Source organism: Mesotoga sp. (assembly GCF_035363035.1).
In the GTDB taxonomy this organism is placed as follows: domain Bacteria; phylum Thermotogota; class Thermotogae; order Petrotogales; family Kosmotogaceae; genus Mesotoga.
In genome coordinates this window covers 1-56,907 of the sequence record NZ_DAOSEH010000003.1, presented here as the reverse complement: position 1 = coordinate 56,907, position 56,907 = coordinate 1, and the positions used below count along the sequence as shown (strand labels likewise).

Annotated in this window: 60 protein-coding genes (1 of these 60 only partly in view); 32 read left to right on the top strand and 28 right to left on the bottom strand. The window is 51.0% G+C overall.

Going from position 1 to position 56,907, the window contains the following annotated elements; translation table 11 throughout:
• Together PKX57_RS01170 and PKX57_RS01165 are read left to right on the top strand one after the other, a co-directional pair.
• Positions 1 to 1,147, top strand: partial view of an ABC transporter permease gene (locus tag PKX57_RS01170; protein ID WP_472414668.1) — the 3' portion only. The gene continues 887 nt to the left of window position 1, outside the view; 1,147 of the gene's 2,034 nt are visible here — the last part of the coding sequence; the start codon falls outside the window, past its left edge; its stop codon occupies positions 1,145 to 1,147.
• Between the two features lie 90 nt (positions 1,148 to 1,237).
• Positions 1,238 to 2,185, top strand: coding sequence for a S66 peptidase family protein (locus tag PKX57_RS01165; RefSeq protein ID WP_472415817.1), 948 nt, complete (start codon positions 1,238 to 1,240; stop codon positions 2,183 to 2,185).
• Positions 2,186 to 2,228: 43 nt separating this feature from the next.
• Here PKX57_RS01165 and PKX57_RS01160 read toward each other — a convergent pair whose 3' ends face one another.
• From PKX57_RS01160 to rpsF, 10 genes are read right to left on the bottom strand one after another with little or no spacing between them, the layout of a single operon-like run.
• Positions 2,229 to 3,188, bottom strand: coding sequence for an NAD(P)/FAD-dependent oxidoreductase (locus PKX57_RS01160; protein WP_472415815.1), 960 nt, complete (start codon positions 3,186 to 3,188; stop codon positions 2,229 to 2,231).
• A gap of 12 nt (positions 3,189 to 3,200) precedes the next feature.
• The gene (gene pdo, locus PKX57_RS01155) at positions 3,201 to 3,848 is read right to left on the bottom strand and encodes a protein disulfide oxidoreductase (RefSeq protein WP_214049158.1); all 648 of its coding nucleotides are present in this window, start codon (positions 3,846 to 3,848) and stop codon (positions 3,201 to 3,203) included.
• 60 nt (positions 3,849 to 3,908) lie between these two features.
• Positions 3,909 to 4,460, bottom strand: a complete 552-nt coding sequence (locus PKX57_RS01150; protein ID WP_213920537.1) for a hypothetical protein — start codon at positions 4,458 to 4,460, stop codon at positions 3,909 to 3,911.
• A gap of 5 nt (positions 4,461 to 4,465) precedes the next feature.
• Positions 4,466 to 5,398: an SPFH domain-containing protein gene (locus PKX57_RS01145; RefSeq protein WP_470745628.1), complete on the bottom strand. Its 933-nt coding sequence runs from the start codon at positions 5,396 to 5,398 to the stop codon at positions 4,466 to 4,468.
• Between the two features lie 20 nt (positions 5,399 to 5,418).
• A complete protein-coding gene (locus tag PKX57_RS01140) occupies positions 5,419 to 5,850 on the bottom strand; it encodes an NfeD family protein (RefSeq protein WP_213920536.1) in 432 nt (143 codons plus the stop codon).
• A gap of 35 nt (positions 5,851 to 5,885) precedes the next feature.
• On the bottom strand, positions 5,886 to 6,737 hold the full coding sequence (locus PKX57_RS01135) for an MBL fold metallo-hydrolase (protein WP_472415813.1): 852 nt from the start codon (positions 6,735 to 6,737) through the stop codon (positions 5,886 to 5,888).
• 1 nt (position 6,738) lies between these two features.
• Positions 6,739 to 7,194, bottom strand: a complete 456-nt coding sequence (gene rplI, locus PKX57_RS01130) for a 50S ribosomal protein L9 (RefSeq protein WP_472415811.1) — start codon at positions 7,192 to 7,194, stop codon at positions 6,739 to 6,741.
• A 48-nt stretch (positions 7,195 to 7,242) separates the two neighbouring features.
• Positions 7,243 to 7,476, bottom strand: a complete 234-nt coding sequence (gene rpsR, locus PKX57_RS01125) for a 30S ribosomal protein S18 (protein WP_169700636.1) — start codon at positions 7,474 to 7,476, stop codon at positions 7,243 to 7,245.
• Positions 7,477 to 7,491: 15 nt separating this feature from the next.
• Positions 7,492 to 7,947 (bottom strand): single-stranded DNA-binding protein, encoded by a 456-nt coding sequence (locus tag PKX57_RS01120; protein WP_169700637.1) that lies wholly within the window; start codon positions 7,945 to 7,947, stop codon positions 7,492 to 7,494.
• Between the two features lies 1 nt (position 7,948).
• Positions 7,949 to 8,401, bottom strand: a complete 453-nt coding sequence (gene rpsF / locus PKX57_RS01115; RefSeq protein ID WP_472412420.1) for a 30S ribosomal protein S6 — start codon at positions 8,399 to 8,401, stop codon at positions 7,949 to 7,951.
• 231 nt (positions 8,402 to 8,632) lie between these two features.
• Here rpsF and PKX57_RS01110 point away from each other — a divergent pair, with 231 nt between their 5' ends.
• The 3 genes from PKX57_RS01110 to PKX57_RS01100 are packed head-to-tail and all read left to right on the top strand — an operon-like array spanning position 8,633 to position 10,125.
• Positions 8,633 to 9,106, top strand: coding sequence for a flavodoxin domain-containing protein (locus PKX57_RS01110; RefSeq protein WP_472415809.1), 474 nt, complete (start codon positions 8,633 to 8,635; stop codon positions 9,104 to 9,106).
• A gap of 9 nt (positions 9,107 to 9,115) precedes the next feature.
• Positions 9,116 to 9,715, top strand: a complete 600-nt coding sequence (locus tag PKX57_RS01105; RefSeq protein WP_213920530.1) for a TetR family transcriptional regulator — start codon at positions 9,116 to 9,118, stop codon at positions 9,713 to 9,715.
• The gene (locus PKX57_RS01100; RefSeq protein ID WP_213920529.1) at positions 9,712 to 10,125 is read left to right on the top strand and encodes an FMN-binding protein; all 414 of its coding nucleotides are present in this window, start codon (positions 9,712 to 9,714) and stop codon (positions 10,123 to 10,125) included. The genes PKX57_RS01105 and PKX57_RS01100 overlap by 4 nt, the downstream gene beginning before the upstream one ends.
• A gap of 212 nt (positions 10,126 to 10,337) precedes the next feature.
• On the opposite strand, the gene PKX57_RS01095 is transcribed toward PKX57_RS01100, so the two are convergent.
• The 3 genes from PKX57_RS01095 to PKX57_RS01085 are packed head-to-tail and all read right to left on the bottom strand — an operon-like array spanning position 10,338 to position 12,101.
• On the bottom strand, positions 10,338 to 11,075 hold the full coding sequence (locus tag PKX57_RS01095; protein ID WP_472415807.1) for an ABC transporter permease: 738 nt from the start codon (positions 11,073 to 11,075) through the stop codon (positions 10,338 to 10,340).
• Positions 11,062 to 11,802: an ATP-binding cassette domain-containing protein gene (locus tag PKX57_RS01090; RefSeq protein ID WP_214049010.1), complete on the bottom strand. Its 741-nt coding sequence runs from the start codon at positions 11,800 to 11,802 to the stop codon at positions 11,062 to 11,064. The genes PKX57_RS01095 and PKX57_RS01090 overlap by 14 nt, the downstream gene beginning before the upstream one ends.
• A complete protein-coding gene (locus PKX57_RS01085) occupies positions 11,799 to 12,101 on the bottom strand; it encodes an AbrB/MazE/SpoVT family DNA-binding domain-containing protein (RefSeq protein WP_213920526.1) in 303 nt (100 codons plus the stop codon). Before PKX57_RS01085 ends, PKX57_RS01090 begins: the two co-directional genes overlap by 4 nt.
• 192 nt (positions 12,102 to 12,293) lie before the next feature.
• Here PKX57_RS01085 and PKX57_RS01080 point away from each other — a divergent pair, with 192 nt between their 5' ends.
• Together PKX57_RS01080 and PKX57_RS01075 are read left to right on the top strand one after the other, a co-directional pair.
• The gene (locus PKX57_RS01080) at positions 12,294 to 13,583 is read left to right on the top strand and encodes an NUDIX domain-containing protein (protein ID WP_472415805.1); all 1,290 of its coding nucleotides are present in this window, start codon (positions 12,294 to 12,296) and stop codon (positions 13,581 to 13,583) included.
• 26 nt (positions 13,584 to 13,609) lie between these two features.
• A complete protein-coding gene (locus PKX57_RS01075; RefSeq protein ID WP_472415837.1) occupies positions 13,610 to 14,419 on the top strand; it encodes an ADP-ribosylglycohydrolase family protein in 810 nt (269 codons plus the stop codon).
• Positions 14,420 to 14,519: 100 nt separating this feature from the next.
• On the opposite strand, the gene PKX57_RS01070 is transcribed toward PKX57_RS01075, so the two are convergent.
• The 3 genes from PKX57_RS01070 to PKX57_RS01060 form a co-directional block, all read right to left on the bottom strand.
• The gene (locus PKX57_RS01070; protein WP_472415803.1) at positions 14,520 to 17,228 is read right to left on the bottom strand and encodes a diguanylate cyclase; all 2,709 of its coding nucleotides are present in this window, start codon (positions 17,226 to 17,228) and stop codon (positions 14,520 to 14,522) included.
• Between the two features lie 226 nt (positions 17,229 to 17,454).
• Entirely contained in the window at positions 17,455 to 19,947 is a 2,493-nt protein-coding gene (locus tag PKX57_RS01065) for an EAL domain-containing protein (RefSeq protein WP_214047987.1), read from the bottom strand.
• A gap of 44 nt (positions 19,948 to 19,991) precedes the next feature.
• A complete protein-coding gene (locus PKX57_RS01060; protein WP_472415801.1) occupies positions 19,992 to 22,868 on the bottom strand; it encodes a response regulator in 2,877 nt (958 codons plus the stop codon).
• 376 nt (positions 22,869 to 23,244) lie between these two features.
• Here PKX57_RS01060 and PKX57_RS01055 point away from each other — a divergent pair, with 376 nt between their 5' ends.
• The 17 genes from PKX57_RS01055 to rpsT all read left to right on the top strand — a co-directional run bounded on the left by PKX57_RS01055 (position 23,245) and on the right by rpsT (position 40,664).
• Complete coding sequence (locus PKX57_RS01055; RefSeq protein ID WP_213920658.1) at positions 23,245 to 24,150, top strand: helix-turn-helix domain-containing protein; 906 nt, start codon at positions 23,245 to 23,247, stop codon at positions 24,148 to 24,150.
• 205 nt (positions 24,151 to 24,355) lie between these two features.
• The gene (locus PKX57_RS01050) at positions 24,356 to 25,369 is read left to right on the top strand and encodes a 3'-5' exoribonuclease YhaM family protein (protein WP_472415799.1); all 1,014 of its coding nucleotides are present in this window, start codon (positions 24,356 to 24,358) and stop codon (positions 25,367 to 25,369) included.
• A gap of 132 nt (positions 25,370 to 25,501) precedes the next feature.
• Positions 25,502 to 27,313 carry a translation elongation factor 4 gene (gene lepA, locus PKX57_RS01045; protein ID WP_213920660.1) on the top strand — a complete coding sequence of 604 codons (1,812 nt, stop codon included), beginning with the start codon at positions 25,502 to 25,504 and terminating at the stop codon, positions 27,311 to 27,313.
• A gap of 17 nt (positions 27,314 to 27,330) precedes the next feature.
• Positions 27,331 to 28,200, top strand: a complete 870-nt coding sequence (locus PKX57_RS01040; protein WP_470745619.1) for a deoxyribonuclease IV — start codon at positions 27,331 to 27,333, stop codon at positions 28,198 to 28,200.
• On the top strand, positions 28,197 to 29,777 hold the full coding sequence (locus PKX57_RS01035) for a CTP synthase (RefSeq protein WP_213920662.1): 1,581 nt from the start codon (positions 28,197 to 28,199) through the stop codon (positions 29,775 to 29,777). Before PKX57_RS01040 ends, PKX57_RS01035 begins: the two co-directional genes overlap by 4 nt.
• 5 nt (positions 29,778 to 29,782) lie before the next feature.
• A complete protein-coding gene (folP, locus tag PKX57_RS01030) occupies positions 29,783 to 30,619 on the top strand; it encodes a dihydropteroate synthase (protein ID WP_472413839.1) in 837 nt (278 codons plus the stop codon).
• Positions 30,620 to 30,634: 15 nt separating this feature from the next.
• Positions 30,635 to 31,963, top strand: coding sequence for an ABC transporter permease subunit (locus PKX57_RS01025; protein WP_213920663.1), 1,329 nt, complete (start codon positions 30,635 to 30,637; stop codon positions 31,961 to 31,963).
• 9 nt (positions 31,964 to 31,972) lie between these two features.
• On the top strand, positions 31,973 to 34,384 hold the full coding sequence (locus tag PKX57_RS01020; protein ID WP_472415797.1) for a carbohydrate ABC transporter permease: 2,412 nt from the start codon (positions 31,973 to 31,975) through the stop codon (positions 34,382 to 34,384).
• A 56-nt stretch (positions 34,385 to 34,440) separates the two neighbouring features.
• Positions 34,441 to 34,620, top strand: a complete 180-nt coding sequence (locus PKX57_RS01015) for a hypothetical protein (protein ID WP_231936738.1) — start codon at positions 34,441 to 34,443, stop codon at positions 34,618 to 34,620.
• The gene (locus tag PKX57_RS01010; protein ID WP_169699870.1) at positions 34,620 to 35,402 is read left to right on the top strand and encodes a class I SAM-dependent methyltransferase; all 783 of its coding nucleotides are present in this window, start codon (positions 34,620 to 34,622) and stop codon (positions 35,400 to 35,402) included. The genes PKX57_RS01015 and PKX57_RS01010 overlap by 1 nt, the downstream gene beginning before the upstream one ends.
• On the top strand, positions 35,399 to 36,319 hold the full coding sequence (gene miaA / locus PKX57_RS01005; RefSeq protein WP_472415795.1) for a tRNA (adenosine(37)-N6)-dimethylallyltransferase MiaA: 921 nt from the start codon (positions 35,399 to 35,401) through the stop codon (positions 36,317 to 36,319). Before PKX57_RS01010 ends, miaA begins: the two co-directional genes overlap by 4 nt.
• Positions 36,312 to 36,554, top strand: coding sequence for an RNA chaperone Hfq (hfq, locus tag PKX57_RS01000; RefSeq protein ID WP_169699872.1), 243 nt, complete (start codon positions 36,312 to 36,314; stop codon positions 36,552 to 36,554). The genes miaA and hfq overlap by 8 nt, the downstream gene beginning before the upstream one ends.
• Positions 36,529 to 37,812: a GTPase HflX gene (gene hflX, locus PKX57_RS00995; RefSeq protein WP_472413838.1), complete on the top strand. Its 1,284-nt coding sequence runs from the start codon at positions 36,529 to 36,531 to the stop codon at positions 37,810 to 37,812. Before hfq ends, hflX begins: the two co-directional genes overlap by 26 nt.
• On the top strand, positions 37,812 to 38,825 hold the full coding sequence (locus PKX57_RS00990; RefSeq protein ID WP_169701045.1) for a M23 family metallopeptidase: 1,014 nt from the start codon (positions 37,812 to 37,814) through the stop codon (positions 38,823 to 38,825). Before hflX ends, PKX57_RS00990 begins: the two co-directional genes overlap by 1 nt.
• 5 nt (positions 38,826 to 38,830) lie before the next feature.
• Positions 38,831 to 39,136 carry a hypothetical protein gene (locus PKX57_RS00985; protein WP_169699873.1) on the top strand — a complete coding sequence of 102 codons (306 nt, stop codon included), beginning with the start codon at positions 38,831 to 38,833 and terminating at the stop codon, positions 39,134 to 39,136.
• Positions 39,137 to 39,160: 24 nt separating this feature from the next.
• Positions 39,161 to 40,342, top strand: a complete 1,182-nt coding sequence (gene metK / locus PKX57_RS00980) for a methionine adenosyltransferase (protein ID WP_169699874.1) — start codon at positions 39,161 to 39,163, stop codon at positions 40,340 to 40,342.
• Between the two features lie 43 nt (positions 40,343 to 40,385).
• Positions 40,386 to 40,664 (top strand): 30S ribosomal protein S20, encoded by a 279-nt coding sequence (rpsT, locus tag PKX57_RS00975; RefSeq protein ID WP_169699875.1) that lies wholly within the window; start codon positions 40,386 to 40,388, stop codon positions 40,662 to 40,664.
• 54 nt (positions 40,665 to 40,718) lie between these two features.
• Here rpsT and PKX57_RS00970 read toward each other — a convergent pair whose 3' ends face one another.
• Both PKX57_RS00970 and PKX57_RS00965 read right to left on the bottom strand, forming a co-directional pair.
• Positions 40,719 to 41,855, bottom strand: coding sequence for an ABC transporter ATP-binding protein (locus tag PKX57_RS00970; protein WP_169699876.1), 1,137 nt, complete (start codon positions 41,853 to 41,855; stop codon positions 40,719 to 40,721).
• Between the two features lie 12 nt (positions 41,856 to 41,867).
• Entirely contained in the window at positions 41,868 to 42,137 is a 270-nt protein-coding gene (locus tag PKX57_RS00965) for a type II toxin-antitoxin system Phd/YefM family antitoxin (RefSeq protein WP_472415835.1), read from the bottom strand.
• A gap of 63 nt (positions 42,138 to 42,200) precedes the next feature.
• Here PKX57_RS00965 and PKX57_RS00960 point away from each other — a divergent pair, with 63 nt between their 5' ends.
• The 7 genes from PKX57_RS00960 (at position 42,201) to PKX57_RS00930 (ending at position 47,227) form a co-directional block, all read left to right on the top strand.
• On the top strand, positions 42,201 to 43,127 hold the full coding sequence (locus tag PKX57_RS00960) for an RnfABCDGE type electron transport complex subunit D (protein WP_472415793.1): 927 nt from the start codon (positions 42,201 to 42,203) through the stop codon (positions 43,125 to 43,127).
• Complete coding sequence (locus PKX57_RS00955) at positions 43,124 to 43,744, top strand: FMN-binding protein (protein WP_213920674.1); 621 nt, start codon at positions 43,124 to 43,126, stop codon at positions 43,742 to 43,744. The genes PKX57_RS00960 and PKX57_RS00955 overlap by 4 nt, the downstream gene beginning before the upstream one ends.
• 1 nt (position 43,745) lies before the next feature.
• On the top strand, positions 43,746 to 44,345 hold the full coding sequence (locus PKX57_RS00950) for an NADH:ubiquinone reductase (Na(+)-transporting) subunit D (RefSeq protein WP_213920675.1): 600 nt from the start codon (positions 43,746 to 43,748) through the stop codon (positions 44,343 to 44,345).
• Between the two features lie 15 nt (positions 44,346 to 44,360).
• A complete protein-coding gene (locus tag PKX57_RS00945; RefSeq protein ID WP_213920676.1) occupies positions 44,361 to 44,954 on the top strand; it encodes an Rnf-Nqr domain containing protein in 594 nt (197 codons plus the stop codon).
• A 13-nt stretch (positions 44,955 to 44,967) separates the two neighbouring features.
• Positions 44,968 to 46,065, top strand: coding sequence for an FAD-binding oxidoreductase (locus PKX57_RS00940; RefSeq protein WP_214047991.1), 1,098 nt, complete (start codon positions 44,968 to 44,970; stop codon positions 46,063 to 46,065).
• 19 nt (positions 46,066 to 46,084) lie between these two features.
• The gene (locus PKX57_RS00935; protein ID WP_470745617.1) at positions 46,085 to 46,543 is read left to right on the top strand and encodes a hypothetical protein; all 459 of its coding nucleotides are present in this window, start codon (positions 46,085 to 46,087) and stop codon (positions 46,541 to 46,543) included.
• 93 nt (positions 46,544 to 46,636) lie between these two features.
• Complete coding sequence (locus PKX57_RS00930; RefSeq protein WP_470745616.1) at positions 46,637 to 47,227, top strand: hypothetical protein; 591 nt, start codon at positions 46,637 to 46,639, stop codon at positions 47,225 to 47,227.
• Here the strand turns inward: PKX57_RS00930 and PKX57_RS00925 are convergent.
• From PKX57_RS00925 to gatA, 10 genes are read right to left on the bottom strand one after another with little or no spacing between them, the layout of a single operon-like run.
• Positions 47,211 to 47,663 carry a 2-thiouracil desulfurase family protein gene (locus tag PKX57_RS00925; protein WP_214047992.1) on the bottom strand — a complete coding sequence of 151 codons (453 nt, stop codon included), beginning with the start codon at positions 47,661 to 47,663 and terminating at the stop codon, positions 47,211 to 47,213. The genes PKX57_RS00930 and PKX57_RS00925 overlap by 17 nt on opposite strands.
• Complete coding sequence (locus PKX57_RS00920; RefSeq protein ID WP_213920175.1) at positions 47,660 to 48,508, bottom strand: peptidoglycan DD-metalloendopeptidase family protein; 849 nt, start codon at positions 48,506 to 48,508, stop codon at positions 47,660 to 47,662. The genes PKX57_RS00925 and PKX57_RS00920 overlap by 4 nt, the downstream gene beginning before the upstream one ends.
• On the bottom strand, positions 48,505 to 48,942 hold the full coding sequence (locus PKX57_RS00915) for a diacylglycerol kinase (RefSeq protein WP_213920176.1): 438 nt from the start codon (positions 48,940 to 48,942) through the stop codon (positions 48,505 to 48,507). Before PKX57_RS00915 ends, PKX57_RS00920 begins: the two co-directional genes overlap by 4 nt.
• Complete coding sequence (locus PKX57_RS00910) at positions 48,939 to 49,550, bottom strand: 2-oxoacid:acceptor oxidoreductase family protein (protein WP_213920177.1); 612 nt, start codon at positions 49,548 to 49,550, stop codon at positions 48,939 to 48,941. The genes PKX57_RS00915 and PKX57_RS00910 overlap by 4 nt, the downstream gene beginning before the upstream one ends.
• Positions 49,547 to 50,383, bottom strand: a complete 837-nt coding sequence (locus PKX57_RS00905) for a thiamine pyrophosphate-dependent enzyme (RefSeq protein WP_214047993.1) — start codon at positions 50,381 to 50,383, stop codon at positions 49,547 to 49,549. The genes PKX57_RS00910 and PKX57_RS00905 overlap by 4 nt, the downstream gene beginning before the upstream one ends.
• A 13-nt stretch (positions 50,384 to 50,396) precedes the next feature.
• Positions 50,397 to 50,900, bottom strand: coding sequence for a deaminase (locus tag PKX57_RS00900; protein WP_213920179.1), 504 nt, complete (start codon positions 50,898 to 50,900; stop codon positions 50,397 to 50,399).
• Positions 50,901 to 50,922: 22 nt separating this feature from the next.
• Entirely contained in the window at positions 50,923 to 52,089 is a 1,167-nt protein-coding gene (locus PKX57_RS00895; RefSeq protein WP_213920180.1) for a radical SAM protein, read from the bottom strand.
• Complete coding sequence (locus tag PKX57_RS00890; protein ID WP_214048629.1) at positions 52,089 to 52,910, bottom strand: hypothetical protein; 822 nt, start codon at positions 52,908 to 52,910, stop codon at positions 52,089 to 52,091. The genes PKX57_RS00895 and PKX57_RS00890 overlap by 1 nt, the downstream gene beginning before the upstream one ends.
• The gene (gene gatB, locus PKX57_RS00885) at positions 52,907 to 54,355 is read right to left on the bottom strand and encodes an Asp-tRNA(Asn)/Glu-tRNA(Gln) amidotransferase subunit GatB (protein WP_472415791.1); all 1,449 of its coding nucleotides are present in this window, start codon (positions 54,353 to 54,355) and stop codon (positions 52,907 to 52,909) included. The genes PKX57_RS00890 and gatB overlap by 4 nt, the downstream gene beginning before the upstream one ends.
• A complete protein-coding gene (gene gatA / locus PKX57_RS00880; protein ID WP_213922687.1) occupies positions 54,352 to 55,758 on the bottom strand; it encodes an Asp-tRNA(Asn)/Glu-tRNA(Gln) amidotransferase subunit GatA in 1,407 nt (468 codons plus the stop codon). The genes gatB and gatA overlap by 4 nt, the downstream gene beginning before the upstream one ends.
• 239 nt (positions 55,759 to 55,997) lie before the next feature.
• On the opposite strand from gatA, the gene PKX57_RS00875 reads away from it, so the two are divergent.
• On the top strand, positions 55,998 to 56,907 hold a 910-nt coding region (locus tag PKX57_RS00875), incomplete at its 3' end, for a hypothetical protein (protein WP_472415789.1).

Below are 56,907 nucleotides of genomic sequence, written 5' to 3'. Positions count from 1 at the left end.
ACTCGGAGCCGTCTTCTCCAGAAACAGCGTCCCGAAACGCCACAGACAGATCCTCTTCCTGAGCGCCGTGGCGCATCTCTTTCTGGGGGCCTACACCGGCTGGAGCTTCTGGTTTCTGGTACCGGTAACGGCCTACTCGCTTCTCCCCTTCACCATACCGCGCCACAGGAGGTTTTTCCGCCTTACCGTCGGAGCTTTGATCATATACGAAATAATCATGAATGTGGTGAAGATCTCGCTGGAGGGCGTGAGCGGGATAGTGCCGGCCAGCTTTCTCAGCGTTCCTCTGATTCTCCTTTCGATGAGGTACAGGTTTCCCTCGATCGACTTCACGCTTTCCCGATGGCTCAAAAGTTCGCTGCTGATCCTCTCGCTCCTGCCCACGGTTTTTCTCGTCGCGTACATTCTCCTTCTCTCCTTCTCCGTAGAGGGAGAGATAATCCCTTCGCTGAATGCGCTCACAGCGGCGAATTATCCGAGGGTCATAGGCGACGGGCTTTTGAACACCATCTTCAACACTCTTAAAACGGCCCTCTGGTGCTTTGCGATAATTCTGGGAACCATAATACCTCTGGCCTATCTCTTCGCCACCAAAAAAGGCTTCCTTGCGAAGGCGACGTCCTCGCTGGTGCTGCTGGGAAGCCTCTACACGGGGATGCACACACTGTTGCCTCTCTACTTCATATTCAGGGGTATCGGTCTGACCGACAGTTTCTTCGGGGTCGCCCTGGTCGTAACGGTTCAATCGGCGCCTCTGGCCCTGCTCGTTCTCGGCGGCTTTTTCGCCTCGGTGCCTCGCGAACTACGCGAGATATCTAGGCTCGACGGTCTCTCCGGGACCGGCTACCTCTGGAGGATACTCTTCCCCCTTTCGCTGCCGGTCGTTGGCGGGGTTCTGACCTATGTACTGGTTTCCTGCTGGAGTTCCTTCACGCTGCCCCTGATCATGCTGAACCGGAGCGAAATGATGCCCTTTTCGCTGAAAGTTTTCTCCTACGCCGGCGAGATAAGGAGTTACTACACTTCCTGGAACCTCTTCGCCGCGGCCTCGGTTATCGGCACGGTACCGCTCCTCCTGCTTTTCAGGATCGCTCGGTCGATGATTTACAGCCCCGGTCTGGGCGATAGAGGCGTAGGTTATGATTGAGTTTTGCGAAGAATCTTTTCAAAGGCTTATTGATTTTGACTCCCGTCGATGGCAAACTATTAAGTATAGCTTTCACTGGAGGATATTCTAATGAGAAAGGTCTGGTTGATGATTATGCTGCTCAACTTCTTGCTTCTCAGCAACTCGCTCTCGGCAGGAGAGATAAGAACGGTCTTCGTGACGGCTCCATCGAGTTTTCCCGACAGGGGCAAACTCGACGCCGGTGTCGCCGCGCTCAGGAACGCCGGTTTCAGGGTCGTCGTCGGAAGGAGCTGTCAGGTTTCTCTCTCTCCGCGGGAGAAGGCCCAGGAGTTGAACGAAGCCTTCTCGAATCCCGAGTACGAAGCGATCATAACGGCCAGGGGCGGCTACGGATCGTACAACATTCTCGACTGGCTGGACTGGGAGAGTATCGCCGCCAACCCCAAACCCTTCGTGGGTTACAGCGATATAACGGCACTCCTGCTGGCCATCTACTTCAAGACGGGGATCGTCACCTATCACGGGCCTATGGTCGCCGTGGAGCTTGGAAGCGACGGCCAATCGCTTAAGAACATAATGGACCTCTTCAACGGCAACAGGACCATAAGGTTCAACTACACTTCCACACCGGTGATACCCGGCCTTATGACGGGGAGATTGATTCCGGCCAACCTGTCGCTCTTCCAGGCCCTGCAGGGCACCGAGTATCTGGGCTCCTTGAAAGACGCGATTCTGGTGCTGGAAGACGTCAGCGAGTCGAAGGAATCGCTCGAGAGAATGATATGGAACATCGCTCACATAAACGGCTTTTCGTCTCTGCGCGGGGTAATCTTCGCCGGTTTCACCGAGATAAAGAACGGCGATCTGAACGATATCAAAAAGCTGATAAACGATTACTTTCTCGGCAAAGACATCCCTGTCTGGATCGGTATGCCGAGCTACCACGGAGATTTTCCGAAGCTTGTGCTTCCGGTGGGCCAGTGGGTGAGCGTCGATATGGAGAAGGGGATCATCGAAGTACTCAATTCCCCCGCCGACATGGTGGAAAAGAAATAAGAGCGCCCGGAGGCGCTCTTATTACTCTATACAGGTTTTTCGATCAACCGTCGAAATAGGTCCTGGCCGCGTGGTAAACGGCGATCGCCCCGTCGGCGGCGGCCGTGACTATCTGGCGCACTTCCTTTTCCCTGACGTCGCCTATAGCGTAAACGCCCTTCACTTCGGTCTCCATGTTCCCGTCGGTCTGTATGTAGCCGAACCTGTTCAGCGGCAGTTTCCCCTTGAGGAAGCCGCTGTTGGGCAGAAGTCCTATGAAGACGAACATACCCTCGATCGGCAGTTTTGTGGTTTCGCCGGTTTCCTGGTTCCTGATCTTTATGGCGCGGACCTGCGTGTCGCCCTCGATCGATTCGACCACGGAGCTGAAAATGTACTCGACCTTTCCGGTAGCGTTCAATTTATCCTGGAGGAGTTTGTCGGCCGTCAGCTTCGGCAGGTTCTGAACTATCGTTATCTTCCTGATCATCTTGCTCAGGTATATAGACTCATCCAGCGCGCTGTTGCCACCGCCGATCACGGCGATGTGTTTGTCGGTGAAGAAGTGGCCGTCGCAGGTGGCGCAGTAACTTATACCCCTACCCTTGAAAGCCTCTTCACCTTCCACACCCAGACTTCTAGGGTTGGAACCCGTCGCTACGATGATCACTCTGGAGGCGACCCTCCTGCCGTTGTCCAGGATCACGGCCTTTTCCGGTCCCTCGAGTTCTACATCCACGACCTCGCCGTAGAAAAAAGGCACATCGAAGGCTCTCGCGTGTTCGGCCATCTTTTCACTAAGTTCCATGCCGCCGACGCTGGTGAAACCCGTCCAGTTCTCCACCGCCTGGGTGTTGTTCATCTGGCCTCCGTCGATCGCCTTTTCGATTATCAGCGGTTTCAGACCGGCCTGCATGGCGTAGATGGAGGCTGTGATACCACCAGGTCCGCCACCGATTATAACTATGTCGTATCTGTCTTCAATTTCCGCTTTTTTGGCGCTTCCCAGCTCGAAGAACGACATCTCTTTCCCTCCTCAGAGCGCTTTCAATACCTGTTCTACATACTGACCTTCGGGGTAGGCTCCGACGAAGGTAACTCTGTCGTTGATAACTATCTGCGGAACGGATGAAACACCGTACTTCATGGACATCTCCTGGAACTCGTTGGCCTCGATCATGTAAGCCTTGATGTTCTTGTTGGCCATGGCGATGTGGTGGGCCGTCAATACGGCCTTTGGGCAGTAAGGGCAGGTCGTTGTAACGAAGACTTTTATCTCCACGGGTTTGTCTATCGCCTCTATCTTCTCGAGCGATTCCTTCGACAGTTCGGGTTTCGCACCCCTCGAGAAGGTCACTATATCCTGCAGGAGCGTTCCAAATTCGTGGCCGGCCGGCACACCCAGGAACCTGACTCCCTTGTCGTCGCCATCGGGTGTGAGGAGCACTATGCTCGGCGCCAGCTCAATCTCGTACTTGCGGGCCATATCGGAATCCACGTCGAAGACCTCGTAGGCGAGTTTTTCGTTTATACCCGACAGCTCATTCAAAAGCTGTTCGGCCGTATTGCAGTAATCACATTTCTTCTCGCTCCTGAAAAAAAGCGCCTTCACCGGTCCTTCCAACGCTGAGAATACCTCTTTCACCTGTTTAATGATATTGTCTGGCAGCAGTTTCTTCTCCATCTCTATCCCTCCTAATATGGTTGTATAAATACCCTATAGGGGTATAATACCATAAGTATATTACTCTTCCTTTGATAGTTTGTTTCTGAAATCCTCCCCGATCCATCTACTCACACTCAAAACGAAGGTGGAAACCGCGAAGACGAGTGTGACGCCGACCCATTGATCGGGAAAGAACCGGGCCAGTTCTCCGGAAAAAATGATGATAAATGTCGAGCTTGATGCGAAGGAGATGTTGCTCTCTATCAGTTTCCACTTCCCCTGGACGAGCAGGTAATTCATGAAAAACTCCTCCCTGGTGTACCCCATGGAAAGGAAGAGTATCCTGAAAGTATCGTCGTAACTGGTTATATGTCTGCCGAGAGAGTTGTAGATGAAGAAGTAAGCCACGAAAAAGAGGAAGGTCAGAAATAATTTCCTGTTGTCGGTCAAAACCAGCGAGCCGAGCAGCGTAACGGTCGTGGAAGCCGCCGAGTTCATGAACATCAGGAGAGCGGGCGGTCTTCTGACACGCAGATAGAAGGCAAAAACCGTGGCCACCGCAAATACGGTGGCCAGGGCCGATATTAAGAGCAGTATGATGAGTAGCTCGATGGTTTCCTGTATCAGCAATCAGATCACTTCTCGCCGGTACTCTCCCGTTCTTGGGAGGTTGACTTTTCCCTGAAGATCTCGGCCATAGAACCGATAGAGCTCAACATGGCGCTGCTTTCGTAAGGCAGAAAGACCTTGTTGGCCTTTCCGTCGGCGATCTGTTTCAGAGCGTCGAGGTAGCGTATCGCGATGACGTCCTTCGTCGGGTCGCCTTCATGGATCGCCTTGAAGACGCTGATTGTGGCGTCGGCCTGACCTTCGGCCTCGGCTATCAATTTGAATTTGTTGGCCTCGGCCACCCTCTTGATCGATTCGCTCTGACCTTCGGCCTGGAGTATCGCCGACATCTTGTCGCCTTCGGCCTTGGTTATCTCCGACTGTTTGTAACCCTCTGCCTCTAGAATTACGGCCCTCTTCGTTCTTTCGGCCTTCATCTGCTTGGACATGGCGTCCATGATGTCCTGTGGCGGATCTATCTTTTTTATCTCGACCCTCGTGACCTTGACGCCCCACTTATCGGTGGCCTCGTCGAGGACCTCTCTCAGGGTTACGTTTATCCTTTCCCTTGAGGTGAGCGTCTGGTCGAGTTCCATTTCGCCGATAACGTTCCTGAGGTTAGTCTGCGCAAGCTTTATCGCGGCGATCTCGAAGCTGGCTACGTTGTAAACTACCCTGAAAGCATCGGTGATCTGGTAGTAAATTATCGCATCGACCGTCACGACGACGTTGTCCTTGGTGATGACTTCCTGCGGCGGGACGTCTATCACGGTCTCGCGGAGATCGATTTTTATCATTCTCTCGATGAAGGGAATTATGAACTGCAAACCCGGCTGGGCTTCCCTCCGGTACTTTCCAAGCCTTTCTACCAGACCCTTTTCGAAGGGTCTTATTATCTTTATACCCGATGCCGCAATTATGAATATAACTGCCGCGAGTACAAGCCATACTATGATCATCTCTCACTCCTCCCCTACTCTTATGTTTTTCTTTCCACGAATATCGTGGTTCCTTCGAGCCTCACCACTCTCACCGGTGTATCGACGGGGATCGTTCCGCCGTCGGTCGAGCTGGCCCTCCAGTCTTCTCCCTCGATCCTCACCAGGCCTCTGTCCATAGAGGGATTTATCTCGACCACCACTCTGCCGGTAGATCCCACAAGGCCGTCGATGTACATCTTTTTTGGGGAATCGCCCTTAGAGAGCTTTTTCGCTATCGGTCTGGTGAGCAACACCAGAAGCGCGCTGCTTACGGCGAAGACTATTATCTGCCAGCCGACGTTGGTGGTGAACATCGCTACGATACCTGCCAGGAAGGCTCCAATGGAGAACCACAGGAAAAAGAACGTCGGGGTCAGTATCTCCACAACCAGTAGTACCAAACCAAATATCATCCAACCTACGTAACCCATGCTTTACCTCCTCCCGGAGTACTGTGCACAGGTTTTCACAATGTGAAAACGTGCTCTGGGTGAACTACGTACACTTCCACTCCCGTATCTTCGAGTTCCTTCTGGACGAAGGAATGCCATTTCTTCATTCTGGAAGTATACCTTCCCGATATATGATACAATATCAGTCTCTTTATTCCCTCACTGTGTTTCACACTATCTATGACCTCTTCGACGCTTGAATGGTTCTGGTTTCGCCTGTCTTTTTCCTGAAGAAAAGTACATTCGTGTAAAAGGGTCTCGGAGTTGCTTATTGTCTCTGGAGGAAGAGCGAAAGTGTCGCCGCTTATCGTCACTATCTTCTGGGTATAGGTGTCTGTTATGGCATCCCTGCCCTTCTCACGAACTATCGAGGCTATTTCATTCGACGTCAGACCCGAGAGCTCTTCCTTCAGCCTGCGTCTCTCTTCGTAAATGTGGTAGCCGCAACTGATCTCTCCTGCCGTGTGCTTAACCCTGAAGGGTCTTACCGATCTTTTGAAGCTGCCGGCCGTTCTCAGAAAAACCTCGTCGCCATCGTCCAGCGGGTTGAGGATCATGTCGTATCTCAATCTCGGGTTCATGCCGACTATGAAATCCAGAAAGGCCTCTATAGCCCTGTTTCCGGCCGGGTAGTTTATTCTGAGGGGTTTGTTCCTGTCGCCCATGGCTGTGTTTCGGGTGTTGATGAGTCCCCATAGTCCCGCGATGTGATCGACATGTCCATGGGTCATGAACACGTCTTTTATGGCGTAGACGCTGTTTCCAAGTATGGTGGAGATACCCTCGCCCGAATCGAAGAGAATCCTTTCCGGTCTGTAGAGAATCCATGTAGAGTACAGCGCTTTCGAGAAGATCTGAAACTCCAATTCAGTTCTCCTCCAGGCTCTCTACACGAATCGCTATCTGTCCCCTGACACTTCCGGGAAGCTTTATGTCAACTTTGTACTCGCCCGTCTGCTTGATGTTCTCGGCCAGATCTATGTGTCGTCTGTCGATCTCCAGTCCGAGAACGTTCTTTATGTGGGAAGCTATATCGGCTGAAGTCACCGCGCCGAAAAGCTTGCCGCTGGCGCCGGATTTCACCTTTATTATGAAGTGGTGTTTCTGGAGAGTGCTGAGCAGTTCCTCGCTCGCCTTCTTTATTCTGTCTTCCTTTTCTTCCTTTTTCTTCTTTTCGGAGTTCAACTTGGCCAGCTCGCTCTGGTTGGCTTCGACCGCCAGACCCCTGGGAATCAGGAAGTTTCTGCCATAACCGTCGGAAACGGTTTTCACTTCGCCGGTTTTTCCAACGTTCTGGACGTCCTTTAGCAGTATGACCTTCATAGAAACCCTCCTTTAAAAAAGGGGAGGCTCCAGGCCTCCCGTTTTCGTTTACTCCTTGGTGTAAGGAAGCAAAGCCATGAACCTGGCACGTTGTATGGCTTCCTTGACCATCCTTTGATGCTTCGCGCAACTGCCCGTGATCCTCTTGGGTATTATCTTGCCCTTTTCAGTCACGTACTCGCGCAGAAGGGATAAATTCTTGTAATCTATGTAGGTGGTCTTCGAGCCGCAGAGTCTGCACTTCTTCTTGCTTCTCATTCTTCTCCTGTTGTCTCTTACCATGTCGTTCCTCCTGTATCAAAACGGGATATCGTCGCCCGTATCTTCAGATTCACTGCCAAAAAAAGTAATATCATCGTTTCCGGTGCTTCCAACCACGCTGTCCTCCTGCGGAGCCTTCTCAAATCCCCCGGTCGAAACGGCCTGGGCCTTAGTTTCCATGAAACGGACATTCGAGGCCACTACCTCGGCATTCGAACGCGACTCGCCTTCCTGCGTCTTCCACTTGTTTATTCTCAACGAGCCTTCCACGAGGATGAGCCGTCCCTTGGTCAGGTAGTTGGCGATGAACTCGGCCGTCTTGCCGAAGGCGACTATCCTTATGAAATCGGTGTTGTCGTTACCGGAAGAGGGTATGTTTCTATCTACCGCGAGGGAAAAGGTCGCGATCTGAGTGCCGCTGGCGGCAAATTTGATCTCGGGATCCCGTGTTAGCCTGCCGATAAGAACGACATGATTGTAGCTGATAGACATGTTATTCCTCCGTTTCCACAGTTTCTACGGTCTCTTCACTTACCGCTTCAGAACCTTCAACCACCGGGGACTCTACCGTATTTGCATCGGTCTGTCCTTCCGGAAGCTCTTCTTCGGAGGTCCCTTTCTTCAGAAGGGCCTTCTTTTCGGCCTTCTCTAGATCTTCTCTTCTGAAAGTCTGCCATCTGAAGATCTCCGGCGTGATTCCGTAGAACTTCTCGAGGATATCCACACTCTCCGAATCGGCCTTGAACTGAATAACGGTATAATCTCCTTCGGAAAAGCCTTTTGTTACCCTGTAAGCCAGCTTCCTGATACCCCATCTGTCGAACTTCTCGATTGTACCGCCCACACGTTCGACGATGTAGTCTCTCACCTTTTCGGCCATCGAGTTTCTGCTTTCCTCATCGAGCCTAGGTGAGACGATGAACATTGTTTCGTAGATCCTTATCATTTATTGCCTCCTCCCTTGGACTGTGGCCCTGCCTTTAAGGCAAAGCGGGAATTTCAACGCATTGAATTATAACATACCACCGGAATACTGCAAGAGAAGTTTTCTTTTCGAAGGAAAGGCTATTGGAATGAAGATTTTTCCTTTCCGAAACACAGCGGAGGAGAGACGGAATTAAACTTGCGTCATAAATTGAACAATGTTCAGTATCTTTACAACACAGGAGGAACTATGATGCGCACGGTAATAATCTTCGCCAGCAAAAGCGGAACTGCGGAAAAGTGTTCCAGAATGCTCTCTGAAAAACTCCCCGGAGAGGTGAAAGTGATCGATATCGGGAAAAATCCCAATCCCGGGTTTTCTGATTGCGACAACGTCATAATCGGAGCCTCTGTCAGGGCCGGCCAGATACAGAAGCCGATCAAAGAGTTCGTCGGGAAAAACCTCAACTCTCTCAAATCGAAAAACGTCGGAGTCTTTCTCTGCATGGGCGGCGACCGGCCACAGTTCGAAGAGTACCTGAAGCAGAACTTCCCGGGCGAGTTTCTGGATTCATGCAAGGCGAAAGGCTTTTTCGGAGGCGAGTTCAACATGGAACGCCTCGGTTTCTTTTCCAGGACAATTATCAAGGCCCTCTCGAAGGGGAAGCCGACCCCGAAGCTCTTCGAGGAAAACATTCAAACCTTCGCCGATTCCTTCAAAAGCTGAGGTGATCGGGTGAGGGGAAGTGAAATCCGTCGCGAAAGAAACAGAGAGTATTTTATAAAAGCGGCGCGTCAGGTAATTGAAGAAAGAGGGATCAAGGCCCTTAATATCAGGAGAGTCAGCGAGCTGGCAGGATACTCTCCGGCCTCGGTTTACAATTACTTCGGGAGCATGGACGGTCTGATAGGTGCAGTAAAGGACAGTTACGCCGTGGACGCTATGGAATACATAAGCGCTCGCCTTACAGACAGCATGACTCCGCTGGAAAGACTGGAAACCAGCTACAGATATTTCGCCGAATACTTTCTCGACAGACCGGAGATCTTCAAACTGATTTTCATGAGTGGATTCGGGAAAGGCACCGATCGGGAGGCCGCGCCCAATTTCACCGAAATGGCCCATCAGAGAATGGACCTCTTTCACTCGGTGATGAAAGACCACAACGTGGGTGAAGCGACTCTCGCCAGAGTCGAGAATATTCTCTCTTCGATGCTGTTCGGCAACCTGTATTTTCTAAGCTTCGGCCTGACAGACATTGATCGCGATACTCTGCTTGAAAACGTATCGGGAAACGTATCTTTCGTTATGGACATTCTGGGAGGAAGTGAATGAGCAAAAGAAAATCGCTAATCAGGGTACTGGTAGTTATCGCAATAATTGCGGCAGCTGCGATCATCGTGTTCGTGACCGTGGTGATTCCGAAACTCGAGGAAGGCCTCAAGGTGCTGGATACCATCGAGTTCGGCAGCCTTAATCTGGCATCTGTGAACGATGGAAGTTACGAGGGCAGCTACAGCGCCGGCATTGTAAAGGCAACCGTGAGGGTGAAAGTCGAAAACCACGCAATCACGGATATAGATATCCTCAAGCACGACAACGGGAAGGGAAAGGCGGCCGAAACGATAACCGCGGCTGTTATAAAGAGCCAGTCGGTTCAGATAGATGTTATAACCGGCGCGACTTACAGCAGCAAAGTTATATTGAAGGCCATCGAAAACGCCGTGACCTCCTCCCGCCAGTAAAGATCCGGGAGGGGTCTATTGAAGTAATTCTGTCTTCTTAATCTCTGTTTTTACCAAAAACCTGGACGCACAGCGTCGGAACGCAAAGACGACAGAGGTAAGAGGGGGAGAGGTCAGAGGTAAGAAGATCAAGACCTTCACGCTTTTCACACCTCCTGCCTCTTACCTCTAGCCTCAGGTTCCGCTCTACGAAGGACGGCCCTTCCCGCTCTTCACGGGTTGTCGCTGTTCATTTTTTTCGTGAAAGCGATGATTGCAAGTGCAGTGAGCGCCACCGCATAACCGATCACCCAGGCCAGTTCCGGCATTATTCTGCCGTATTCCCCGTTCAAGGCATATCGACCGGCATTTACCGCGTGTAAAAAAGGCAAAGCATTCGCTATCGCCTTGAAAGCACCGCCGACCAGATCGACATCGAACCATGCGCCTGAAAGCCAGGCAGAGCCATTGGTAAGCAGCGCGCCACAAACCCCGCCGACCTGCTTGTCTGTAAAAATGCTTCCACAAAGCAAACCTATCGCGATGTACATTAATGCCGCCGGCATCAACACGATTAGTGCCAGGAGCATATTGATACTGATTTCCAATCCCAGCAGCACGGCTACGATGAAACAAACGGATATTTGCAGCGCCGCCATGGGAATCAAAGGCAGAGTGTATCCCAGTATGTAATCTCTGGCCTTCATGGGAGATGTGAAAAGTCTCAACATAAAAGAGCTCGTTCGATCCTTCGCGATGATCATTCCCGAGAACAAAGATATGAACGAAAGGCCAAAGACCGCGATTCCGGGAGTGAGATTCTTGATGGAGAAGAGTTCCACAGGCACGTTGGACTGAATCAAGGTAAGCATCAGCAGAACAATTACGGGGAAACCTATGCCGAAAGCCAGATTGAGTCTGTCTCTGATCAGCTCCTTGGCGTTTCTGATTGCGAAACTACTCATTTTCATAAGTCGTTTCTCCCCCGCACAGCGCAACAAAGGCATCTTCAAAGTTACCGGCATTTGCCAGTGTCTTCAGCTCTTCGGCCGTTCCGACGGCGACCAGCTTGCCGCGAGACATGATCGCGATTCTATCGGCCAGCGCCTCCGCTTCTTCAAGGTAATGTGTAGTGAGGACAATCGTGATTTTCTCTTTCATCTTTTCTATGATGCGCCAGAGTTCACGGCGTGCAAGTACGTCAAGACCGAGCGTGGGCTCATCTAGAAAGAGGATCTCAGGTTCTGTGATGATAGCCATGGCGATGGAAAGCCTACGCTGCCAGCCTCCGGATAGTATCCTCGCTCTGCTCTTTTCGATCTCCGAAAGCGAGAAGTCTTTGATTGTCTTGCCGGTCTTCTCCCTTGCCGTCTTCGAATCGTAACCATAAATTCCGCACATGAGTTCGAGATTCTCGCGAACAGACAGGTTGGGAGCCACCGCCGTCTCTTGAGGCGATACGTTTATGATTTCCTTCACCTTGAGCGGCGAGGTGACAACGCTGTTTCCCATGAGTGTGGCATCACCGCTGCTCGGTCTTATAAGGCAGGAAAGCATTTTGATAGTTGTAGTCTTCCCCGCACCGTTGACCCCGAGTAAGGCGAACAGCTCACCTTTTTCAATCGTAAGGTTAAGATCTTCAACCGCCTTCGTTGCTTTGTATGTCTTTGACAGGTTCTTTGTCTCGATAGCTGTCATTTCTCGTCACCTTCATCTTCGATCGATTTTATGCCTTCGGCGAATTTTATCGAGTCCTCTTCGCTGTTATCTGGATAGACTTCCTTTGCCCTGCCCGATAGTATCCAGTCCGCGATCCTGGCAAAAACGGTATAGCGTTCTATGGCTATTCCTTTCTCAGAGTCTGCCAGAAGCACCAGAGTGTCTCCCGGGGAGATCTCGAACATCTCTCTAACCTCTTTTGGAATAACGATCTGACCCTTTTGACCGACTTTCACCGAGCCCATATACTTACCGTTGTTTTCGGATTTTGCCTTCATGATTCATCAGCCCCTCTTAATTTATCATCATCGTCGTCATGTGCAACTTGTATAACTAGTATGACTTGTACTACTAATAATACTTGTTGTCTTCTGAATTGTCAATAGAGACCCTATAATTCAGCGCGGACAAAGGCGTGATATTATCTTTTTTGTAAAAGGATGCAATCGAGACACTGATTCGAACGTAGTTTGAAGGGAAGGGAAGGAGTGGAGATGCAACAGGATAGATTCTACAGGCTGTCGGGTAACCCCAAGAATATTCATATTTTGCGCAAAATCGTCGATGCCGCCAGGGAAGACGAGAGAATCGTCTCGGTAGTCTCTTACGGTTCATACACGAGAGATGACTTCGACAGGTTCTCCGATATAGAGTTTTACTTTTTCATAAGAGACGATTCGGCGCCCGGTTTCGACGACGAGCTGTGGCTGAGGGAGGTCGCTCCCGTGGAGTTCTATTTTACCAACTCACATGGCGTGAAGACTGCGGTCTTCACCAAGTTCTTCGTCAGAGGGGAGTTCCACTTCCACCCGGAAAGCGAGATCGCCATACTCGATGGCTGGAAGGGAGTTGCACTTCCCGGTGAAGTAGAGAGAACCGTGCTCGTCGATAAATCCGGGGCATTCAGAAAGAAGATCGAGGAGTTTTGCCAGACCAGACCTGTGCTGGATAAAAAGGCCTCGTTCAAGCAGAATTTCCTTGAACTGGCCAACGGAATCATCATGGAGTGGAACGTTCTCAGCAGAAAGGATCTTTTCAGGGCAAGTACGCTACACAGCATGAATCTTCACTATCTCGCCAGACTTTTCTCGCTGGTGCACGGGAAAACTGACCATCTCTATTCGCCGAGGCTTCTCGAGAGATTCATGAGCGAGGGTGAGTACAGGAGCTTCTCCGAATGCTTCGCGGAGCTGGATTTCGACTCGCTGAGATACGCTCTGGAAAAGATGGCGCTGCTCTCGGCAGAACTCTCCCGAAAGAATGGAGACACTGACACAGTCAGAGCCAGGAGAGCGATCCTTGAAAGAGTCGTGGAGAGATCTTACAGGGTGGAAGGTGTAATCACGGACGGAGAGAAGGTGCTTTTTATAAAGCACAGCGGGAACGACGGACGACCCGACGAGTGGCTGCTCCCCGGCGGTGGAAAGGTTGCCGGGGAATCCGACGAGATGGCGGTGAAGAGAGAGGTTCTCGAAGAGACCTGCCTGGCTATCGAGCCTGCGGGCATGATTGCCGAAGTCGAGCTGCCGGAGGATGGACTGTACTACTCGGCGAAGATGTTCCATTTCATGTATGACGGTTCGGATCCATCTCCCGGCTCGGAACCGGAAGACGTGAATGGAAACTACTACACCATCTCCGAGGTTAAGTGGATCGACCTCAGCGATTTATCTTCGATTGCTGACGAATACAGAACCTTCCCCCACATGTCCGAAAGGCTCGAGGCGATAAGAGATCATCTGCTAAAGATGAATCACTGATACAGGAAAGGGGTGGTGTGAAAACTATGCTGGGAGCGATCGTTGGCGATATTGTGGGATCTAGATTCGAGTTCAACAACCACCGCGACAAAGATTTCGAACTGTTTGCAAATGGCTGCTTTGCCACAGACGACAGCGTGATGACTCTAGCGGTCGCAAAGGCGTTAATGGAAACGGAAAAGAACGTCGATACATCGATAAACGACTACAGGCTGGACGGCAATTACCACCGGCTGCTGGGCGAATTGGCGGTCAGATACATGAGGGAAATCGGGCGTAAATACCCCGATTGCGGTTACGGCGGGATGTTCGCCCGCTGGATTTTCAGCGACGACCCGAAGCCGTACAGGAGTTTTGGCAACGGGGCGGCCATGCGTATCGGCCCGGCCGGATTTATCGCTAGAACGGAAACCGAAGCGGTGAAGCTTTCCGAAACGATAACCTCTGTCACGCACAACCACAGAGAAGGTATCAAAGGGGCGGAGGCGACATCGGTCGCCGTCTATCTGGCGCGTCGAGGCTTTTCGAAAGGCGAAATCCGCGACAGGATCTCGAAAAGCTACTACTCCCTCGATTTCACGATCGACGCGATCCGACCGTCGTACAGGTTCAACGAGATCTGCCAGGAGACCGTGCCTCAGGCCATCGAATGTTTTCTTGAATCTGATTCGTTCGAGGATGCAATCCGCACGGCGATATCGCTCGGCGGCGACAGCGATACGATCGCCGCAATAACCGGCGCGATCGCCCAGGCGCACTACGGCGTGCCCGATTATATAGGCGCGAGAGCGCTGACTTACCTGGATGAAGAACTTAGGGCCATATACGATGAATGAGAAGCTTTTTCCCAGGGATGGCGGCCGCGAATAACGTGACGGCCTTCCTCGCTAGACCGTTCTCTTCGTCCAGTCCGTTAGCGGCTGCCGAACAGCAGGCTCAGGCACTCTTGTCCATCGTCTGAACAAACAGACCGGCGAGTTCCGGATCGAATTGCTTTCCGGCGCTATCCTTTATGGCCTTTAGGGCCGCTCTCTTTCTTTCTTCGAAGGGGCCGTCTCCTCTGTTGAGTACGCGATCGTAGGTCTCCGCTATCGATATAATTCTCGCTATCAGCGGAATCTGTTCGCCTTCGAGCCCTCTTGGATAGCCTTTGCCGTCCCACCTTTCGTGGTGGCTGTAGGCATATTCGGCAAGATCCAGCGTTTCATCGAAGAGATTCAAGATGCGGTATCCGACAACTGAATGCTGTTTCACTTTTTCTCGCTCCTCCTCCGTAAAAGCTTTCAGATGATCTTTCGACAGGAGGCTTTCTTTAAGCACGATTTTGCCGATATCGTGCAAATAACCGGCCCGCTTAAGCACGTTGATCTCCGGCTTGGAAAGATTAAGGGCAATTCCGAACTCTCCGCACAACCGGCTTACGGCTAAGGAATGCTGCTTTTCTCTCGGATACTTCGAATGCAAAGTCTCGATGATCGTATCGATGATGTCCCTGTTCGCCGATTTGCGATTGATGGTCTTGTCTCTGTACATCATATTTTCAGCGTTGGCCATCGTCTCTTCCAGAGACTGATAGCTGTTCGTTTTCGTATCTATGCCGAGCGAAACGCTGCATTTTATAGCTTCAATACGGGCGTTCGAGAACCCGGTCTTGATTTGCGAGAGAATTTTTTCGGCGTCCCCCATGTCTGTCTTCGGCAGAAGTATCACGAATTCATCGCCGCCGACACGCGCTATCACGTCGCCCTTTCTGCAGGATTGCCTAAGAATCTCGGCCGACTTCTTTATAAGCTCGTCTCCCGCGGTGTGACCGAACACGTCGTTTGTCATCTTCAGGCCGTTGATATCTGCGAAGACCACCGAGAGCGGCAGATTATCGGGAATATCTATTTTATCGCGGCTGTTCTCGAAACAGCTTCTGTTGTGAAGACCCGTCAGTACGTCGTGGCAGCTCAGATATTCGATTTCCGCCTCTCTTTTTTTGCGGTCGGTGATATCCATAAAAGTGATGACTCCACCGACGACCTCGCCGTTTCTTATTTGAGGATAAGAATGGTACTCCACATCGAAACAAGTGCCGTCGGCTCTCCAGAAGACTTCGTCGTCTGCTTCGAATCCTTTGCCCTGTCTGATCGACATGAAAATCCTGCACTCGTCGATAGGAAAAGGCCTTCCGTCACGATAGCTGTGATGGATCTGCAGATGCATATTCTTCCCCAGCAATTCCGCGGGACTGCTGTATCCAAGCATTCTGACGCTGCTGATATTGCAGAAGGTGCATCTTCCGTCCATATCGATTCCGTAGATCCCTTCGGCAGTGGAATCCAGAATGAGTTGAAGCTGATTTTTATTTTCTTCCAGCGCCACATTTGCGCCGTACAGCTGCTCCGTTCGCTCTTCGACACTCTCTTCCAGATTGTTTATGAGAAACTGCATCTTGTCCGCGACCCTGTTCAGGCTTTCCGATATGCTTCCTATTTCGTCGTTTCTAACAACTTCGGCGCGCCTGGACAAGTCCCCCGAGGACAACGCGGCGGAGACATCGAGAAGATCGTCTATAGGCCTTATGAGTCTGCCGATTACGATGTGATAGGCGATAAGCGATACCACCAGTGCAAACGCCACGAGAAGGGCCGTCAGATAAACGCTTTCAACCACACTGCTCATGTAAAGCCCTTCGGGGATCGCGGATATCAAGATCCAGTCAATGCCCGGCATCTGAATCTCGCGAACATTGACAAACAGCTTCTCCCTCCCGCTGCCGTAGATAAAGATTGAGTCCCCGCTCGTTGCGTATTGAGCGTACTCTTGCTGTATATCACGATCTTCCATTTCACTTATGGTATTTCTTTTCAACGTGCCGTCGGAGAGAACGGAGAAGTTGTCGACCCCCGTCGAGTTGGCGATCAGCGCGCCCGTGTCTTTCTCGAAAAGAATCGCGTAACCGTCATAATTGTTCACGGTATCTCTGAGAAAGGCTCCGACGCTTGAAAGAAGCACGTGCGTTCCCATCACGCCCCGCAGGTTGCCATCGCTATCGTAAATGGGCCACGCTGCAGAAATGGTTAGGTCGCTCATCACAAAATGTTTATAGATGGGTGAGAAGGCTGGGCCTGCAGCTTCCTGCACGGCTTTGTACCACGCGCGTGTCCGCGGATCGAATTTTCCGGCCACTACGACTCGCTCGCCCGCCGTCAAATCATCGTTCACCGAGTAGTACCAGGAGTTGCCCCCGGTAGAGACATCGTTCCTCATTATTTCGATAACGCCCTTCTCGTTCCTGCGGGCTCCGTAGTATTCGCCGTTTTCCGTGCCGTAGCTGAAACTGTATATCTCCTCTTGTTGAGAGCTCAAAACCCCGACGAAGAACTTGTCCCTGGACTCTTCATCGTACAGGTCGAGAATGCCGTTCTCTATGATCTTCCGGTTGGCGTCGTTGATATGGTCAGGCTCGTGCATGAAAGAGACGACTCGATTGTAGATGCCTTCGCCAATAGTCTCCACGATGCTCCCGGCCGTCTTTTCGGCCGAGGACAACCATCCGCTGAAAATCAGGTATCCGATGCCGCCGATAGACAACAGCATCGCCAGTATGAACACGATTCTAATTGCATTTTTAATCGAAAAATCCTTTCTACTATTCATCCCCATCTTCTCTCTTAAACACGGCCCGCGCCCTGTCTCTTGACTGAAAAGAGCGTTGGCGGCCCTTTTTTTGTCTCTTCGCCAGTCAAGCAAAACTATGCCAACGTTGACTACCAGATCTATCTCGACAGACCTTTGAAGGGGTGCGTTATATGATTTTAACCGCGTTCCGGGTTCGAAACGTGGGCAAAGTGTTTGACTGCGATTTTCATAAGGCTCTTAGCGGTCATCGTTGACGATTATACGTCTTGAGGAATTCGATCGCAGCCTCTTCATCCAGAGGTCTGCTGATCAGATACCCCTGTATATTGTCGCACCCGTATTCCGATAAATACTCTCTCTGCTTTTCGTGCTCCACCCCTTCAGCCACGACCAGGTGTCCCAGCTTATGCGCTATCGAGACGATATCGCCGGTGATGGCGTCCTCGGGTTTGAGGTACATCAATCTGGAAATAAAAGATCTGTCGATTTTCAGGCAGTTCACATTCAAGTCCCTCTCCCTGGAAAGAGAGGAGTAGCCCGTACCGAAGTCGTCTATGGCTATATGGATTCCTGCCTTCATAAGCTCACCGAGAACGCGGTTGACTTCTTCGTAATTTGAAGTGAATACCGACTCCGTGATTTCCAGGCTGATACTCTCCGGATTCACTTGCATTTCATCTATCATCTCAAAAAGACTACTGGCGAAATCGTTTCTCAACAGCTGAATTGCCGATACGTTTATCGAAACGGAAATTGTTTCATACCCCCTCTTCTTCAATTTGTCCAGGAAACGAAAGGCCTGGAGCATAATCTTCCGACCGATCGGGATTATGAGCTTTGTTTTCTCGGCGATCGGAATGAACTCCAGAGGCGGTACCGGACCGAGCCCCTCGATATTGAGCCTGGCCAGAGCTTCGTAGCAGCAAATCCTGTTCGATTTTAGATCCAGGATCGGCTGATACTGCAGGAACAGTCCGCCATTACTCTCATCGGCCGCAATTGCGGTAAGTTCGCGGGTAACTTCCTCCTCGCGGGCCGTCTGCATCTCGATCTCCGTGTCGTAGAAGCATATGCCGACGTCCTTGTTGTTGGTATCGATCGCTTTTTCCGATGTGATCAGAAGTCTCCTCATAAGCAGATCCACATCGCATTCATTGTCTCGTTCGATTTCAATGACTCCTATACCGCCGCCGGTCCTCTCCACGGCAAGCAGAGACTCCAGCGCTTTTGAAAGGGTTTCGGAGAATTCCACCAGTTCGTTCCTGTCTTCGTAGCCCCTTATGTAGAAAGTGAATCGATTTTCATGTGTGCTGAAAAGTACGCGCCTCTCTGTGCAATACTGGTTTAGAGTATCTGCGACTTTCTTTATGAGTTCCTGCGTGTAATGAAACCCATAAGTCATAGTTAACGACTGCACGGCGCTCAAATTTACGCTCACGAGCGCTCTTTTCTCGGCCGCAGGCTTCTTCGTGTCGCTCTCGAGAAGGCTTTCCAGATAATTCCGGTTGTACAGGCCCGTCAAGTTATCGTGTTCATTGCTGTATCTGAGATTATTCTCGATTTCCTTCCGGTCGGAGATGTCGAGTATTATTCCCTCGAGAGCCTCCACTCCGCCCAGCTCGTTGTAGATACCCTGCCCAATCTCCAGAATCCATTTCCGCTCCCCTTTCGCCGTCACTATCTGGTATTCATAATTTAAAGTAATTCGCCTTTCGACTGCTCTTCGCCACTCTTCCCAGAGCGATTCGCGAAATTCCGGCGCGACCAGGTCTTTGAAGGCCAGGTCCCTGTTATTGACGAGGTTTTCAGGGCGATAACCGGTCAATTCAAAACAGCCGTCGGAAACGTATTGCATAGTCCATTCTCTGTCATAGTTGCACCTGTACGCCATACCGGGAAGGTGGGAAAGAAGAACGGATTTGCTGCGTTCGCTCTCGAGCAGATCGGCTTCTATCGCTTTACGCTCTGTAATATCCTGAACCAGACATATATGGTTGTATTGATCGTCGTTCAACAAAACGAGCGGAGCCACCGTCATATATACCCATACAACCGAACCATCCGGCTTGATATATCTCTTCTCCATCGAATAACTCTTGACTTCGCCCGACTTCAGTTTCCTGTATTTCTTCAAATCCTCTTCAAGATCATCGGAATGTGTAATCTTCCCCCAGCCCAGCTCTATGAGTTCTTCCTTCGTTCTACCGGTTATTTGCTCGAACATCGGATTGAACCTGGTAACCGCTTTACTCACGGAATCTAGCGGTTGATCGCTGTGCGAAATAGCTATGCCTATTGGTGCCTGTTGGAAAACCGTATCAAACGTTATCACCTGTTCATTCAGTTTCTGCTCGAGCAGTCGCTGGACATGAAGCAACTCGATGTGGATTTCGATTCTGGCCTTTAGGGAATGCATGTTGATAGGCTTTCTTATATAGTCCACAGCACCGAGTTTCAGGCCTTTTATTTCGTTGTCCAGTTCATCGTAGTTAGTCAGAATGATCGCACGCAGCCTCTTGTACCTATCGTCTGACTTCAGTTCGTTCAGAACCTCGAACCCATCCATGCCGGGCATGTTCAAATCGAGTATGATCAGGTCGATATCCTCATTTTCGTTAATCTGCCTCATGGCTTCAACACCGTCGCAGGCGGTGAGGACGCTGTACTCACGCAGCATCTTTTCGATGATGAATCGGTCTGAAGCAGAATCGTCGACAACCAGTATTTTCGCAGACATCGTTCATTCCCCCTCGCTATAAGAAACAAATGCCGAAACATATCTCAATTTTGAAACCGGCCGATCTCTTCCAGAAGCTTTCCGAGCAAGGAGACGAATCTCTCCTTAAGAGGCGGTATCTCCTCTTCCGAACTGTCGCTCAAAGCCTTTTGCAGTTCCACCGAAACTTCGTACAGAGCCCTCGCGCCGATACTGCCGGAGCTGCTCTTGACCTTATGGACGATCTGTACGGCATCCGGATATCTCCTCTCTTCGATAGCCTTACAGAGCGTATCCGGCGTGTCCCGGTTCTCCCGGTGATACGCGTCCAATACCTGGCGGTACACTTCCAGATCGCCGCCCATGTTTTTCAGTCCGGCCGATCGATCCAGAACGGTCGGCTCCTGAACACTCTTTTCCTCGCTCTTCTGGATGATTTCCCTGACGGTCTGGATAAAGCGATCCGGATCGAAGGGCTTGCTTATATAGTGGTAAATTCCACTCTGCTCGCATTTTTCCCGAACTCCAAGAATGACATCCGCGGTCATCGCCACTATGGGTACATCGGCCGATATCTTTCTGATTTCCCGCGCCGCTTCATAGCCGTTCATAACGGGCATATGCAAATCCATCAAAATCAAGTCGATGCTATTCCTGTGTTGCCTGTAAAGCTCAACAGCGGCCCTGCCGTCGCCCACCAGGATAGATTCGATGCCCACCTGTTCGAGGATGGATTTCGCAATCAACTGATTGGTCTTGTTATCTTCGGCCAGAAGCACTCGGTGGGATCCGTCGAGTCTTGCGGGGCCGGCTTTCTTCTCCAACGGTTGAGAGGCCGACACCGCCTTCAAATTGAAAATGTCGAGAATCCCGTTCAACAGAATCGAAGGGATTATTGGCTTGCCGATGCCCATGTCGATTCCATAGTCGTCGAGCCTGTCGAAGAGATCCTCCCTCATCATCGGCAAAAGCACGATGAGCTTCGGCATTCTGGCGATCCTCGGGTTTTTGCGTATCGACTCTATGAATTCGAAGCCGCCTCCGGCAGGTGTGTCGTAGTCGATGATGAACAGATCGAAGGGCTTGGCGAATTTGCCATCGGCTGCTTCAAGCATGCTCAACGCGCTCGCCTGGGAACTGGTGAGCTCGCAATGCATTCCGAAGGCGCCGAGATAGCTCTCCAGAAGGTTCATGCTCGCCCCCGTCCTTTCCAGGACAAGCGTCCTGACGTTCTTGAAATGAGTCGCCGAGAAGGTTTTTGCGTAAAGCTCCTCTTTCTCTTTGTCGATACTCAGAGAAAGCTGGATTATGAACGTGGAGCCTTCCCCGGGGGTGCTGAAGAGCTGTATATTTCCCCCCATCATATCCAGGAGGTTCTTGACGATAGACAGCCCCAATCCGGAACCTCCGAAGCGCCGGTTGATACTGCTGTCTCCCTGCGTAAAAGGTACGAAGAGCTTTTTCACCTGCTCTTCGGTCATGCCGATGCCGGTGTCTTTTATCGAAAAGGAGAGATGGTATTTTTCCTTTTCCCTGGCCACGAGCCTCACGTCCAGCGAGACTTCGCCGGATGCGGTGAATTTCGCGGCGTTGTTGAGGATGTTGAGGAGGATCTGCTCGATTCGCTTCTGGTCGCCGAAGAACCAATTTGGAACGAGGGGATCTTTCGAAAGCCTGAAGCCGATCCCCTGCTCTTCGATCTTGTAAGACACTATGTTCACGACGTCCTGAATGACCTGGTCCATGCTGAAAGAAGCGATCTCCAGCTCCACCTTGCCGGCTTCGATCTTAGAGTAATCCAGGATATCGTTGATTATGCTCAGCATATTGTTCGATGCCTGAGTGATTCGATCGACATACATGGTCTGCGTCAGGGAGATATTGGTCTTTTTCAGCAGGTAAGCCATTCCCGTAATGGCGTTGAGCGGTGTCCGGATTTCGTGGGACATTCTCGCCATGAAGCTGGACTTGAATTCGTTCGCATCTTCGGCTTCTCGTTTTGCCTTTTCCAGATCTATCTGAATGAGTTCGCGCTTCTTAATTTCATTTTTCAATCGAATGATCCAGTAAAACGAAACCACCATCACGACTGCAGCCAGTACCGCAAAGATCGCTATAACCCGGATGATCGGTCCGTAGTCGGTCTCCGATCCTAGATCGATCCACTTGTTGTTGATGGCGATCTTCTCTTCTTCCGTGATCGTATTCAACGCTTTGTTGAAGATGCTCACAAGAAGGGGCCAGTCTTTGCGAACGGCAAAGTTCAAAGTCAGCTGTCTATCGGCTTCGAATGCGGTGAACCGTAAGTTCGTCAATCCGTTGGCCCGTATAAGATAATTAGTGGTGGCGAGGTTCCCGACGAAAGCCCTTTCCGTGCCGTTGGCGACTGCCGTGATCGCCGCTTCCACAGAGTCGTAGAGACTCAGATTGATTTTTGGATAATACAGCAGGTAACTGTGATGGGAGCTGTTCCTCTGCACGGCCACCGTCAACCCTTCAAGATCTTCAATTCCCGAGATTGCCGTATCGGTGTCCCTGGTCACGATTACCCTCTTGAAGTAGTAATACGGTTCGGAGAAAAGAAAATGCAGTTCTCTTTCATCGGTCCTGGATATCGCCGGCAGAGCGTCCACCTCTCCCGCCAGGGCCATATCGTAGGCCTCCGGCCAGGTCAAACCCTGAACAACCTCGAACCGCAAGCCGGTTTTCTCGCCGATCAGCTGCAACAAATCGGCAGCAATTCCCTTGTACTTTCCGTCCTTGTCTATGAATTCGAACGGAACGAACGCAGGATCGACGCCGAGTCGAATGACAGGATGTTCGTTGATGAAGGCAATTTCATCCTCCGTCCAGGTGATGCTCTTGTCTATCGCATAACAGGAGCCTGTAATCATTAGAGCCGTACCGACAAAAACGATCAAAAAGGCCAAGAGCTTTCTCATGAGCGCTCACCTTCATAATATCGACTTTCAGTCTCGACTCCTAGCTATCTATTTCCGGGTGTGCCCCGGAAAGGGACACCAAAAAGCCGAAAGGAAGCCTAAAAAGATGTTACCATAAAAAATGGAGAAAAAGGAAATTATTAAGGGGAATTTAATATAGAGAACTGTTAAAAAACAGTGTGAACGTTACGAGAAAAGCGGAACAGAGATCCAATCGAATGAGTACCTGAGGAGACTAACAAAAGTGAATCACCGTAAACGTATCATAATAACCTTATACATGAAATATGCTTATACAATGAGGTTAGCTTAAAGTGCAACTCAGATCAAGAAATTGCCTCTCTTTTACTGTATATTTTTCCCGGGAGGGATCGCTGTGTATGAATGGCATGAGAACGTTCAGCAGATCATAGAACTCATCGAGCGGAATCTCGATGATAGTCCTTCTCTTTCCGAAGTGGGCGAGAGTCTTTTCTATTCGCCTTTTTACTGCACAAAGAAGTTTCACGCCCTGACCGGGATGCGACTGAGGGATTACATCAGGCTTCGAAAGATCTGCAAGGCAGCGCTGGAGTTGCGCGATACCGAGAAATCAATCGCCGAGATAGCTCTTGATAGAGGCTTCTCCTCGCAAGCAGCTTTCAGTAGATCGTTCAAGAAGGCTTACTCGGTTTCGCCGAAGGAGTACAGATCCTCTCCAAGACCGATCCCCCTTCTGCTGAAAAGGATTGTCTATGATCCCTGTGTTCTAGGTATCAAAAGGAGGTGCAACTTGAGCGAGAAAGAACTCGAAAAGATCGAAGTGAAGTTCGAGAAACTGCACGCACACAGGTTTATCGGGATCAGAAACGTTGACGCAAAGGGATATTTCCACTTCTGGGAGCTTCAGGAAAGCATTCCCGGTCAGGACTGTCACACCGTGACAGGTCTGCTGGAGAGCATCCCGAGCCTTCATGGCCAGATCGGCGGCTGGTATTTTGAAGGCGGTAAGCGTGGCTACCTGTATGGGATCGAAGTGCCTATCGATTACAGCGGAGAAGTACCTGAAGGTATGGAGTGCACTACTATTCAAGAGAGCGAATACATCGTCTTTTATTACCCGCCATATGTATTTGAAGAGAACAACGATGCCGTCATGTCGACCGTGAACGATCTTGCATGGAGCTGGAATCCGTCAGATTCCGGCTACGAATGGAACATTGAAAATCCGATCTACCAGAGAAGCGATCCGGAAAAATATGGCTATGCCGTCTGCCGTCCCGTGAGACCTTTGAAAAAGTAGAAATAGTGAAATAGAAGTAGTAATGAAAGCCCCTGATTCCAGGGGTTTTCTGATTCTTACACTTATTTCGTTCGCGATGATAGGTAATTTCCTCCATTCGCCCTTCTCTGAAGAAGGGTTTGTGAACATAAGTCCCATCGTTCGCAGTCTATTATTGGTAAAGACTTAACAGAAACCCGGAGTGGCCGAAAGGAGAGAAAGCAAAATGATAAGGGGAAAGCAGGACGATTATCCTACACTGTCGGAGATACTCCAGTCTTACAACGTGCTCCAGAACAAGGTTGAGAATTTTATCAACATGAGGCCGGGCTTTTTCTTCGTGTTTTCGGCCGAAAGGATCGAAGGGAGTCGCGGCCCGTACTACGCCTGCACCGTTGGCGATTCGAAGAGCAGAGTCGAGTCCAAGGCATGGATAGGCGACTCTGGAGTTATAGAGCCGCGTGCAGGCCATATAGCGCTGGCCGATTATATGCGCGACGAGAAGTACGGGCTGAGTATAAAGGTGAAGAGGAATTTCACACTCGATGAGATGGAAGCTTACAGCGCCGGCTCTACCACCCAGCTCATACCTGTCGTTCGCGATATCGCCGCTCTCAGATCCGAGATACAACGGCTGATCGAGAGCGTGAAGAACGGGTTTTTGAGAGAATTGCTTGAGGGATTGCTGGGCGAGAATGGTTCCTGCCGCGAGTTTTTCGACTCCCCGGCAGCCAAGACTTATCACCACGCCCTTATAGGAGGCCTCGCCGGTCACAGTTTCCAGGTGGCCAGGTATGCGCTGGGCATATACGACCTTTCGCCTTCGCGAGAGAGTATCGACAGGGATATGCTGGTGACGGCGGCGCTTCTGCACGATATAGGAAAGGTGAAAACCTATTCGACCGACGATTACGCCTTCGAATACACCGATCGCGGTCAGCTCGAGGACCACATAGCGATAGGAGTGAGGATCCTCGAAAGGGAGATCGTGAAGATCGACGGCTTCCCCGAGACTCTGGCCAGCGAGCTGATCCATGCGGTTATAAGCCACCACGGGGAGTTGCAATACGGCTCTCCCGTGACACCGAAGACTAGGGAGGCCTTCATTCTGTCGCTGTGCGACAACCTGGACGCGTGGCTGGACCATTTCGAGTCCCAGGCCGCCGCGACGCCGGAAGACTCTTCCTGGACCGAGTATTCGCGAATGTTCCAGAGCAGACTCTACAGAGGAAACCACTGAGATAACGTCTTGAGCTTTATCCTGACGTCCGACGGTTCTTTTTCTACACATATTACTACATTTTCGCGGGAGGTTAAAACTACCGCGGTCATCGCATGTTACAATTCTTCTTGATCGGCGGGAGGGAATTTCATGTTTGGTAGAGATCTGATAAGAAATATATCGATTATCGCCCATATCGACCACGGAAAGACTACGCTGGTCGATCGTTTTCTGGATATAACCGGCACTATCGAACACCGGCGCATGAAGGACCAGTTCATGGATTCGATGGACATCGAGCGCGAGAGGGGAATAACGATTAAGTCCAAACCCGTGAAGCTGAATTACACGGCCCGGAACGGCAAGACTTACGAGATAAACATAATAGACACGCCCGGCCACGTCGATTTCAATTACGAGGTTTCGAGGAGTCTGGCCGCCTGCGAGGGGGCGATTCTTCTTGTGGACGCCTCGCAAGGTGTTGAAGCCCAGACGGTGGGAAACACTTATCTGGCCATAGAGAACGACCTCGAGCTGATACCGGTTCTGAACAAAATTGATATTCCGAACGCAAATATCGAGGAGACGCTGGCCGAGATAGTCGATTTGATCGGCTATAAAGCCGAGGAATGTCTGCTGGCGAGCGCCAAAACGGGAGAGGGCGTCGTGGAGATACTCGAGGCAGTGGTCGAGCGCGTCCCGCCGCCGTCGGGTAATACTTCAGCTCCGCTCAAGGCGCTGATCTTCGACGCGATTTACGACAAGTACAGGGGTGTGGTTGTTCACGTCAGAGTTTTCGAAGGTTCGGTCAGGGCAGGCGACAGAATCATGATGATGTCCTCCCGTGAAATCTTCGAGGTTATAGAGGTTGGTTACTTCCTTCCGCAGATGGTCCCAACAGATTCTATCGACGCCGGAGAGGTCGGTTACATCATAGCCGTTATCAAAGAAGTGGCAAGCGCCAAAATCGGCGATACGATCACAGGCGCCACCAGCTCCACTCCCGAGGCCCTTCCCGGTTACAAAGTCGCCAAGCCCATGGTTTATGCCGGCATGTTTCCCGGCATGCCCGAGTACTACGAAGAGCTGCGAAAGGCTCTCGACAAGTTCAAGCTGAACGATGCAGCCCTGGTCTTCGAGCCGGAAAACTCCCCGGCGCTGGGCTTTGGCTTCAGAGTCGGCTTCCTCGGCTTGCTCCATATGGATGTGGTGAGGGAGAGACTCGAGAGGGAGTTCGATATCACCTGTATACTGACGGCGCCGAACGTAGTTTACAGGGTAACCATGAGCGACGGAACCGTTCAAGAGATTACCAACCCGGCAAGTTTTCCCGAACCGGGAGAGTTCGCAAAGGTCGAAGAGCCCTTCGTGGAGCTTTCTATAATCACTCCATCCGATTACATGGGCAACCTCATCGGTTTCATTACGACCGAAAAGAGGGGCGAGTTCAAGGCCGTCGAGAACGCCGGCAAAAACAGGGTGGTCATGAAGTTCGTGACGCCCCTCTCGGAGATAATGTTCGACTTCTTCGACAGGATGAAGGCGCTCTCAAGAGGATACGCCTCGATGGATTACGATATCATCGGCTACAGAGAATCGAACCTGGTCAAGGTGACCATACTCGTCAACAAGGACACCGTGGATTCCCTGTCGTTCATAGTTCATGTAGACAAGGAGTACGCGGTGGCCAAGAAGGTTGTGGACAAGCTGAGCGAACTAATACCCCAGCATCAGTTCCAGATACCGATACAGGCCAGGGCCCGTGGCAGGATAATCGCCCGGAGCGATATAAAGGCCCTCAGGAAGGACGTTCTGGCCAAGTGCTACGGCGGGGACGTTACCAGGAAGATGAAGCTGCTGGAGAAACAAAAAGAGGGAAAGAAGAGAATGAGAGAGATAGGTCAGGTAACTATTCCTCAGAACGCCTTCCTCGCTATCTTGCGGATCGGCGATGAAGAATGAGAGCGCGAGGTGATTCCGTGATAAAGCTGGGCGCGCATATGTCGACTTCGAAGGGCTTCGATAAAGTCCCCGGAGATACGTCGAAAATGGGCGGAAACACTTTCCAGATCTTCCCGCACAGTCCCAGGATGTGGAGAGCCTCGCTTCCCGAGGATAAGATCGCCCGGGCTTTCAAGGACGAGATGAAAGCCAAAGGCATCGACCCTTACTCTTGCATGGTCCACTCGGGTTATCTTATAAACCTGGCTTCCTCCAGCGAGGAGGTATGGGATAAGTCTGTGACGCTGCTCTCGATCGAGATGAAGATCACGGCCGCTCTGGGGCTGAAGTATTTGAACTTCCATCCGGGGAGCCATCTGGGGGACGGTCTCCAGACCGGCATAGACAGGATAGTGAGGGGAATCGATATAGTTCTGGGCGAAAATCAGGACAACGACGTGATGCTTCTTCTGGAGAACGTCGCCGCCAAGGGCAACCATATAGGCAGTAGTTTCGAAGAGTTGAAGAGTATTATAGACGGGTCGTCCGGGCCTTCGAGGATAGGCATAACCTACGATACCTGTCACGGTTTCGATTCCGGCTTCGATATCAGGACTATCGACGGGACGAAGTTTCTGATAGAGAGCATCGACTCCACGGTCGGATATGAGAAGTTGAAGATGGTACACCTCAACGACAGTAAATTTCCCCTGGGCGCCGGCAAGGACAGACACGAAGTCATAGGCAAGGGTTATATAGGCATGGACGGGGGATTCAGGGAGTTCCTCTCCTGCGAAGAGATACAGCAGAAGCCCTGGCTTCTGGAGACCCCGGGCGAAGACGCCGACCACGCAGAAGAGATCAAGTATATAAGAGAACTATTGAATAATCGGGAGAACATTCTATGAAGAAGAAGTACGTGGTAGTAACGGGAGGAGTGCTCAGCGGAATCGGAAAGGGAATACTTTCGGCCTCCATAGCCCGTGTTATGAAGGAGTGCGGGGTGGAGGTCAACACCCTGAAGATAGACCCATACCTCAATATAGATGCCGGCACGATGAATCCCAACCAGCACGGGGAGGTTTTCGTAACGGAGGACGGCTACGAAGCCGATCTAGACCTCGGCCATTACGAGAGGTTCCTTGGAAAGGATATGCGACGCGAGAACAATATGACGGCCGGCCAGATCTTCAAAGCCATCATAGACAAGGAGAGGGAAGGGAGCTTCCTGGGGGCGACCGTCCAGATGGTGCCGCACGTGACCGAGGAGATAAAAGGCAGGATAAGAAGGATTCCGGGCGAGTTGATCATGATAGAGATCGGCGGAACTGTGGGCGACATCGAGGGCGAGATCTTTCTCGAAGCCATCAGGGAGCTCTCGGTAGAGGAGGGTTCCGAGAACTTTCTCTTCGTCCACGTGACCTACGTACCCTACCTCAGGGTCACGAGCGAGTTCAAGACCAAACCCACTCAGCAGTCGGTGCAGCTCTTGAGGAGGATAGGCATTCAGCCGCAGATGATCGCCGTGAGATCCGAGGAACCGGTTGAGGAGAACGAGCTTAGAAAGATCGCCCTCTTCGGCGGCGTCGAAAGGGAGATGGTCTTCAATCTGCCCGACTCTAAGAACGTTTACGATGTCCCCTCGATCGTTTACTCTTACGGCATTCACAGAAAGATAGCCACCAGGCTCAACCTCGAGATAATGGAGAGGTTTGAATGGGACTACCCTAGAAACTTCATCCCTTCGAAGATCGCCATAATCGGCAAATATCTGGGAACGGACGACGCCTACAAGAGCATATCCGAGAGTATTTGCCTGTGTGGCGCCAGCAAGCCGGAAGTCCTCGATTCCCAGGTCTTCGAGGATATGACGCAGGAGCAGATCAAAAACACCCTGGCCGAATACGAGGGCCTGATAATTCCCGGCGGTTTCGGAAAGAGGGGCATAGAGGGAAAGATAGCCGTGATAAGGTACGCGCGCGAGAACAACGTACCCATTCTGGGTATCTGTCTGGGTATGCAGCTAATGGTTATAGAGTACGCCAGAAATGTGGCCGGCCTTGAAGGCGCTAACTCCACCGAATTCGATCCGGCGACGCCCTATCCGGTGATCGATATAATGGAGGAACAGAAGAAGATACTCAAACTCGGCGGGACCATGAGACTGGGCGCACAGGAGACTCCAATAAAGGTGGGTACGCTTCTCATGGAGGCTTACGGGGCCAGTCCGGTTCACGAGAGGCACAGGCACAGGTACGAAGTCAACTACGAGGACTTCCGGGACCTCTTCAGCGAGCCGGACGAGAACCTTTCCGGCAGGTTGGTGATCTCGTCCAAGGCCGCTTTCGTGGAGGCCATCGAGTTGCCAGGCAGGGATTTCTTCCTCGGGATTCAGTACCACCCGGAGTTCGGCTCGAAAGTGGGCCGCCCCAGTCCGCTGTTCAGACTCTTCGTGGAAAGAGTCAGGGGGCGAAAAAAAGATTGACGAGAATGGATTTCAGAAACGGGAGATCGCTCGATCTCTCCTCACCCGTGATAATGGGTATAATCAACACCACACCCGATTCCTTCTACCCCGGGAGCCGGGTCCCCGATCCACGGACCGCCGTGGAAAGGGCGATGGAGATGCTCGATAGCGGCGCTTCTATAATCGATATAGGCGGTGAATCTTCCCGACCCGGGGCCGGAGCCATCGACTGGCAGGAGGAAGTACGCCGGGTCGTTCCTGTCGTCAGGGGTATCAGGGAGCGAAGACCGGAGGCGATCATCTCGGTCGATACATACAACTGCAACACGGCTTTGCAGGCGCTCTCGGAGGGAGCCGACATCGTCAACGACATAACAGGTTTGGTCGATCCCGCTATGATAGAGGTCGTGGCGAAGAACGGAGCCGCGGTCGTAATAATGCACATGAAGGGCACTCCCTCGACCATGAGCCGGCTCACCGATTACTCCGATGTAGTATCTCAGGTTAAGGAGCAACTGCTTGAACGTTGCGAAAAGGCCGTGGCAGGAGGGGTGAGAAAGGACGGGATAATTCTCGACCCCGGCATTGGTTTCGCCAAGAACGCCCTTCAGAGCCTGGAGATTCTCAAGAATATCACCGACTTCACCTGCCTTAAGTACCCGGTGCTGGTGGGCCATTCTAGAAAGAGCTTCATGGGATACGTCTCCGGTCTGCCCGTCGAGAATAGACTCGAGGAAACTCTCGCCGTCTCCACGTACCTCTATCTGAAGGGAGTGAAGATATTGAGAGTACACGACGTTGAAGAGCACCGAAGAATCTTTGATATACTGAAGTTGATGGACAAATCCACTGAGCAGTGAATGGGGGGAAAGGTTTTGTCTTACAATAGGCGATCGAAAAAATACTGGAGAGAGACCTGGAAAGCCTATCTGTTTCTCCTGCCTTCGCTGGCGATCCTTGGTGTCTTCACTTTCTGGCCGATAGGCTTCTCTCTCGTATTAAGTTTTTTCAAATGGGATTACACTTCGGCCTCTCGCTACTTCATAGGTCTGGACAACTACAAGGAACTCTTCAGGATCTCGTACCCCGTTCAGATGAACCTGCTTTATTCGATCATCAACATGGCCGTCTATGCTGTTGCGACTCTGGTCCTGGTTCAGATGGTCCATTTCCTTCTCTGCGGCGCGAGCAAGTACGATAAACCCGAGAAGGAGCATGCAACGCTCTATGCGCTGTTCGCAGGAGTTCTAGCCGGTTATGTGGTTTTGAGGAACCTCTCGGACGGGGTGACGATGGCCGGGATACTGTACGGACTGGCGATGGCCGCCTTTGCGCTGGTAATCTTCCTGAGGCGCAGAGGTTCGATACAGAGCGTTAAAATGAAGTCGAGCCAGTGGGTAACGCTCATACTTTTCATAGGGATATACTACCTTCTTTCGAGGGTTCTGTTGAAGGAGAGCGTCGACTTTTTGCAGTACTTCGTGCTGGCCAAGGAGAGCTCGGACTTCTTGAAGTCGATCTTCAACACCATCTATTACGTTGTACTCTCGGTTCCGACACAGATAGTGCTGGCCCTACTGATCGCCGTCCTTCTCAACAAGAGCATAAAGCTCCGCTCGCTCTTCAGAACGGCGTATTTCATACCATTCGTGACATCGGTGGTCGCCGTTTCCCTGGTCTGGCAGTGGATGTTCAACGACCAGTTCGGCCTTCTGAACTACATCCTGTCGTGGTTCAACCTGCCGAAGATCGCATGGCTCAAGGAAGAAGTCTGGACGATACCCACGATCGCCATAGTCTCGGTCTGGCAGCACGTCGGCTATACGGCCGTGATATTTCTGGCCGGTCTCCAGAACATCGACAGGTCTTACTACGAGGCGGCCGATGTCGATGGAGCCAGTTCCTGGCAGAAATTCAAGTTCATCACCTGGCCCCTTCTATCGGGAACGACCTTCTTCATAATGATAATAACTATGATCGGTGCCTTCAAAGTCTTCTCCCAGATATTCATCCTGTACCAGGGCTTGCCCGGACCTGTCAACAAGAGCGGGCTCACGCTCGTTTACTACGTCTTTGACGCCTTTTACAACCAGCAGAGGATGGGAGTGGCCAGTGCGGCCGCCTATATTCTCTTCATGATAATCCTTCTTCTCACGATGGTGCAACTCTACGTCGGGAAGAAGCGTGTACACTACGAGGGATGAGGTGGCGCTGTGAATACATCATCTACCAGGAGTATTTCGAAGATTTTCATATACGTTCTCATCATCGGGGGCGCCTTCCTGATGCTGGTACCCTTCGCATGGATGGTGGACACGTCCTTCAAAGCGCCGAGCGAAGTCTCTTCCTGGCCGCCGGTCTGGACGACCAAGAATGCCGCCAGTTCCTTCCAGTTCAAGACCAGAATCAAGCAGAAGAGCTCCTCGACGTCTGTGGATCTTTCAACGCTCAGTCTGAGCGAATTCAGGAACTTCGCAGCCCTTCTGGAGAGCACGGGCAGTTTCGATACACTGACGGTAAGTCTCGACGACGATCCGATCGTGCGCGGCGAGATCGAGATCCTGCTCCTCTCGAACAACGGTTTGCCGGCCTTCTATGCGGTCGATCTCGACATGGCTCGATACGGAGAGCTCGCCGAGAAGTTTCTCTCCCTGAAAGGCGCTTTCCCACAGACCTATTCCGGCGAGCTCGAAAAGTTAAACACGGATGATCCGGGAACTTTCTTCGACGGCTTCTTCGGGGTTTCCATCTATCAGGATACGGGCTTCATCAGGAGAGTCGTGCTGGTCAATTCCCTGAAATCCCTTTACTCATCCACGATCGATAGACTCCTTCAATCTGCCGAGACAACGTTCAAGGACCTCCCGATAGACAACGACTCCACCAAACAGCTGAAGGCCGAACTCCGGGAAGAGATCCGTGATATTTTCAGCGATACGGTGTCTGCAATTGAGACGGCCATGGCCGGACTGGATTCATACAGGACGGGCACTTCGGGCGTGACGTCACTGCCCGAGCTGGCGACTGTCATAAGTCTCATGCGCGAGAACATCTCGAAGATAGAAGCGGATACACAGGAGTCGCTCTCTCTGGCCAGATCGAAAGCATCTTCGGACCCGAGGTTGACGATGCTCGTGAACCAGTTTGAACGGTCGCTGGAAAGCATCTCCGACGGGCCGATTCGCTGGACCTACCTCATGGATTTCTACGTAGAGGCCAGAAACTTCTACGATGGCGTTCAGACAGTCTCGCTCTCGAGCGGTTCGATAGTGGGGAGGATAAGGACCGATGAACAGGTCCACGGACTGGTAATAAAGGCCATCGACACCTGGAAGGCCGATCCGGCAACGAAGGAGTATCTGAAGTCAACCCTGACGCCGTCGAACATAAGGAACGCCGTCACCATACTTCTAACTTACCTGGACGGAAACTACAGAGACAGTCTGGCGGGCCACTTCTCCAGTCCCCGGACCGTACTGGAAACGGTCAATGAAGCCATGAACTTCCTGAGAACATCGCTGCTTGTGGCTGCCGACCCCTCGCTCGATTCGAGAGTTCGACAGATCATGACCTCGGAAAGCTCCTATCAGGAGCTGGAATCGGTAATAAGGGAGGTTGCAACGACAGCGGGGCAGAGTATAACTTACGGCAAGATCTCCGCCGGACTCTCCAGATTTGCCGGCGAAAGCGATCCCGAAGTCTTCGCCCGGTTCATAAGAAGAAGGTGGGAGGAGACCGAGATGGTCGGCAGTTTCTCGAAGATGCACTCGAACATCTTCACCGAGCTCGATCTCGTTTCCAAGCCCGACGAGGTTGAAAAGGTCTTCCTCAGGGGTTTGATCTCTCCCTCGGGTTCAAAATCCTTCGACATAAAGCTGAAAGGTATCCCGGCCGTCTGGTTCAAGGACGATGTCTCCTCGGCGAAAGCGAACTTCACGTTCGCCGAGACAATAAGTAACTTTTTCCAGAACTACGTCACTGCATGGAACGCCGCACCATTCGGAACGTATTACTTCAACACCGTCTTCGTGGCGATAGTCACCACTTTTGCCGAGATAATATTCGCTGCAATGGCAGCCTTCGCCTTCGCAAAAATGGAGTTCTTCGGCAAGAACCTTATCTTCACACTCTTCCTTGCAACGATGATGGTTCCCGGAGAAGTTCTCCTGGTACCGAATTACATAACCCTCACCGCTCTGGGTTGGATCGATTCATATTACGCGCTCATAGTACCCTGGGTCGTCAGCGTCTTCGCCATCTTTCTATTGAGGCAACATTTCATGACGATACCGAACGAGCTTTACGATGCCGCGATGATAGACGGACTCACCAAATGGAGGTTCTTGTGGACAGTCATGGTTCCTCTATCCAAACCGGCCGTGATTACGGGTGCGTTGCTCAAGTTCGTCGGGAGCTGGAACTCTTTCCTCTGGGTGTTGATCGTTACCAAAAGCCCGGAGATCAGAACGCTGCCGGTAGGACTTCAAAACTTCAGTTCAGCCACCGGTAGCGACTACCATCTCCTGATGGCAGCCGCGACTTTCTCGGTTATACCGGTAGTTATTCTCTTCCTGCTGACCCAGAAGTATTTCATAGCGGGAATAGCCAGGAGTGGTTTGAAATAGCCAGGGTAAAGCGCAAGAAAATCTTTCCGCTGGGGATTTTTATCTTCCTGGTTCTTTTGCTTTCACTCCTTCTCATCACTAACTACAACGCGATAGCGAAGCTAAAAGAGGAGAAACATAAGCTGGAGATCATGGAGAAGCTATACAACGAACTGGAGAAACAGATACAGATAAGAGAGGCCGAGCTGGAATTGTTGAGGAAATTGATGCAGGAGAAAGGCACGGGTGTCTATTGATGAATTATATAGTTACAACTTCGTACAAACCTTCGAGGGAGGAAGTGACAAAGGCCAGAGATCTGGCCGAAGAGATGGGGGTCAAATACGTATCACGCAGCAGGTTGAAGGAGTACGAAAAGGAGAAAGTTCTGGACTTCTACTACGTCTTCGACAAGAATGGCCAGCTCGTAATACGCTCGGGTGAGGAAGTCTTTTTCTTCCATCCTGGAATGTCCAAAGTCAGACTGAAAAATATCAAGTTGCAGGATTCCGATTATCTGATCAAAAGCATGGAACTCGCGGGAACTGAACTGGTTCTCGATACCACATTCGGTCTGGGAAACGAAGCCCTTCTGATCGCCAATTTTCTTCCCGACGGAAAAGTCGTGGGGCTTGAGGCTTCAGAACACATCTTTAGGGTTGTTTCGCACGGCTTGAAAAATTACCCCTACGAAGACGACTGGACGAGGGAAGCCGCTGGCAGGATAGAACTGTACAACAGGGACCTGAGAGAATTCGTAAGGAGCTGTGGAGAAGGTTCTTATGATATAGTTTACTGTGATCCAATGTTCGACAGACCTCAGTACAGCTCACACTCGATAAATCCGTTGAGGCCTTTCGCGGTATATGACAGGATAAACAGAGATGATGTTGACTGGATGATCAGGGCAGCTCGCCGAAAATTCATACTCAAAAGCCGAACCAGGGACACTCTCTTCCAAGAGCTCGGGATCGAATTCGACCGTTTATGGGGAAGCAAGAAGAGCGGCGTGCTATACGGGGTTGTCGATAAGAGATGATACCTGTTATCCTCGGGCCGACGGCCGTGGGAAAGACAGCCCTCCTACTGAAGTTAGCCATGAGACTTCCCATAGAGGTCGTATCGGTTGACTCAAGACAGATCTACCGCCACATGGACGTGGGAACGGCCAAACCTACGAAAAGCGAACGGGAAAGTCTCAGACACTGGCTGATAGATATAAGGGACCCGGATGAGGATTTCGACGTAAAGACATTTAGAGAACTGGCGCTGGAGGCGATCGAAGATATCACATCCAGGGGGAAAATACCGGTCTTGGCCGGTGGCACCGGTCTGTACGCCGAGGCTCTTATGAAAGGACTGGCCAACGTTCCCGGACGTAACGAGAGCGTTCGCGAGGCCCTTGCCGAACTCGAAAGGGCCAGCCCCGGCTCATTGCGTAAGATACTGAAGGCTATCGACAGCAAGGCCTACGGGCGCCTTCACGAGAACGATTTGAAGAGATCTATAAGGTATCTCGAGGCCTTTTTCCTGACAGGAAGGGCACTGAGCGAAGTGCAGAACGAGAAAGTAATTTCAGACAGGTTCAAAGTGATCGTCCTGAACCGATCCCGGAGTGAGCTACATCGGAGAATCGAATCGCGAGTCGAAGAGATGTACAGGCAGGGTCTGATGGAAGAGACGCGGGAACTTTTAGCCATGGGTTACACTGCAAATATCAATGCGTTGAAGACAATAGGCTACGCCGAAATGGTACAATGTATTAGGGGTTTGATTTCTTCACAAGAAGCTCTGGAGAAGATAAAATGTAATACAAGGAGATACGCGCGGCGTCAGATAATCTGGTTCAGAAGGTATTCGGGTCTTGAAATCGATCTTTCGAATCTTACTGAGTCCTGTGCTGTATCGACACTCGAAAGAACAATTCTCTTAGTTTGGGGGGGTAATTATGGCTGAAAAGTTCAATCTGCAGGACCGTTTTTTAAACCTGCTGAGGGTCAACAAGGTTGAAGTGAAGATGTACCTGGAAGGTGGTTTTCAGACTAAAGGGATGGTCAAGTCCTTCGATAATTTCACGGTCCTTCTCGAGGATGGACAGGAGCAGACGCTTGTTTACAAGCATGCTATAAAGATGATGGTTCCTCAGAAATACGTGAGATTGACCAATACGACCGGTAAGAAGGAGGATTGAAAAAAGCATAGACGCACTGCTTATAGCTGTTTTCTCTCCGGGTGAACAGGAAACCAGGTCGGAAATCGTCGGTGAACTCAACGAACTGGCGAGGACGGCCAATTACAATATTATCGAAACAGTGATACAGAATCTAGATTATCCCGATCCCAGGCATTATCTCGGCAGGGGAAAGGTTGATTTTGCCAGGAGAATGCTGGAATCTTACGGTGCCGAAATCGTCATCACCCGTCACGAACTCTCTCCTTCTCAAGCTTTCAACCTCGAGAAACATCTAGGCATTAAAGTAATGGACAGGACCCAGTTGATCCTGAAGATATTCGCAGACCACGCCACCACTAAAGAAGGTAAACTCGAAGTCGAGCTCGCCAGTCTTAAGTATCAGTTGCCGAGGCTGAAGGGCTACGGTAGAATGCTCTCGCAGACGGGCGGAGGTATCGGTACCAGAGGACCGGGCGAGAAAAAGCTTGAAATCGACAGACGGCTCGCTCAGGAAAAGATAACGCACCTCAAACGGGAGATCGAGGAACTTAAACGACAGCGAGAAGTCTCCCGAAAGAGGAGGGTCGGTTCCGCCAGCCCGCTGGTTTCTTTCGTGGGTTACACCAATGTGGGGAAATCCTCTCTGGTTTCTCTGCTGAGCGGGGAGAATCTGCTGATTCAGGATAAGCTCTTCGCCACCCTAGATACCAGGGTCAGGAGAGTCAGGTTGATTTCGGGGTTGCAGATACTCGTTTCCGACACGGTGGGGTTCATACGCGAGCTTCCACACGAATTGATGGAGAGTTTCAGGGCGACCCTCGACGAAGTCAGGTTCTCCGATCTGCTGGTGATAGTCTCGGACGCTTCTGACACGGCCGTCAGGGAGAAGTTTGCGATCGTCGGGAAGACGCTCGAAGAGATCGGCGGGGGAGAGATAAAGAGCCTCCACGTCTTCAACAAGATAGATAGATGCACAGATGAGAGACTCGTTGAACTGCGGTGCATCTTCCCGGACTCTGTAATGGTCAGCGCGCTCAAGGTAGAGAACATCGACGGGCTCGTCCTGGCGATCCAGAGGGCGCTCGATGTGGAGAAAAAAAGATGGACTCTCAGGCTGAAACCGGAAGCTCTGGCCAGTTTCATGAAATTCAGGGATTCCCTCGAAATTGTTTCGCAAGAGTACGGAGACGATGTGATTGAGATACAGTACTTATCCTCCGATGAGATACATGAAAGGATGATTTCTTCTATTTGTGAGGAGGGAAAATGCTTATGATGAAAAAACTGTTGGCGGTTCTGATAGTTACTCTGGTGGCCGGTCTATCGCTCTCGGCGATCTTGCCCTTTCCTCTCAAAAGAACTCCCGAGATTACCGGATACTTTGGAGAGTTCAGGGGCAATTCGAGAAACATCAATTATCCGGAACATTTCCACATGGGCCTGGATTACTCTACAGGAAGTATAGTCGGCCTCGATCTAGTATCTCCGGACGATTCTTATGTAAACGTTATCTACATCAATCACCCGATATACGGAATGGGCATCGCGATTACCCTGCCGAACGTGACGAACGTTCTCACCAACGAAAAGGGTATAAACGTTATTTACGCCCACCTCAACGAGATCGGAGACACCTCTTCACTGACGGGAAGAAAGTTGAACGATTTATACCACCAGCTCTCTTCTGAATTCGGCGACCAGTACGTAGAGGTGGTTTTCGATCCGAGAGAACTGCCCTTCAAGCGCAACGAAGTGGTGGCCAAATCCGGCAACAGTGGAAATGTTGCTCCGCACCTCCATATTGAAGTCAGGGACAGCACGATGAAGACCATTATCAATCCCGGGCTCTATTTCGATACGGGTCAGCCGTCCTCTGCGATCGAGATACTCGATTTGAGAGTCGGTGGAAAGATATATAGTTTCTCTTCGGGTAAACCGACCGTTGAAATGACCGCATTGACCCCGATAGATCTCCACACTAAAGTGCAACTCAGACATCCGGTCAGCCCCAGAAGTATAGAGCTCTACGTCGAAAATAGTTTGATCTATCAGATAGATTTTATGTTTTTTGACGAGGATGAGGCCACTAGAGTCTATGAAATCTACTCCTCACCCTCGAACGAATCGGATTATTGGTTCAACCTCAACTCCAAAAAATCGCTGAGCGTACTACCCGTGAACATCTGGGACGATATCGACTGGAGCAACCCCAGGGATGCGAAAATCGTGGTACGCGATCACTGGGGGAATGAGGCTTCAAAAGAGTTCAGGATAGTCATGAGGAGGTAGTTGAAATGTTTTTCAAAAAGAAAGAGAGAGATGTTTCGAAAAATCCTTTCTATGACAGCGGCAACACGGTTGTGGTGCATTTTCAGTGCGGGAAATGCGGAGAGAAATTCAGGAGTCATTTACGAAAATACTATGACATAAGTGTGAATTACGGAAAGGGAAAAGGCGCTTACAGACTGGACAAAGAGTTCATTGGGGGCAATTGTCAGAATAAGATCCAGATTTACGCCGACTTTAACAGAGCCTTCAAGCCGCTCTCCTTTGATATAATTGGTGGTAAATTCCTTTCTAAAGAAGAGTACGAAGAATAGATTCAGCTATAAGGAGGCAATTAGATGAAAACTTGGTTGTTCACCAGTGAAAGCGTCACGGAAGGCCATCCCGATAAAATGGCAGATCAGATATCCGATGCGATACTCGACGCGATGCTGACGCAGGACGAGAATTCCAGGGTGGCTGTGGAAACGCTTCTGGCGACGGGAGTAGCAGTGGTAGCCGGGGAAGTCAGCACCAAAGCATATGTAGATATTCCAAGGGTAGTAAGGGATACGATTCTTGAAATCGGCTACAACAGGGCGAAGTTCGGTTTCGACGGTGAGACGTGCGCCGTTCTTACAAGTATAGACGAGCAGTCGCCAGATATCGCTCTGGGAGTCAATAAATCACTCGAAGCCAAAAAGGACGATTCAGATAGATACAATACCATAGGAGCCGGTGATCAGGGTATGATGTTCGGCTACGCGACGAATGAAACTCCAGAGATGATGCCTCTTCCAATCGTGCTTGCCCACAGGCTTGCCCTCAGGCTGGCTCATGTGAGAAAAGAGGGAATAGTGAAGGGCTTCAGACCCGACGGAAAGACACAAGTGACCGTGAAGTACTCCGACGGTCGGCCGGTAGGAGTAACCGCCGTTGTCGTCTCTACCCAGCACGATCCCGACCTGACCAGAGAAGAGATCGAGAGTCTGGTAGTGGAGAATGTTATTTCACCGGTGATAGACGACGAGTTACTTCTGGAAGGGGTAGAGATCTTCGTCAATCCAACCGGTCGCTTTGTCAGGGGTGGTCCAGCGGCCGATACAGGTCTTACCGGAAGAAAGATCATAGTCGATACATACGGCGGATGGATTCCTCATGGTGGGGGAGCCTTCAGTGGAAAGGATCCGACCAAGGTCGATAGATCGGCCCACTACATGGCCAGGTACGCCGCCAAGAACATAGTGGCTGCCGGACTGGCAGAGAAAATAACCCTGCAACTGGCTTACGCCATAGGAGTTGCCAGACCTGTTTCTTTCATGATCGATACATACGGCACCGAGAAAGTCGATCTTGAGAAATTGAGAAAGGCCGTTTTGAAGACCTTCGATTTCCGACCCGGTGCTATCATAGATAAACTCGACCTCAGAAGACCTATATACAGACAAACGGCAGCTTACGGCCATTTTGGAAGGATGGATATCGATCTGCCCTGGGAAAAAGTCGATATGGTCGAGCAATTGAAGAAAGCCTTAGATTAATGATAAAATAATCTGTAAATCCCGAAAGGAGGAGAAGTGCTAAGTGCCTAACAATGCTTCAGCAAAGAAGAGAGTGAGACAGACTGCCAAGAAGACTATGATCAACAAGGCCGTCAAAACCAAGTTCAGAAACGCTTCAAAGAAGCTTTACAAAGCCATCGAGCAGGGCGAGGACGTTTCCTCGGTCGCTACGATGTTGAGTGAAGTATATTCCACCCTCGATAAGGCTGCAAAAGTGGGAACGATCCACAAAAATACAGCTTCACGAAAGAAGGCCAGACTTACCGCAACGGTTAAATCTTACGTGCAAGCCAAGCAGTAATCCGGGAAGAAAAAAAGGTGGCGCAAGCCACCTTTTTTTATGAATAAAACTTCTTCAAACTTTCGGTTGTGCGCTTTCGTGCGTTCCGGCCAGTACATTCTCCTCGGTTTCTGGATCGAAGACATGGAGCATGGTCATGTCGAACACGAGATCGATCATTTGTCCGGCCGCAGCCCTGCTTTTGGGATCGACCTTGGCCACGATGTCGTCCCCGTGGATATTGGCGTGTATCAGCGTTTCGCTTCCCAGTGGCTCAACAACGTCGACATTCCCCTTAACTGTGAACTCGTCTTTCGGAGCCACCGCGTACATCTTGTCGTAGATATCCTCGGGTCTGATGCCGAAAGTGATGTCCTTACCAACCAGATCCTTCAATTTCGCCGCTTTGTCGGTTGGCACGAGTACCTTCATATCCTCTTTTACAACCCAGGTCTTTCCGCCTTCGGAGACCAGCTTTGCGCTTATGAAGTTCATGGCGGGGGTACCGATGAAGCCGGCGACAAATTTGTTTTTCGGCTCGAAGTAAACCGAATATGGATCACCGATCTGCTGAATTATTCCATCCTTCATAATGACGATCTTGTCGGCCATCGTCATGGCTTCTACCTGATCGTGGGTAACGTAGATGATCGTTGCCTGCAGGTTCTGGTGGAGTCTCTTCAACTCTGCTCTCATCTGGACTCTCAACTTGGCGTCGAGGTTGGAAAGCGGTTCGTCGAAGAGGAAGACTTTCGGATTCCTGACTATCGCTCTTCCGACGGCAACCCTTTGTCTCTGACCGCCTGAGAGTTGCTTGGGCTTTCTGTCAAGAAGTTGCTCGATGCCAAGGATTCTGGCCGCTTCCTTCACCCTCTGCTCGATCTCGGGTTTTGGGGTCTTTCTGAGTTTCAAACCGAAGGCCATGTTCTCGTAAACCGTCATGTGGGGATATAGAGCGTAGTTCTGGAAGACCATCGCTATGTCTCTGTCCTTTGGTTCCACGTCGTTTACGACTTTTCCACCGATCTTGATTGTTCCCTCCGTGATCTCCTCCAGACCGGCTATCATTCTTAGAGTGGTGGTCTTTCCACACCCAGAAGGGCCGAGCAGAACCACGAATTCTTTGTCGTCAACTTTCAGATTTGCATCGAGAACGGCCTTGAAACCGTTCGGATAAGTCTTTCCAACTTTCTCAAGGATGACTTCTGCCATAGTTCACCTCCATCATTCATCGTCAACTTCTACAATTAAATCCCTTATCTCAACGTTCATTGCTTCATCGCCGGCATCCATAAGATACAGGTCGTAGACCCTTTCCAAAAACTTGTTCAGCAGCACGTACTTTCCATAGTCCATGAGAACTGCCTTGGGGACTCCATTTTTTGTTATAATTATATCGGCTTTCTCGCAATCATCAACGACTCTGGAAAAATGTGCTTTTGCTTCTGCCAGTGAATAGAAAGAGAGTTCATGCAATCTGGACAAATGAACCACCCCGTTATGATTATACAGTATGACCATAATTATAGTCAAGCATAGCTTTCGGAGGTGCCAAGGATGCAGAAGAAGTTTTTCCAAAAGCAACCCATGATGCGAAAGGTTATCTACTCGCTGATTCCCATCCTGATCTTCGCAATCGGGAACTTTGGCTGGGTCGTCCTCATAAAAACCTTTCTCTCAACTTTTATGGCGGTATTCATCGAATGGCTTTTCGAAAGAAAGAAGGGAAAACCAGTCAGCGAGGCAGTCATCGTTACAGGTCTTCTGGTCGGGCTCATTCTTCCGCCGGCCGTCCCCTTCTGGATAGTTATCGTGTCAAGTTCCTTCGGTGTCGTTTTTGCGAAGATGGCCTTCGGCGGCTTTGCGAAAAACCTGTACAACCCCGCCATGGTCGGCAGGGCCTTCGTCTATGTTAGCTTCCCGGCTGCCGTTCAGCAGAGCTGGACTCCGGCCGTCAGTACGTGGGGCCAGGGATTCGGTCGCTGGATCGCCTCGGACATAGTCACCATGGCAACACCGGTGAACGTTATAAGGGGCGGGGGCGATATATCTATGTGGAAGATGTTCTTCGGAAACGTATCGGGAACATCCGGCGAAACCGCCAAGTGGCTTATCATAGCGGCGGCGGTTTATCTCATAATAACCAAAACTGCCTCGTGGAAGATAATACTCTCTACTCTCGTCTCGGCTTTTGTCATGTCGGGAATAATCTTTCTCTTCGATCCGACCCGCCTCAATCCTCTGGCGTGGATATTCGGGGGCAGCATCCTCTTCGGGGCGGTCTTCATGGCCACCGATCCCATAAGCGCTCCCAAGAAGGAACGTTCGAAGTGGATATACGGAGGGTTGATAGGGGCGCTCTCGGTCGTTATAGGCACCTTCTCGCTCTTTGGTGCCGGATTCATGTTCGCCTTGCTCATCGCCAATACCTTTGCCTCTCTCATCGACTATCTCAACACTCCGGGGAAGGTGAAAAAATCATGAAAGACAAACTGTATTCGGTGTTTTTTGCCTTTGCTCTCACACTCGTCTTCACGCTGGTCCTGGCCAGTATAAACGCGCTGGCGAGCGGCACGATCGAGGTCAACGAGAAGCTGGACTTCCAGAAATCCCTGCTATACGTCTTCGGGTTTGTCCAGAAAGACGACAAGCTTTCAAGTAAAGAGATACAGGAGCTCTACGGAGAGAAGATCGTCGAGCTTCACGGCGAGGTAGATGTTTACCGGGCGCAGGTTGAAGGAGAGTCTGTCTACGCCTTCACCGTTCAGAGTCCCGGTCTGTGGGGAACGATTACCGGCCTGATAGCGGTCAACACCGACGGGACGAGGCTGGTGGGAATCGACTTTGTGCAACACTCCGAAACTCCCGGTCTCGGCGGCAGGATAGACGAGAAGGCCTTCCAGCAACAGTTCAGGGATGAAAGAATCTCGGCCGGCCCTTCCGGCAGAATTGCGGTGGTCTCGGGACAGAACACCTCTTCCAGCGAGGATTCGAAGGTCGATGCCATAACCGGAGCCACGAGAACTTCCGAAGCTATCCAGAAACTGATTGACAAGGCAATGAACGAAGTCTTTCCAAAGGTCTTGAAGGTGGTGAACTGAGATGGCTGAATCGAAAAAAGAGACATTCATGGCGAACATCTGGAAAAACAACCCGGTCATCGTACAGATCCTTGGAATTTGCTCGGCTCTGGCCGTGACGAACAACATGACCAACACCCTGATCATGGGCATCGGTCTGACCTTCGCGACGGGTTTCTCTTCACTCACGATCTCTGCCCTGCGAAAGTATATACCCAAGAACGTCCGCATGATTGTACAGGTGCTGATAATCGCCACATACGTCATAATTCTCGATATAGTGCTCAAGGCCTACCTGCCCTCGATAAGCAAGGCGCTAGGCCCCTACGTCGGCCTCATAATAACCAACTGTATAATAATGGGCAGAGCCGAGGCCTACGCACAGTCCCACGGGCCTGTTCTCTCCTTCATAGACGGTGTCTCGGCCGGAGTCGGCTACTCGCTGATCCTTCTCCTGATCGCCTTTATCAGGGAGCTTTTGGGCTTTGGCAGTATCTTCGGCCTGAGAGTCCTTCCCGAGAGTTTCACACCGTGGGTAATAATGATAACCGCTCCCAGCGCGTTCTTCATCATAGGCACCATAATATGGATAGCCAGAACGCCGCTGGTTAAGAAGAAGTGAAGGGGGGAGTCGTAGATGGGTGTTCCGCTCAATCCTTTTGTCATAATGGTGGCCGCCGCGCTGACCAGCAACATGGTACTGAGCAACTTTCTCGGCATGTGTTCCTTCATCGCCGTCTCGAAAGATATCAAGACGGCGAACGGACTGGGAATGGCCGTCACTTTCGTTCTGACTTTGACCTCCGTCCTCAACTATCTGGTATATTACTACATACTGGTGCCGCTGGAGCTGGTTTACCTGCGGTACATCGTTTTCATTATAGTGATCGCGGCCTTTGTCCAGTTTCTGGAGATGTTGATCGACCGCTTCTCTCCATCGCTCTACATGAATCTCGGGATCTTTCTTCCCCTGATCACGGTCAATTGTGCGATTTTGGGCGGCGTGCTCTTCATGATAATACGCGATTACAACCTGATGCAGTCGCTCTTCTTCGGTTTCGGCTCGGGTGCCGGCTGGTGGCTGGCCATAGTCGCGCTATCGACTATGAGGATGCGCTTGCGCGAGAAGGATATCCCGCCACAGCTCGTGGGACCGGGTCTGACCATGATTATCATAGGCATAATGGCGCTCGCCTTCCTCGGATTCTCCGGCATGGTACCGGTACAGTGAGGGGGTGGCGCAGTTGCAAATACTTATAACGGCTCTCGTACTGGGCGGAATATCGGCCGTCCTGGCGGCGATTATTTCGGTCGCCGATGCCGTGCTAAACAACTACGGCGATGTGAAACTCACGGTGAACGGTTCTAAGTCTTACACGGTGAAGGGCGGCAGTACGCTGTTGACAACCCTGGCCGGCGAGAAGATTTTCGTCCCATCGGCCTGTGGCGGGAAGGGCAGTTGCGGCCTCTGCAAGGTCAAGGTTCTTTCGGATATCGGTCCGATTCTCCCGACGGAACTACCGTACCTCACCACCAAGGAGAAGAGTGAAAACGTACGCCTCTCCTGTCAGGTGAAGGTCAAGGGAGACATTTCGATAGAGATCCCCGAGGGACTTTTCAACATAAGGGAGTACGCATCCACGGTCTCTACGATAAAAGATCTGACGCACGATATAAAAGAGGTCTTCTTCAGCTTCGATGACGATATAAACTTCAGAGCCGGTCAGTACGTCCAATTGATAGTACCGCCCTACGGGGAGATTAAGGAGAGTACTATGAGGGCTTATTCCATGTCGTCGCAGCCTTCGATAAAGAACGGTGTCGAGCTCCTGATAAGGCTGGTGCCCAACGGGATAGTCACGACGTACGTACACAAGTATCTGAAGGAGAAGGACGAGGTCAGGCTTCTGGGGCCCTTTGGCGACTTTTTTCTGAGGAACACCGATGCCGACATCATTTTCATAGCCGGTGGTTCCGGGATGGCGCCGATCAAGTCCATAATACTGGACATGAAAGAAAAGGGTATAAAGAGAAACGCATACTACTTTTTCGGTGCCAGGAGCAAGAAGGATCTCTTCTACCTTGACTTGATGAGAGAGATCGAAAAAGAAGTGCCGAACTTCCATTTCATACCGGCTCTCTCCAGCCCTTTGCCCGAGGATAACTGGCAGGGTGAGTTCGGGCTCATAACCGATGTGGTGGACAGGTACCTGACCGAACAGGGTGAGATAGAACGGGAAGGCTATCTCTGTGGAAGCCCTGGCATGATAAACGCCTGTATAACGGTACTTGGAAAGCACAAAATTCCCGAAAACAGGATCTACTTCGACAAATTTGGATAAATCGCGGGGGGGTGATTATATGAAGCAGACTCCAGACCTGGGTAAAGTTCAGGAAAACATGAAGGCCGGGCAGATAACCGGGCCGGGCTTCCTCGGCAGCGACGAGAGAAACCTGATAGATATAATCCGGGAAGATGAACAGAAGATCAGCGAATTGGGACTTACCAACGAAATAATAGCCGACAAGCTCGAAATGCTGATGCGACAGGGTGAGAAGGGCTTCGGCTCTCCCATTGTAGTTGACAACCGTTTTGTCGTGATAGTTGACGAGAGCAGGGGCTATGTTCCATGCCCCTTCAGACATGGGAATCTATCCAAGAAGGTCAACGTCAACGTGCGGAGCATGGCCTTGAAAAAGGATATCGACTACACTCCCATATCAATCCATCTCATAAGGGAGCACGGCTTCTACCAGGGCAAGGGATCGCTATACAGGCTCGATCCTGAAGAGGTGGCTAAGTTTCTCGAATTGATTTGATACCCCCACCGCCCGTCGCGAGAAGACGGAATACACCTTACCTCTAAGTCCGAGCCTCGACGAGGCGGTGAACGATGTATGGAGGATAGTGTTTTGAAGAGGAGACTTCCGAACAGAGCGATATTCACCTTCGTCTTCATTATCGCCTTGATTTCTTTTGTGGCGTATTTCGCCTCCAAATACAGTGTGAAAGTGGTCGTACCGACCGATGTATCTCTGGACGAACTGCTTTTCAACGCCGAGCATTTCTCGTTTCTCGGGGAGGCGGAGTATCCACCCGACCAGGGACTTGCCAACGGCATCGCTTATGAAGATGAGAAGGGAATAATTCATCAGGTGACTTACCCGGATTACGATGACTCGGTTCGCGGGTATCTTCTCGACCTGGATTCCGGTTCGAACGTCATAAAGGTTTTTGTCTGGAATAGCGGCAGTGTAACCCAGGCGAAAGAGACCTGGGAACGGCTCTACATGATCGAAGGCTCCGTGATGACCAGGGAGAGGGGGCGAATAAAGAAGGCCGGGTACTTCTACGCCCGCATAATCAGGTTCGGCGGAAAGGATGAGACACTTCTGTGGCAAAAGGACAGGTGGGTAGTTCTGGTAAAGTCGCCGGCGGTTCTCGAAAAAAAGACCGAAGAGATAATTTTGACAGGACTCTTCGATCCTAAAGTAAGAAGTTGATCTCGGATTCCGGATAAACTTCGATACCGTTCTTCAAGAGAAGCTCCGCTGTTATTCCCATTCCATCTACCGTCACGCCGCTGAAGGTGCCGTCGTATATCCCTCTGCATCCACACGAGGGGCTTTTCGATTTCAGGACCGCAATGCCGGTGCCGCAAAATCTGGCTATCTTCAGAACCTCTTCGGCGCCCCTGTGGAACTGAGCGGTTACATCGTGGCCGAACTGGTCGATAACGATTCTTCTCGTCGTCCAGTCGTTCGAGACGGTGATCTCGGCCTTCGATCTTGGCGTGGGAAGTCCACCCAGCTGTTCGGGACAGACCGGGAACAAAATAAACCTGTCCACAAGCCTCAGGAGCTCAAGGGACAGGTTGTTATCTCCACGATAGGTACAGTTAATTCCGACCAGACAGGCACTTACGATTATCCTGTTCATTTTCCTCCGGCAGCCGTTCCGTCGTCTTCTCTCCTTATGACGTACATGAGGTCGCGGGTAGGCAACATAGAAAGCGGATCGAGCGTGTTCATCTTCGGGTCCTTCACCTCGAAGTGAACGTGCGGACCGGTAGACACTCCCGTGCTTCCGACACGGCCTATCAGAGAACCGGCATCGACCCTCTGTCCCACATAGACAGATATCTTGCTCATGTGTCCATAGCGGGTGACGTAACCGTTATCGTGCTGTATATCCACGGCGTTGCCGTAACCTCCGTTGACACCGGCGGCGATGACCACGCCTTTTGAAGCCGCGAATATAGGCGTTCCCTGCGGAGCGGCAATGTCCAGCCCGCCATGGAAGGAGGCTCCTCCGTTCACCGGGTGGGTACGCCAGCCGTACGAGGAAGAAATAACCCCGTAAACGGGCCATCTATACGGGGTGGTGTGTGGAACGTATTGATACATATTTATTAGAGTCATAGGAACGAAGATTCGCTGTCCCGGGCTTATCAGCGAACTAGAGTTGAGGTTGTTCGCCGATAGAAGCTCCTTGACGGGAGCGAAGAACAACTTCGCGATACCGTCTATTGTATCTCCCGATTGAACTTCGTAAATCAAACCGTCGGGTTGAGGCAGTTTCAACCTGTCGCCGGCTTTGATGTTGTTGGGATCGCTCAGATTGTTGAAGTCGATTATGGTTGACATGCTCACTCCGAGCTCCCTGGAGATAGTGTGAATCGAATCGCCCGACCTCACCACGTAAGTGACGAGAAAATAAGCAAAGCTACGAGTCACTAATAGCAAAGACACGAAAAGAAGAACTAGAATGACCCGACGGTTCATTCCTTGCCACCTCCAACTCTAAAAAGGCCAAAAGAAAAGAAGAAAACCACAATTATTATACCAAAAAGAATACCAACGGCAAAATGCAAATCGAAAATTTCTTTGATCAAAATTGAAAGACCTATGAGTACCGACATCGCCGATCCCATCAGTACTATCGCCGCCGCTACGTCTTTCAGGACCTTTACGCGTTCATCGTAATACGGGTGAAGAATATCCGCGATCTTTTCTACAACGGTGTTAACGGCCTCCAGTATTACAACCATAAAGGTGCAGAACAGCAGCCACAAAAAATCCTGTCTCTCCAGCCGGATCAGGGCTCCGATCGTTAGAACGGCGCCGCCGAAGACCAGCTGTATTCTAAAGTTCCTCTCTTTCAGCAAATAACCCAGGCCATTTGCCGCGTGGTGCAAACTTTTTAGAAACTTCCTCATTCAAATCCCCGGCCCACAGAGTCGATTCTCTCGCTTCTGAGGTTGTAAGATCTCTCTATAAGCGAATAACCGAAATCTATAGCCTGGGAATTCATATCGACGTACTTGGCCTTTATATGTTTTGACATGGCCACCTTGAGAGCCTGGGTGGTAACGAAGTTTCCGGCCCTTGCTATCAGGCCGAGTCCGACCATATTTGCCGGAAGGGATGTTCCGAACTTACCTTCTGTGAGTTCGGTGACCGGTTTGGAAATGATCTTCCTGGTCATCCTAGCTCCCTCTTTGGGGATCGATTTGACCTGAGTAGAATCGATTATCAATATTCCATTCATGTGCAGTAGAGGGACATGCGCGTTGACGGCCATCTGGTGCATCGAGTATATGACTTCGAAGGAGTGGGCCCTCGGGTAGTCGATCGGTTCGGTGTTGAAAAGAACGTCGCAGTATGAAAGTCCGCCGCGCACCTGTGCGCCGAAAGACTGGGTCTGTACCACCCAGCTTCCCTGGTCTAGAAGAGCCTCCGCCAGGATAATGCCCATCAGGACGTTCCCCTGGCCGCCTATTCCAGAAATCCTCACGGTATGGGGTTGAGGAAATGCCTTCTTCATTCTCTTTCACCACCCTCGGCCGCGAGCGCTTTTTCTCTCATCTTTTCGTACCTGTCTATGTACGTTTCAGTGTCTACGTTCACAAATTCACCGGCAACGATTTTATCCCCGATCTCTTCCGGGCTCATGGTTTTGGCTTTGGCAAGCTGGATCGTGTTGGTTTTGAAATAGTTCAGCATATCCTGAGGTTTGGAGAGGCTGTTGTACCTTCCGTAATAAGTATGACAGTTCGTCATGATCTCGATGACGGCCATTCCCTTGTGTTTCAATCCGTTCCGTATGAATTGAACGGCCTGTGCGTAGTGAATAACCGTGGAACGGGCCACGTAAGTCGCCCCGGCGGCCATGGCAACCTTCACTATGTCAAAGGAGTTTTCGACGTTTCCGTAGGGCGAGGTTGAGGCTATCTTCTCCGTTGGCGTAGTTGGAGAGTACTGGCCGCCCGTCATTCCATAAATGTTGTTGTTGAATACTATGGTAGTTATATCCATGTTTCTCCTGCAGGCGTGTATGAAGTGATTTCCGCCTATGGCCATCATATCTCCATCGCCGCCCATGACAATAACGTTGAATTCGGGCCGGGCCAGCTTCACGCCCGTGGCGAAGGCAACGGCTCTGCCGTGAAGTGTGTGCATCGTATTGAAGTTCAGATAACCGGTTACCCGTGAAGAACAACCTATTCCCGAAACTACGGCGATTCTATCGGGGTCGAGCGACTCCCTGTCCACCGCATCGACGAATGCCTTCATGATGACACCGTTTCCACACCCGGGACACCACACGTGGGGCATTCGATCCTGCCTTAAATACTTCGTAAGTCTGGAGACAGCCATGATTTCCTCCCTTTCACATTGAGTAATTTATCATTATGACTCCTGTCCTATCGAACATGAATTCCGTGAGCGGGTCGGGGTAGCCTTCCCCGAATACCACCCTCTTGATGCCTGCGTTAATTATCAGTCTTGCGCAGATCGAACAAGGTCTGTGTGTAACGTATATGGTAGAACCGTTGGTGGCTATTCCAAAACGCGCGGCCTGCGAGAGGGCGTTCTGCTCGGCGTGGGCGGCGTAACACAACTCCTGATTCTGTCCGGACGGTATGTTCAGCGCGTCTCTTATACATTCGGTCTCGTCGCAGTGAGGAAAACCCGACGGGGGCTGGTTGTAGCCCGTCGCCAGTATCCTGTTCTCGCGCACTATCAGGGCGCCCACTTTTCTGTGGTGGCAGCTCGACCTCTCTCTCACCTGGTAGGCGAGCTTCATGAAATATGAATCCCAGCTTTCCGAAGGTGTCTTGGATTTATGCGTCTTGAAGCCGTTAAGAAACTTTTCGAGTTCTTCGCCAGACATTTCATAAGTCCTTTCGGTGATTCTACGTATTTTTTTGCTTCTCGACTGTCGCTCTGGAAGGGAGAAGGCTCTCCATCTCTTCCATTATACCGACCAATCTCTCGAAAACTAGCCTCGACATATCCAGTCCGTAGTCATTCAAACTGAGCCTGTATCCATTGACAACCAGGAACTCTCCAAGGACCGATGCGATTCTTTCTACACTTCTCTCCAACAGGTCGGCCGGGAAGATCTCCGCCGATAGAGTCAAACCGTCAATCAGCCTCAATCCCATGAAGAGCGTTTCGAAGAGCTCTTCAAGCGGTGTATTCTCCCGTATATAAGCCAAAGGACGTTTGCCAGCGACTATGGAGTCGATGTATTGGTCCAGAGAGTCGCAGTTCACACTTCTGGTAGTGCCTTCGTGGCTGCCGGCAGAGACTCCGAAACCCTTGTAGTCTCCGCTTTTCCAGTATTTCAAATTGTGTAACGACATCCTGCCTTTCGACCACGAAGATATTTCATATCTGGTTAACCCAAGCTCTTTCAGAGATAAAACGATAAAATCATGCAGCTTCTCGAGCGTGTCTTTGTCGGGCAACTCTATGATATCATTCTTAACCGATGCCATCAAATCGGTCTCATGGTCACTATCGAACATATAATAGGAAATATGAGCCGGCTTCAGCCTTTCTATCAATTTAAGATTGTTTTCTACGTTTTTGCGGTTTTCTCCGGGCAATCCCAGTATGAAATCGAAGTTTACATTATCGAAGAGATCGACCGCCATTTCCAGTCTCTCAAACAGATCAGGAGGTACCGGTCTGTTGACTGTCTTAAGGATCTCTCCATCGCTTGACTGAAGACCGACCGAGAGTCTGTTCACCCCGAGCTTTTTCCATCTCTCCAGTCTTTCGAACGTCAATTCCCAGGGGTTGGCTTCCAGCGTGGCCTCGCGCAATTCGAACCTGAACCGGGAACGGAGAGTATCAAGCAGCTCCTGCAACAGATCGAGCGGATAGAGCGAAGGGGAACCGCCGCCGAAATAAAGCGTATCGACCGCGGCGCCGTCGGAAAAGAGCTCTATCTCACTCTTCAGCGCTGCATGGTACTTCTTCAGAGAGGTTTCGTCAAGCTGTAACGTACAAAAATCGCAGTATGCACACCGTCTGGCACAGAAGGGGAGATGAAGATACACCCCGGCGTACATCAGAATATGAGCCTCATGAAAACCCCGTTGAGTTTGAAATTGGTGATCGAAATTCCGGCGTACACCGAGTCGTCGCTTCCCAGTTTAGATATCAGCAACTGGGCGTCAATTCCTCTGAGGCTTACCATGATCATTGGTGAGAGAACCAGCTTCAAATCGCCCGCAGGAACGATGAAATTCCCCGAAAAGGCGGCGCCCAGGTCGAAGCTCATATAATTCATGCCGACTCCGAAGCCGTAACCCATCTCACCCAGCGAATCGTTCGTCTTCAAATCCACGGTCACCACCACGTTCGTTTCGGCATTTCGCAGGCGGAGACTCCTTTCGAATTCCTTCGCGTAGAGATAGAGCCCGATATCGTTGAAGGCGAAATCATCGACTCTGTATATGAACGTGCTGAGACCGCCGTTTATCTGGCCCAGAGGTAGTCTGAACCAGTTGCGGACCAGATACCTCCTGTCCCCCAGCGAGGAGAGCTCGAGTTCCAGAAGGCTGTGCGAAAAGACCGGAATCTGGTTGGTGTTGGAGACGTACCTCGCCCCCACGTATAATCCTTCGTGGCTCGCGAGGATCGAGCCGCGAAAATCGCCGTCTCTGATTTTCATCTTCAAGAAACCGCTCGAAAACTCCTCCCAGTGATCTTTGTAGGTGATCCCGACGTAAGGCATCCCAGAAGCCAGCGCGAGTGTCAGGTGGAAGTTCTCGTAGGCTTTTATATCCGTAGAAAGGCTCCATCCCCTGTTGGTGAACTGTATCTGTGTCTGGGAAAGCGACAGCGAGCATACAAGTATCACAATAAGGAAACAAACCGTCTTTTTCAATCTTTGAGCAACCTCCTCGCTATTTCGTTTACCCTCGCGGGGTTGGCTTTTCCCCGGGTCGCCTTCATAACCGCGCCAACGAAGTAACCGAGAACGCCCTCTTTGCCTTCCCTGAACTGCTGAACAGCCTTTGGGTTGCTTTTCATGGCTTCTCTAATTGCCGTTTCGATAACACCGTCGTCGTTTATCTGCTCGAGCCCCTTCTCTTTGACTATGGAAGCTGGCGAATTCCTTCTCTCGATCACTTCGGGGAGTATCTCTTTGGCGATGCTATTGGATATCCTGCCGGAGTCGATCATTTCGAAAAGTTCTTTGAAGTATTCCGGTTTCAGCCCGAGACTCTCTATAGAAAGATCTCTCTCGTTCATTATTCTCATTACCTCGCCCATGATCCAGTTCGAGCTCTCTTTGGGCTTGCCTGTGATCCGCGCCACTTCTTCGTAGAAGCAGGCTACCTCGCCGCTGGAAGAGAGGACCGAGGCGTCGTACTCGGGCAGTCCATACTGTTCAATGAATCTGCGCAGCTTCTGCCAGGGCAGTTCCGGCAGAGACTCCCTGAGCCGTCCGATTCTATCCTGTGTTATCATCAGCACCGGGAGGTCGGGCTCGGGGAAGTAACGGTAATCGTTCTCCTCCTCTTTGGAGCGCATCGAAAAGGTCTCCTTGGTAGCGAAGTTCCAGGACCGGGTCTCTTTGGCCACGTTGCCGCCGGCGTCGAGCACGGCCGATATTCTCTCTTGCTCGGATTCCAGTGCCTTCTCGACGAACTTGAAGGAATTAATGTTCTTGACTTCCACCCTGTTGGAACTCAGACCGGAAGCGTCGTCTCTCATCGAAATGTTGGCGTCGCATCTCAACGCGCCCTTCTCCATGTCTCCCGAGCAGACGCCCAGGGCTCTGAGTGTGTCTCTTAGTAGCTCCATGAAGACCTTCGCCTGTGCCGGCGTCTCAAGATCGGGTTCGGTTACTATCTCGATCAGGGGAACTCCACACCTGTTGAGATCGAGGTGACTGCCTGTGGAGCCGGTTATCGAATCGGTTCCCTGGTGGATCATCTTGCCGGCGTCCTCTTCTATGTGGATTCGCCTTATCCTCACCCTTTTCCCTACTCCTCCGACTTCTATATCGAGATAACCGTTTTCAGCAATCGGGAAGAAATACTGGGTAATCTGGTAGCCCTTGGGAAGGTCCGGATAGAAGTAATTTTTACGATCGAAAACCGACCGTTCGTTGAGTGTGCAGTTGAGAGCCAGCCCGGCCATGACGGCAAAATCCACCACGTTTTCATTGAGAACGGGAAGCGCGCCCGGCTGACCGGTGCAAACGGGACAGATGGCCGTGTTAGGTTCGAGCTCGAAAACATCGGCCGGGCAACTGCAAAAGGCCTTCGTCTTTGTCTGAAGTTGCGCATGTATCTCCAGTCCGATAACGGTTCTGTACATCATTCAACCCACCTTTCCGCTATCCTGGTCAGGCCGCCTTCGTATGCGGGAGAAAAGCCCTCGATGAAACTGGCCGCCTCCAGAAGTTTAACGTCGCTGAACCGCCCGCCTGTGAGAAGCATACCTGCAGGTAAACCGTCTACCGGGGCGATCGGGACCGATATCGAGGGCAGGCCGGCAACGTTGGCCGGGATCGTGTATATATCCATGAGATAGTACGAAAGGGGATCGCTTATCTCGCCGATCACAGGTGCGACCACTGGAGAGGAGGGGTTCAATATGAAATCGAACTCCGTCAGTACGGCCTTCAGTTCATTGGCCATCAATCTCCTGGTTCTGAGTGCCTTACGGTAGTAAGCGTCGTAATAAGTGGCGCTGAGGGTGAAGGTTCCAAGCAGTATCCTCCGTTTGACCTCCCTGCCAAAACCCAGGTCTCTGTTCCTGCTCACCAGCCCATCGTAGTCGGCGGCTTCGTGTCTGGGTCCGAACCTGATCCCGTCGAATCTCGAAAGATTCGAACTGGCCTCGGCCGGTGCGATCAGGTAGTAAGTCGCGACGGCGTACTTGACTGAAGGAATTGAGATCTTCTCGACCACGGCGCCAGCCCTTTTCAGCTCCTCCACCGCATCCATGAAGGAGACTTTTACCCCATCTTCGAGACCGGGGTAATCTAGCATCTCCTCTGGAACGGCCATCCTCAATCCCTTGACATCACTCTTCAGATCTATATTGAAGGAAAAGGAACTCTTCATGGTCGTAGAATCTTTCACATCGTGACCGCTTATGATATTCATCACATCGGCCGCGTCCTGCGCGCACCTTGTCATAGGACCGATCTGATCGAGCGAGGAGGCGAAGGCCACGAGGCCGTATCTGGACACCAAACCATAGGTAGGCTTGAAACCGACGATTCCGCACATCGCTGCCGGTTGTCTCACCGAACCGCCCGTATCGCTACCGAGCGCGAAAGGCGTTAAACCCGCCGCAACGGCCGCCGCGCTGCCACCGCTACTTCCACCCGGTATCCTAGTAAGGTCCCAGGGGTTTCTAGAAGTGAAGAAGGCCGAATTCTCAGTCGAAGAGCCCATCGCGAACTCGTCAAGATTCGTCTTTCCGAGTAAATGTCCGCCGCTCTCTTTCAATTTGCAAGTAACGGTCGCGTCGTAAGAAGATTCGTAATTCTCCAGAATTCTGCTGGAACACGTAGTGCGGGTTCCAAGCGCTAGAATATTATCTTTGAGAGCGTAGGGAAAGGAATGCCCGGTCTCCTCCCCTGAGGATTGCAACACCTGGAGAAAGGCCTTCAGATCTTTATCGAACCTTTCTATGCGATTCCTGTAAAAGGAAAAAGCGCCACGCAAGCCCCTAATCTCAGAAAGTCTCAATTTCAAAGGATTGATATCCAAATCAGCCACCTCTTATAATCGCGATTGGTACCCTTTATGCGGTTTGAATCATGCTTGTTTTATCTAGATAATTTTAACATCTCCAGGTCCGTAATGACAGATCGAAGGATGGGAGTGAGAGGTGTATCTCATATAAGAAACCCCGCAAACTGCATTTTCCATGCATTCGGCACAGCTTTGCATTATAATTAAAATAATAACCAGATAACCAGTTACTTTCAAAGTCTGGAGGGGTTCCGGTGTCTATCCGTTCAGGCAAATTGATGTCCAGCCTCGAAAAAATAAGTTCGTTGCCGATCCTGGAAGGGGAAGGAATGGACATGGCTATGGAGATACTGGCGCTTGCCGGCAGGGCTATATCGGCCGATTGCCTTTACATTTACCGGATAGGGAATATCGAGAGAGGTCATAAAAATGGCTTCCCCGTAGTCAAATGGGCCAGTCCTTCGCTATCGGAAATATGTTCCGGCTTGGGAAAGACTTGCGAAAGCGTGGAAGAAGACAGCACAATCCTTTCCGGTCTTGAGAAGGGAGAGATCGTTTTCAGCCAGTCGGGATCGCGTGTATCTATCCCGGTTATGAAGGACCGTTTTCGCGGTGCGATCTGTTGCGAAGATTACTCCGAGAACAGGATCTGGTCGGACGATGAAATCGCGTTTTTGAGGATAGTCGGCCATTCAATCGCTTCTCTCTTCATTGTCCACTCGCTCATAAAAAGAGACGAGCCGCTCGAAGAGGACATTGAAAAGCCGAAACAGGTCCTTTCGGCTAAAGGCTCCGAAAACTCGCAAGCCTTGAAGAAAATGGAATACCAGCTCATAGTCCGTGATAGCGTTATGGCGATGATAAACGAAATATCCATGCTATCCCTGAAAGCCAAAACGCTGGAGGAAGCGGCCGGGATAATCATCACCGAAGTATCCGAAAAACCCGGTGTTTACAGATGCCGCCTATCGATTTCAAGGAAGAGAAATACCGATATCGAGGTCTCAAGCGGTGAAGGTTTCGACGTTCCCTTTAATGAGGGACAGATAGAAGATCGAGCGGTAGAGTTGAGCGGACCGGGCTACCTCCTGTCAAGACATCTGAAAGACGGTGCCGCCTACAGAAGGCTCTGCATATCGATGGAGCTGGACAGCGACAGCACCG

What these genes read in the sequence shown, in the direction of transcription:
- PKX57_RS00915 (WP_213920176.1), bottom strand. Translation starts at nt 48,942, where the DNA reads ATGAGGAAGTTTCTAAAAAGTTTGCACCACGCGGCAAATGGCCTGGGT.
- PKX57_RS00955 (WP_213920674.1), top strand. Translation starts at nt 43,124, where the DNA reads ATGAAAGACAAACTGTATTCGGTGTTTTTTGCCTTTGCTCTCACACTC.
- PKX57_RS00900 (WP_213920179.1), bottom strand. Translation starts at nt 50,900, where the DNA reads ATGTCTGGCGAAGAACTCGAAAAGTTTCTTAACGGCTTCAAGACGCAT.
- rpsR (WP_169700636.1), bottom strand. Translation starts at nt 7,476, where the DNA reads ATGGTAAGAGACAACAGGAGAAGAATGAGAAGCAAGAAGAAGTGCAGA.
- PKX57_RS01160 (WP_472415815.1), bottom strand. Translation starts at nt 3,188, where the DNA reads ATGTCGTTCTTCGAGCTGGGAAGCGCCAAAAAAGCGGAAATTGAAGAC.
- PKX57_RS01140 (WP_213920536.1), bottom strand. Translation starts at nt 5,850, where the DNA reads ATGGGTTACGTAGGTTGGATGATATTTGGTTTGGTACTACTGGTTGTG.
- PKX57_RS00950 (WP_213920675.1), top strand. Translation starts at nt 43,746, where the DNA reads ATGGCTGAATCGAAAAAAGAGACATTCATGGCGAACATCTGGAAAAAC.
- PKX57_RS00990 (WP_169701045.1), top strand. Translation starts at nt 37,812, where the DNA reads ATGAAAAAACTGTTGGCGGTTCTGATAGTTACTCTGGTGGCCGGTCTA.
- pdo (WP_214049158.1), bottom strand. Translation starts at nt 3,848, where the DNA reads ATGGAGAAGAAACTGCTGCCAGACAATATCATTAAACAGGTGAAAGAG.
- PKX57_RS01090 (WP_214049010.1), bottom strand. Translation starts at nt 11,802, where the DNA reads ATGACAGCTATCGAGACAAAGAACCTGTCAAAGACATACAAAGCAACG.
- lepA (WP_213920660.1), top strand. Translation starts at nt 25,502, where the DNA reads ATGTTTGGTAGAGATCTGATAAGAAATATATCGATTATCGCCCATATC.
- PKX57_RS01145 (WP_470745628.1), bottom strand. Translation starts at nt 5,398, where the DNA reads ATGATCATAGTATGGCTTGTACTCGCGGCAGTTATATTCATAATTGCG.
- PKX57_RS01065 (WP_214047987.1), bottom strand. Translation starts at nt 19,947, where the DNA reads ATGTCTGCGAAAATACTGGTTGTCGACGATTCTGCTTCAGACCGATTC.
- PKX57_RS01070 (WP_472415803.1), bottom strand. Translation starts at nt 17,228, where the DNA reads ATGAATAGTAGAAAGGATTTTTCGATTAAAAATGCAATTAGAATCGTG.
- PKX57_RS00925 (WP_214047992.1), bottom strand. Translation starts at nt 47,663, where the DNA reads ATGAACAGGATAATCGTAAGTGCCTGTCTGGTCGGAATTAACTGTACC.
- PKX57_RS00905 (WP_214047993.1), bottom strand. Translation starts at nt 50,383, where the DNA reads ATGGCTGTCTCCAGACTTACGAAGTATTTAAGGCAGGATCGAATGCCC.
- PKX57_RS01075 (WP_472415837.1), top strand. Translation starts at nt 13,610, where the DNA reads ATGCTGGGAGCGATCGTTGGCGATATTGTGGGATCTAGATTCGAGTTC.
- PKX57_RS01050 (WP_472415799.1), top strand. Translation starts at nt 24,356, where the DNA reads ATGATAAGGGGAAAGCAGGACGATTATCCTACACTGTCGGAGATACTC.
- PKX57_RS01060 (WP_472415801.1), bottom strand. Translation starts at nt 22,868, where the DNA reads ATGAGAAAGCTCTTGGCCTTTTTGATCGTTTTTGTCGGTACGGCTCTA.
- PKX57_RS01085 (WP_213920526.1), bottom strand. Translation starts at nt 12,101, where the DNA reads ATGAAGGCAAAATCCGAAAACAACGGTAAGTATATGGGCTCGGTGAAA.
- PKX57_RS01010 (WP_169699870.1), top strand. Translation starts at nt 34,620, where the DNA reads ATGAATTATATAGTTACAACTTCGTACAAACCTTCGAGGGAGGAAGTG.
- PKX57_RS00920 (WP_213920175.1), bottom strand. Translation starts at nt 48,508, where the DNA reads ATGAACCGTCGGGTCATTCTAGTTCTTCTTTTCGTGTCTTTGCTATTA.
- PKX57_RS00970 (WP_169699876.1), bottom strand. Translation starts at nt 41,855, where the DNA reads ATGGCAGAAGTCATCCTTGAGAAAGTTGGAAAGACTTATCCGAACGGT.
- metK (WP_169699874.1), top strand. Translation starts at nt 39,161, where the DNA reads ATGAAAACTTGGTTGTTCACCAGTGAAAGCGTCACGGAAGGCCATCCC.
- PKX57_RS00985 (WP_169699873.1), top strand. Translation starts at nt 38,831, where the DNA reads ATGTTTTTCAAAAAGAAAGAGAGAGATGTTTCGAAAAATCCTTTCTAT.
- PKX57_RS00910 (WP_213920177.1), bottom strand. Translation starts at nt 49,550, where the DNA reads ATGAAGAAGGCATTTCCTCAACCCCATACCGTGAGGATTTCTGGAATA.
- PKX57_RS01120 (WP_169700637.1), bottom strand. Translation starts at nt 7,947, where the DNA reads ATGTCTATCAGCTACAATCATGTCGTTCTTATCGGCAGGCTAACACGG.
- hfq (WP_169699872.1), top strand. Translation starts at nt 36,312, where the DNA reads ATGGCTGAAAAGTTCAATCTGCAGGACCGTTTTTTAAACCTGCTGAGG.
- gatB (WP_472415791.1), bottom strand. Translation starts at nt 54,355, where the DNA reads ATGATGTACAGAACCGTTATCGGACTGGAGATACATGCGCAACTTCAG.
- PKX57_RS00945 (WP_213920676.1), top strand. Translation starts at nt 44,361, where the DNA reads ATGGGTGTTCCGCTCAATCCTTTTGTCATAATGGTGGCCGCCGCGCTG.
- folP (WP_472413839.1), top strand. Translation starts at nt 29,783, where the DNA reads ATGGATTTCAGAAACGGGAGATCGCTCGATCTCTCCTCACCCGTGATA.
- rpsF (WP_472412420.1), bottom strand. Translation starts at nt 8,401, where the DNA reads ATGATAAGGATCTACGAAACAATGTTCATCGTCTCACCTAGGCTCGAT.
- PKX57_RS01035 (WP_213920662.1), top strand. Translation starts at nt 28,197, where the DNA reads ATGAAGAAGAAGTACGTGGTAGTAACGGGAGGAGTGCTCAGCGGAATC.
- PKX57_RS01100 (WP_213920529.1), top strand. Translation starts at nt 9,712, where the DNA reads ATGAGCAAAAGAAAATCGCTAATCAGGGTACTGGTAGTTATCGCAATA.
- PKX57_RS00960 (WP_472415793.1), top strand. Translation starts at nt 42,201, where the DNA reads ATGCAGAAGAAGTTTTTCCAAAAGCAACCCATGATGCGAAAGGTTATC.
- miaA (WP_472415795.1), top strand. Translation starts at nt 35,399, where the DNA reads ATGATACCTGTTATCCTCGGGCCGACGGCCGTGGGAAAGACAGCCCTC.
- PKX57_RS01110 (WP_472415809.1), top strand. Translation starts at nt 8,633, where the DNA reads ATGCGCACGGTAATAATCTTCGCCAGCAAAAGCGGAACTGCGGAAAAG.
- PKX57_RS00935 (WP_470745617.1), top strand. Translation starts at nt 46,085, where the DNA reads ATGAAGCAGACTCCAGACCTGGGTAAAGTTCAGGAAAACATGAAGGCC.
- PKX57_RS00895 (WP_213920180.1), bottom strand. Translation starts at nt 52,089, where the DNA reads ATGTACGCCGGGGTGTATCTTCATCTCCCCTTCTGTGCCAGACGGTGT.
- PKX57_RS01095 (WP_472415807.1), bottom strand. Translation starts at nt 11,075, where the DNA reads ATGAAAATGAGTAGTTTCGCAATCAGAAACGCCAAGGAGCTGATCAGA.
- PKX57_RS01165 (WP_472415817.1), top strand. Translation starts at nt 1,238, where the DNA reads ATGAGAAAGGTCTGGTTGATGATTATGCTGCTCAACTTCTTGCTTCTC.
- rplI (WP_472415811.1), bottom strand. Translation starts at nt 7,194, where the DNA reads ATGAAGGTCATACTGCTAAAGGACGTCCAGAACGTTGGAAAAACCGGC.